Source organism: Pseudomonas sp. 10S4 (assembly GCF_034344865.1).
Classification (GTDB): domain Bacteria; phylum Pseudomonadota; class Gammaproteobacteria; order Pseudomonadales; family Pseudomonadaceae; genus Aquipseudomonas.
The window spans coordinates 4,761,632-4,817,407 of sequence record NZ_CP133774.1; the positions used below are offsets into that span (position 1 = coordinate 4,761,632).

Genomic DNA, 55,776 nt, shown 5'->3' on the forward strand with positions numbered 1-55,776 from the left:
GCAAATCCTGCGGCACGCCGTTCTTGATGATGGGCTCCCTGCCAATGAACAGGCTGCCCATGCTGAAGATGAACAGGTTGACGCCATAAGACAGCAGGCACAGGCCCATGACCACCTGGAACGTCCGTGGCCGCAGGATCAGCCAGACGCCGGACGCGGCCAGGACGCCGATGGCGATTGCGATGACTTCTTCCATCAGACGGCTCCTTTGGCGGCAACGGATTTCGGCGCAGCAGCGGATTTCGGCTGCGCGGCGGTTTTGTGACCCCGAACCGACTGGTGAGCCAGGGCGGTGAGGATCAATAGCGTCGAACCGACCACTACCGCGTACACGCCGATGTCGAAGAACAGCGCACTGGCGATATGAATATCGCCCAGAACTGGCAGTTCGAAATGCCAGGTGTGGGTGGTCAGGAACGGATACCCGGCGGCCATCGCGCCAAGCCCGGTGACCGTGGCGAACAGCAGCCCGGTGCCCATCCAGCGCAGCGGCCGCAGGCTCATTTGCGCCTCTACCCACTGAGTGCCGGCGACCATGTATTGGAGGATGAAGGCCACCGACATCACCAGGCCGGCAACAAACCCGCCGCCCGGTTGGTTGTGCCCGCGCATGAACAGGTAGAACGAAATCACCACGGCGATCGGCAGCAACAGGCGCACCAGCACCGCTGGCACCATCATGAAACCGAGGGCGGTGTCGCTGGCCTGACGCGGGTTGACCAGGTCGGTGACCACGTCGGGCGCCAGCAAACGCTGCTGGGCCGGCAATTGCAGGCTTTCTTTCGGTGGGCGGAAGCGGCGCAGCAGGGCGAATACCGTCAGGGCCACGGCCGCCAGCACGGTGATTTCACCGAGGGTGTCGAAGCCACGGAAGTCCACCAGCATGACGTTGACTACGTTGCTACCGCCACCTTCCGGCAGGGCGCGGCTGAGGTAGAACGAAGAAATGTCGTTAGGCGTCTGCCGGGTCAGCATCGCATAGGCCAGCAGCGCCATACCGCCGCCGACCACGGTCGACAACAGCAAGTCGCGGATACGCCGGATGCGCGCCTTGCGCAGGCTGCTTGGTAACGGAGAGACCTCTTCGATCCGTCGCGGCAACCAACGCAGGCCCAGCAGGATCAGCACCGTGGTCACCACTTCGACCACCAGTTGCGTTAGCGCCAGGTCCGGCGCCGAGAACCAGACAAAGGTCACGCAAGTCATCAGGCCACACACGCTGACCATGGTCAGGGCGGCGAGACGGTGATACTTGGCCTGCCATGCCGCGCCGAGGGCACAGGCAATCGCCAGCAGCCACAGGATCACAAACACGATCGACCCCTGAATTTTCGGCCGCTCGCCCCAGCTCAGGCTGCTGTGGAGCATCGGGATCAACCCGGCCAGCACGGCGGCGAGCACCATCAGGAACAACTGGGTTTGCAGGCGCTTGGTGCCGATCCGCCGCTCCAGGCGACGGGCCACGCGCATCATGATCACCAGGCTGCGTTCGAACAGGCGCTTGCCGTTGAACCGGCCAATCAGCGGCGGGTACTTGAAGCGCCCGCGCTTGAGTTGGTTACGAAGCAGCAGGTAAAGCACGATGCCGCCGGACATGGCGATCAGGCTCATGATCATCGGCGCGTTCCAGCCGTGCCATATCGCCAGGCTGTATTCGGGCAGAGTGCCACCGACGACGGGCAGGGCCGCCGCCGCGAGCAACGGGCCGACGACCTGGGCTGGGAAAATCCCGACGATCAGGCAGGTGAACACCAGCAGTTCTACCGGCGCGCGCATCCAGCGAGGCGGCTCGTGCGGAGTGTGCGGGAGGTCGGTGGCGGTCGGGCCGAAGAACACATCGACGGTAAAACGCAGGGAATAGGCGACGCTGAACGTACCGGCAATGGTCGCGACAATCGGCAAGGTCATCTCGACCCAGGCAGTGGCGTTGATGAACACGGTTTCGGCAAAGAACATTTCTTTGGAGAGGAAACCGTTGAGCAGCGGTACGCCTGCCATGGAGGCGCTGGCGACCATTGCCAGCGTGGCAGTGAACGGGATCAGTTTGATCAGGCCGCTGAGCTTGCGAATGTCCCGGGTGCCACTTTCGTGGTCGATGATCCCGGCGGCCATGAACAGCGAAGCCTTGAAGGTGGCGTGGTTGAGAATGTGGAACACCGCGGCCACGGCGGCCAGCGGACTGTTCAGGCCCAACAGCAGGGTGATCAGGCCCAGGTGGCTGATGGTCGAGTACGCCAGCAAGCCCTTGAGGTCGTTCTGGAACATCGCGCAGTACGCGCCGAGCAACAGGGTGCAGGCGCCAGCCCCGCCAACGATGTAGAACCATTCTTCACTGCCGGACAGCGACGGCCATAGACGTGCCAGCAGAAACACCCCGGCCTTGACCATGGTCGCCGAGTGCAGATAAGCCGAAACCGGGGTCGGCGCCGCCATCGCGGTGGGGCAGCCAGAAGTGGAAGGGGAATTGCGCGCTTTTGCCAGGGCGCCGATCAGGATCAGGGGTAGCAGAATAGGGTAGAGGGCATGTGCGCGAATCAGATCGCCGGCGGCCAGGACCTTGTCCAGGTCATAGCTGCCAACCACATGGCCGAGCAGCATGACCCCCGCCAGCAGGCACAAACCCCCTGCGCCGGTGACCATCAGCGCCATATAGGCGCCACGTCGGGCATCGGCGCGGTGGTGCCAGTAGCCGATCAAAAGAAACGAAAAGAGGCTGGTCAGCTCCCAGAAAAACACGATCTGGATCAGGTTGCCGGAGATCACCAGCCCGAGCATGGCGCCCATGAACGCCAGGAAAAACGCGAAAAACCGCGGCACCGGATCGTCCGGCGACATGTAATAGCGGGCGTACAAAGAAACCAGCGTGCCGATGCCCAGCACCAGCAGCGAGAACAGCCAGGCGAAACCGTCCATGCGCAGGACGAAGTTCAGGCCGAGGCTCGGTAACCAGAAGAATTCTTCGCGTATCACGCCGCCATGGGCGATCTGCGGGTACAAGAGAGCGACTTGAATAGTGCCCGCGAGGGCAACCAGACCAGCCAGAAGTGATTCGCTGTTACGCGCGTTATGTGGCAGCAAAGCCGCGACACAGCTGCCGATAAAAGGCAGAAGCAGTAGAACTATCAGGGACATAGGCTTCTAATCTGCGGAAGTTTGTGAAGCATCATACGTGCCAGTTCCCGGATCGCCAAACGCCAACCTGTGGCAGGATCCTACAAGGTAGGCACAAAAAGACGGTTTTTCATTGTTTCAACGCTTTGAAACTCCGCGGGCGCAAAAGATCGCAGCCTTCGACAGCTCCTACATTGGAATGCGTACCCCTGTAGGAGCTGCCGAAGGCTTTAACGTTCGCCTTCGCGCTCCAATGCTTCGTCGACCGCAATGGCACCTTTACCCTTGGTCTTCAACTCACTGACAATCACCGCCGCCACAATCAATGCTGCCCCAAGCAAGGCAATCGCCGGCAGCCGCTCCCCGGCCAAACGTCCGGCAATCCCGGCCCACACCGGTTCGCCGGCATAGATCAATGTCGCCCGAGTCGGTGAAACACTCTTCTGCGCCCAGTTCATCAGCCACCTGAATCGCCGCACTGGCCGCACCCAAACCCAGGGCGCTGCATAGCAGTAACCAGGAGAAGTCCGGGATCACTTCGTTTGTCGGTACCACCATCAAAAATGCCAACACCGAGGTAGTCGCCAATTGCACCACGGTCACCCGCCGCACATCGACCTGACCGGCATAGGTGCTGATCAGAATAATCTCCGCCGCAATCGCGATAGCGCTGATCAACGTGGCGATTTCACCCGGACTGAAATTCAGCGAAGCCCCGGAAGGCCCCGACAGCAACATCAATCCGGTAAACGCCAGCATGATCCCGATGCTCGGCATCAACCCCGGCCGCCGCCCCAGCACCAGCCATTGCAGCAACGGCACAAACGGCACGTACAACGCGGTAATAAACGCCGACTGACTGCTGGGAATCGTCTGCAACCCGACGGTCTGCAAGCCATACCCAAGCATAATCGCCACGCCGATAAAGGCACCGGCCTTGAGTTCGAACAGGGTCAGTTCCCGCAGCTGACGCCAGGAGAACAGCGCGACGATACTTGCCGCCGCCGCAAAGCGCAGGCCAACGAAAAACATCGGCCCACTGACGGTCATCGCATGCTGTACCAGCAAAAAGGTCCCGCCCCAGACCATGGTAATCAGCACCAGCACGCACTCGGCCTTGCTGAACCGCGAGAAACGGGAAGAAGCCTGAGGGGAATTCACCGACGTCATGACCTTGCGCGCTACCTGAGGCGGACGCACAATGCGCCCGAATGTTGCGCAGTATACTGCCCAACCCTGCCAAGTGAGCAATATAGTGCACAAAGATTCTCCCCCGCGGGCTTCGGTCCTCCAGCACGTCAGCCAGAACGTTCGACGGCTGCGCCACGCCGCCGACATGAGCCAGACCGCCCTGGCCGAAAAGTCCGGTGTCAGCCGGCGGATGCTGGTGGCGATCGAAGCCGGCGAGAAAAACGTCAGCCTGACCACCCTCGACCGAGTGGCCGAAGCGCTGGACGTCGCCTTCAGCGATCTGATCCAGGCCCCGGATGCCCGCGACCCAAGCCGCATCAACGAACTGGCCTGGGCCGGGACGATTTCCGGGAGTAAAGCGGTGTTGCTGTCCAAAGCCACTGCTACCCGCGAGGTGGAGCAATGGGAATGGTGCCTGCAACCGGGCGAGGTTTATCCGTCACAACCGGATGCCGAAGGCTGGAGTGAGCAGATTTTTGTGTTCGAAGGCTGCCTGACGCTGATGCTGGGCGACACAGCGCAGCAAATCGCGGCGGGGGAGTTCTTCATGTTCGCCAGCAACCAGCCCCATACCTATCGCAACGATGGACCGGTGGCGGCGCGGTTTGTGCGTAATGTGGTGATCTGAACACGCAGTCCCGTTCATCGGAAACGCTGCGGAACCTGACATTTTTGACAGTAGACGTCGCTCAGAACATGGCGCATTTGTGGGGTGTATTTTCACATCGGTGATTCGCGCCTCACGAGGGTATAGCCATGAACGACAAAACTCACGCCTCCGACTTTCCAGCCCCTTCCATCCCTTCGGCACAGGACGGTGTCGTGAGGTACACCGCATATGTTGGGTCCTTTGTTTACGTCAAGATCGAGCCTTACGAGAGCATGAGCATCGGGCAAAAGCCGGTTATCCAGGTGCGTTTTAGCGCAGGCGGGAGTACCAACTGGGCGGTTGAGGTGAAAACACAACGCGAGCTCATTGATGGATTATCCAGCGGTTTCACCCGAGAGCATTTGAAAGGCAGCACAAGCCTCACTGTCAGCTTCATGCTCGGTTCCAAAGGGTCCGAAATCCGGACATATGCTGTTGAAGCCCCCGCGAACGAGATGACCTGAGCTCAAGTGTTTCAAGGGCAACAGTTGTTGAACAGTTTGTCTGGTTGAACCGTTTGTCATGGTTGAGTTAATACTTTTAACCTATTGAATAATAAAAATTTTAATTTCAGGCACGACTCCTGCAGAAGCTCCAGGGTATTCACCCGGAACCACGGAGTCGGCCCCATGACAACTTCACCCATTACCGCCCACATCATCCGCTCGGACGCCGAGGCCATCGCCGTCGCGCACAAACTTGCTGCACGCTTCGCCGTCGAAGCCAGCGTCCGTGACCGCGAGCGACGCCTGCCGGTGGCCGAACTGGACGAGTTCTCCGCCAGCGGTCTGTGGGGCGTCACCGTTCCCAAGGAATACGGCGGCGCGGGCGTGTCCTACGTGACGGTCGCCGAAGTGATCAAGATCATTTCCGCCGCCGACTCATCCCTCGGCCAGATCCCGCAAAACCATCTCGGCGTGCTCGACATTCTGTTGCAAACCGCCACCGAAGAGCAGAAGCGCTATTACTTCGGCAAAGTCCTGCAAGGCTACCGTTTCGGCAATGCTTTCTCCGAATCCAAAAGCAAAAACGCCGGGGCGTTTGAAACCCGCATTCGTTTCGACCAAGACACCGCGCAAATCGACGGCGAGAAGTTCTACTGCACTGGCGCGTTGTTCGCGCACATCGTGCCGGCGGTGGCGGTCAACGAACAGAATCAGGCGTTTATCGCGTTCATCGAACGCGACAACCCTGGCCTGACGGTGATCGACAGCTGGGATGGTTTCGGCCAGCGCACCACGGCCAGCGGTGGCGTCACGTTGAATGCGGTGAAAGTCCCGCTCAGCGCAGTGATTCCGGCCCACAAGGCGTTCGACGAGCCCACCGCCGACGGCCCGATCTCACAAATCATCCAGGCCGCCGTGGACACCGGCATCGCCGTCGGTGCATTGGAAGAAACCAAGCGCTACGCCCGTGAATCCCGGCCATGGATCGACAGCGGCCAGGATCACGGCTGGCAGGACCCGTTCAGCATTGCCGCCATCGGCGACCTCGAATGGCGAGTGCACGGCACCGAAGCGATCCTGAAAAAGGCTGGCCTCGCCATCGATCAAGCGTTACTCAGCCCCAACGAAGACACCGTGGCCCACGCCTCGGTCGTCGTCGCCCAAGCCAAAGTCTTGTCCGCCGAAATCGCCTTGCTCGCCAGCAGCAAGCTCTTCGAACTGGCCGGCACGCGCTCGGTGCTCGGCAAGTACAACCTCGACCGCCACTGGCGCAACGCCCGGACCCACACGTTGCACGACCCGGCGCGCTGGAAATACCACCTGATCGGCAACTACCTGCTCAACGGCGTGAAGCCCGCGCGCCACGCCTGGAACTGAGGAGCCCACCATGAACGCTTTGACCCAACCGATTATTGCCGGGCAACCCCTGGCCAAAAGTCTGCACGACTTGCACAACGCCCGCAGCCTGCTCGATGCAACGTTGCGCTTCGTTCGCCAACAGGCGCAAGTCACCGATGATCCTTACGTCATCAGCCGCTTCGGCGATTTGCACATCCGCATCGAGGTCGCCGCCGCACTACTCGAGCGCGCCGAAGACTTTCTGAACAGTCACGAAGACGATACCGAGATCAGCGTCGCTATCGCCGAATCGCATCTGGCCAGCGCCGAGGCCTTGAATGCTGCCAGCAACGCCGAATTCGAACTCACCGGCCAACGCACCGCATTGCACGGATCGCTGCACGACCCGCTGCGCTGGAAGCTCCACCTCATCGGCAACTTCCGCCTCAACGGCATCCATCCCCCTAGCTTTCCCAAACCTGAAAAGGGAGCTGTTTGATGGCTCGTGAAATTCGTCTCAACGCCTTCGACATGAACTGCGTCGGCCACCAGTCGCCGGGTTTGTGGGCGCATCCGCGGGATCGCTCCTGGCAGTACAAGGATCTGGAGTACTGGACCGATCTGGCGAAAATCCTTGAGCGTGGCAAGTTCGACGGCTTGTTCATCGCCGACGTGCTCGGCATCTACGACGTCTACAACGGCAACGGTGATGCGGCGATCCGTCAGGCGGCGCAGGTGCCGGTCAACGATCCGCTGCAACTGATCCCTCCGATGGCATTGGTCACCGAGCACTTGGGGTTCGGCCTGACCGCGTCGTTATCCTTCGAACACCCGTACCCGTTCGCCCGACGCCTGTCGACCCTCGATCATCCTGACCAAGGGCCGGGCCGGCTGGAACATCGTCACTTCGTACCTGGAGAGCGGCGCGAAAAATCTCGGTCAGAAAAACCAGACTGAGCATGACGCCCGTTATGACTTTGCCGAGGAGTACCTGGAGGTTTGCTACAAGCTCTGGGAAGGCAGTTGGGAGGAGGGCGCGATCCTGCGTGATCGCGAGCGGCGGATCTTCAGTGACCCGAGCAAAATCCATGAAATCCAGCACGTCGGCAAACACTTCCAGGTGCCGGGCATTCACCTTTGCGAACCTTCGCCGCAGCGCACGCCTGTGTTGTATCAGGCCGGCGCGTCGAGTCGCGGCAAGCAATTCGCGGCGGAACATGCCGAATGCGTGTTTGTGGCGGCGCCGTCGAAAGTGCTGCTGAAGAAGACCGTTGCCGATATTCGTCGTCGTGCGGCTGAAGCGGGGCGCGATCCGAAGAAGGTCCTGATCTTCAACCTGCAAACGGTGATCCTCGGCGAGACCGACGCCAAGGCGAAGGCCAAGTTTGAGGAATACAAAACCTGGGTCAGCTACGAGGGCGCCATGGCGTTGATCTCGGGCTGGACCGGGATTGATTTCAGCCAGTTCAAACCGGATGAGCCGCTCAAGCACGTACACACCAATGCGATTCAGTCGGCGGTGGAGGCGTTCTCCACGGCGGACCCGAACAAGGTCTGGACCCCGAATGAATTGGCGGACTGGGTCGGTATCGGCGGGTTTGGACCGTTGTTTGTCGGCAGCCCGGAAACCGTTGCCGACCTGCTGCAAGAGTGGGTCGAAGAGACCGACGTGGACGGCTTCAACCTGGCCTATGCGTTGACCCATGAAACCTTTATCGACGCCGTGGAATTGCTGGTGCCGGAGTTGCAGAAGCGTGGCGTATACAAGACCGAATATGCGCCGGGGACTCTGCGCGAGAAGTTGTTTGGCGAAGGGCCGCGGTTGCCGGATATCCATCCAGGCGCGGGGTATCGGGACCTGGCGGCATTGCGGCAGCAGGAGAAGAAAGTGGTATCGGCGTAGACGCCTTCGCGGGCCAGCACATTCAACATCGATGGCGACTGATACACCGCCATCGCGAGCAGGGGATGGCGATAACCCTTCAGCCCAGCGGACCACCGCACGCTTTTGCCCATGAACAGGAGGTCAATCCATGAGCGTGCATGAACTCAAACGTCCGCCCAGTGCGGACACCGCCGAGTGGCAGGTCAAGGCGCCCCAGGCCCTGGAGCAATTGCGCCATTGGAGTCGGGTCAGTCCGTTGCAAACGGCGCTGCGGCACAAGCGTCATGGCCAGTGGTTTGTCTGGCGCTGGATCGATGCCTTGCGCGATGTCGAGCGTCTGGCCGATGGGTTGCGCCAGCAAGGGTTTACTGAAGACTCGCGGCTGGCCCTGAGCGGTGCCTTTGAACCGGATCTGTTGCTGCTGGCATTGGCTGCCCGGCATGTCGGCGGTGAAGTGCTGACGCTGCCCGACACCCTCGACGCCGAAGCTCTGCATAAAGCGCTGTGGCGCAGCCGTCCGACTCACGCTTTTATCCTGGGGCGGCAGACGCAGCAACTGTGGCTCAACCAAGGCCAAACGATGTTGAACTTCGCTGAGCTGCTTGGCCCGGTAGAACCACCACAACGCCTGCGCCTCGGCGTCAATGGCGCCCAACTCTGGAGCGAAGAGGGCACCCAATGGCAGGACGGCCTCAGCGTGTTGCTCGATCAATGGCTGACCAGCGGCCAAACCCTGGCGTTCCCGGAAAGCCCCGGCAGCGCGAGCCGTGATCGCCGGGAAGTTGCTCCGTCCGGGTTGCTGCTCTCCGCCGAACGCCTGCAACGGCTAGCCGATGAAATCGACAGCCGCCTCGCACCGCTGGGCACCTGGCGCCGCCGCCTCTGTGACTGGGCCATCGCCCATCCCGAGAAAGGCCTGCAACGGCTGATCAAAAACCGTGTTCGCCGATTGCTGGGCTTCCACAACCTGCATTTCATCTGGCAAGCCACCCGCACCCCCGACGCTCAACCCGCGCCGACCTGGCTCGCCGAATTCAAACGGGACATCGCATGAGCTCGACCGATTCCATCCTGCAAGTCAGCGGCATCTCCTTGTCGTTTAAAGGCGTGAAGGCGATCAACGATTTGTCCTTCGACGTGCGCAAGGGCGAGATCTGCGCGCTGATCGGCCCCAACGGCGCGGGCAAGAGTTCGCTGCTCAACGTGTTGAACGGCGTGTATCGCTTTGATGCCGGCTCGATTGTCTTCGAGCAGCAGCCATTCAAACGCATCGACCCGCTGAGCGCCGCGCGCCGAGGCATCGGTCGCACGTTCCAGAACAACGCGCTGTTCAAGAAAATGAGCGTGATCGACAACATCCTCACCGGCCTGTCCCGGCACTTGCGCAGCAGTTTCATTGAGCAAGCCCTCAATCTGCCGCGTGCCCGTCGTGAAGCTGAAGACTTCCGTCAGCAGGCCCAAGGCATTCTCGAATTTCTCGAACTGCAAGCCCATCGCGACGTGCCGGTGGGCAATCTGTCCTACGGCCTGCAAAAGCGCGTGGAGCTGGGCCGTGCCTTGATCGCCGGGCCACGCCTGTTGCTGCTGGACGAACCGATGGCCGGGATGAACGCCGAAGAGAAACAGGAAATGGCCCGCTTCATCGCCGACATCAACCGCGACCTCGGCACCACCGTGGTCTTGATCGAACACGACATGAGTGTGGTCATGAGCCTGTCCGATCACGTGGTGGTACTCGATTACGGGCGCAAGGTCGGCGATGGCACGCCCGCCGAAGTGCAAGCCGATCCCGAAGTAATCGCGGCGTATCTGGGAGTGGTGCATTGATGACGTTCTTCTTCGAAACCCTGCTCGGCGGCTTGCTCGCCGGGACCATGTATTCGCTGGTCGCCATTGGTTTTGTGCTGATCTACAAGGCCAGCGGTGTATTCAATTTCGCCCAGGGCTCGATGCTGCTGTTCGCCGCACTGACCTTCGTCAGCCTGCACGACCAGGGTGTGCCGTTCGCGTTGGCACTATTGCTGACCGTGCTGGTGATGATCATCGGCGCGCTGCTGATCGAACGACTGGTGCTGCGGCCCCTGGTCAATCGCTCGCAGATAACCCTGTTTATGGCGACGCTGGGGCTGTCGTTCATCATCGAAGGCTTGGCTCAAGGACTGATGGGTTCGCAAGTGCGAGCACTGGATCTGGGTATCGACGATGTGCCGATTTTCATCGGCGGGATGATGGTCAGCCAGTTCGACCTGATCGCCGCAGCCGCCGCCATCGTGCTGGTGACGGTGCTGGCGTTGCTGTTCAACAAGACCCGGATCGGCGTGTCCCTGCGCGCCGTGGCGGATGACACCACCGCCGCGTTGTCGATTGGCATCAACCTCAATCGGATCTGGCAGATCGTCTGGGCGGTGGCCGGCGTGGTCGGGCTGGTGGCCGGGTTGCTCTGGGGCGCTCGGCAAGGGGTGCAGTTTTCCCTGTCGCTGGTGGTACTCAAGGCCTTGCCGGTGTTGATCATTGGCGGCTTCACCTCGATTGGCGGGGCGATTGTCGGCGGGCTGATTGTCGGTGCGTCGGAGAACCTCGCCGAGGTCTACATCGGCCCGCTGATTGGCGGCGGCATCACGCCGTGGTTCGCCTATGTCTTGGCCTTGGCCTTCCTGTACATCCGTCCCGCCGGCCTGTTCGGCGAGCGCGCCATCGAGCGAGTCTGACCCCATGTCGATTTCCCTTACCCGCGAAACCGCGCCGTCGGTGCTGATCCAGCGGCGTGTACCGTTTGGATTGCTGGGCCTGTTGTTGATCGCTTTCGTGATCGTGCCGCTGACCGGCAACGACTATTGGCTGAACGCGATTTTGATTCCTTTTTTGGTGCTGTCCCTGGCCGGGCTCGGCCTCAACCTGCTGACCGGTTACACCGGCCAGACCTCGGTCGGTGCGGCCGGGTTTATGGCGGTCGGCGCCTTCGCCACCTACGGTTTTCTGCTGCGACTGCCCGAATTGGGCTTGCCGGTCGCGCTATTGGGCGGCGGATTGATCAGCGCCGTAGTGGGTTTCGTCTTTGGCCTGCCGAGTTCGCGGATCAAAGGCTTTTACCTGATGGTCACGACGCTGGCGGCGCAATTCTTCCTCGAATGGCTGTTCGTCAAATTTCCCTGGTTCTACAACTACGGCTCCTCCGGGACCATTTCCGCACCAAAACTGGCGCTGTTCGGCCATGACCTGAACACGCCCGTCGGCCGTTATCTGCTGACGCTGACGACGGTGCTGCTGTTGACCTGGGTTGCGATCAACCTGGTGAAAAGCCAGATCGGCCGCAACTGGATGGCGATCCGCGACATGGACACTGCCGCCGCCGTGATCGGCATTCCGGTAGTGCGTTACAAGCATCTGGCGTTCGCCGTCAGCTCGTTCTACCTCGGCATCGCCGGGGCGTTGTGGGCCTTCGCCTACCTGGGCACCGCCAGCGCCAGCAGCTTCGATATCAATCGGTCGTTCCAGATCCTCTTCATCATCATTATCGGTGGCATGGGCAGCATTGCCGGCAACTTCGTCGGCGCGGCGTTTATCAGTTTGCTGCCGATCCTGCTCAGCCACGCCGGGCAAGCCTTGTTCGGCGGGTCGGTGGACGCCGGGCAACTGCAAAACCTGCAAAAAATCATATTCGGCGTGCTGATCATCCTGTTCCTGATCAAGGAACCGGAAGGCCTGATTCGCCTGCTGAGCAATCTTCGTGAACGGCTGAGTCACTGGCCGCTGCGCTTCTGAATTCCTGACCTGATTAGAGAGACAACATGCGTGCATCCTTGAAACGTTCCCTGATTGGCGCCGCTCTGACGCTGGCAGTTTTCGGCAGTGCAGTCCCGGTAGTCCAGGCCTCGCCAGACCAGCAATTCTTCCCGTTGGCCACTTACCGGGTCGGCGCCTACGCCTCCAGTGGCGTGCAGGTGTGGGCCGGGATGCTCGATTACCTGAACTACATCAACGACGTGGAAGGCGGGATCAACGGCGTCAAACTGGTCTGGCAGGAATGCGAGACCGAGTGGACGGCGGAGAAGGGCATCGAGTGCTATGAGCGCTTCAAGAAAGGCCTGGATGGTGCTCCGGTGGCGATCTATTCCCCCAACGGCGCCCCGGCGGCTTATGCCCTGAGCGAACGGGCGGAGGTCGACAAGATCCCGCTGATCACCCTCGGCTACGGGCGCACGGAAGCCACCGACGGCACGGTGTTCCCCTACAATTTTCCGGTGATGCTGACCTTCTACAGCGAGGCGTCGAGCCTGATCAACTACATCGCCCAACGCGAGGGCGGCTTCGACAAACTCAAGGGCAAGAAAATCGCCACGGTCTACCACGACTCGGCTTACGGCCGGGAAACCCTTGGCCCGCTGAAGTTGCTGGCCGAGAAGTACGGTTTCGAAAACATCCAGATTCCGGTGGCTGATCCGGGTAACGAACAATCGGCGCAATGGCGGCAGATCCGCCAACTCAACCCGGACTGGGTGTTCTTGCGCACCTGGGGTGTGTCGACGCCGGTCGCGGTCAAAACCGCTGCACGTTTTGGCTTCCCGGTGGACCACATCGTCGGCGATATCTGGGCCAGCTCCAGCGAAGACGTGTTGCCCGCAGGTGCCGCCGCCAAAGGTTATCTGGCGCTGACGCCATACCCGGCCGGCACGGATTTCGAGATCCATAAACGCCTCAAGCAGTACATCCTCGACAAGGGCAAAAGCGACCTCAAGGACCTGAAGAATTTCGGCAGCGTCTACTACAACTCCGGGCTGGTGAACGCTGCGGTCATGGTCGAAGCGATCCGCACAGCGCAGGGCAAGTTTGGTAAACGCCCCTTGAATGGCGAAGAAGGTCGCTGGGGCCTGGAACACTTGAATATCGACGACGCGCGGCTCAAGGACATGGGTTACTTCGGGCTGATGCAGAACCTCAAGTTGTCCTGCAAAGATCACGAGGGCGGCGGTTCGGCGCGGGTCCAGCAGTGGGACGGCGCCAACTGGACGCTGATCAGCGACTGGATCCCGGCGGATCGTGCCTTGTTGCGGCCATTGATCGATGAAAAATCAGCGGCGTTCGCCAAGGAAAAAGGCCTGACACCACGCACCTGCAACGGGGATGAATAAGCCATGAGCCAGGCCGCCAGTGACATTGCTGCCAATGACCTGTTGCAGGTCAAAGACATCGAAGTGATCTACGACGGCGCGATCCTGGCCGTGGCCGGGGTGTCGCTGACGGTGCCCAAGGGCGGTATCGTCGCTTTGCTGGGGGCCAACGGCGCGGGCAAAAGCACCACGCTCAAGGCGATTTCCGGGCTGGTGCGGGCCGAACGCGCGGAAGTCAGTCGCGGCAGCATCGAGTTTCTCGGCCGCGACACGGCGGGCGTCGATCCGAGCGTGCGGGTGCGCCAAGGCATGGTCCATGTGCTGGAAGGCCGACACGTGTTCCCGCAGTTGACCGTCGAGGACAACCTGCGCAGCGGCGGGTTTGTTCGGCGTTTGAGTCGCCAGGACATGGCCCGGGACCTGGAGCGGATCTACGCCTGGTTCCCCCGGCTGAAAACCAAGCGCAAGACCCAGGCCGGGCTGACATCCGGGGGCGAGCAGCAGATGGTTGCCATCGGTCGCGCGTTGATGACACGTCCTACTTTGGTACTGCTTGATGAACCATCGATGGGTTTGGCGCCTATTATCGTCCAGGAGATTTTCGAGATCGTCGCCCAGCTCAATCGCGACGAACAGGTGAGCTTCCTGATTGCCGAGCAAAACATTAATGTGGCGCTCAAGTACGCCTCCCATGCCTACGTGCTCGATACCGGGCGGGTCGTGTTGTCCGGCAGCGCCGAGGCACTGCTGGCCCGTGGCGATTTGCACGACTTCTACCTGGGTAAACACTGACCATGAGAACGCCATGAATCAAACCTCCAGCGGACAGGCGACCGACGCCATCCGCCACGCAGACATCCTGATCATCGGCGGAGGCCTCAGCGGCGCGATGCTGGCGGCGCAGTTACTGCGTTTACCCGGCCAGCGTTCAGTGCTGGTGATTGAACCCCGCGCCGAACTCGGCCGGGGCGAGGCCTACAGCGCAGTCGAGTTGGGCCATACGTTGAACGGCAACGCGGCGAGGATGAGCGTCGACCCGGACAACGCCGATGACCTGACCCAATGGCTGACCGAATACATCGCGGCCGGTGGTTGGCCGGAGTCGGACCAGCAGCATGTGCCGGTTAGTGAGTTGTTTGCGCCGCGGTGGCTTTTCGGCCTGTACGTGCAGCAACGGCTGGCCGAAGCGAAAGCAGTTGGGGCGTTGAACGGTTCGAGTGTCGAGCATGTGCGGGCTGAAGTGGTTGACCTGCAAACCTTCGATGATTCAGTACGGCTGACCCTGAGCGACGGTCAACGCTTGCAGGGGCTTTTGCGGTACTGGCCACGGGGATGTTCCCCGCCGCCCGCACGCCGCAGACCGAGTCCAGCGGTTTGAACGCGGCAGCGCTTGATCCGTGGGACGTCGCCGCCATGCGGCAACTCGACCCGCAATCGACGGTGCTGATCATCGGCTCGGGCCTGACCATGGTCGATGCGGTGGTGTCGCTGGAACAGGTCGGGCATCGCGGGCCGATTGAAGTGTTCTCCCGGCATGGGTTGCTGCCGCATGTGCGGCGGCAACCACCGGCCTGGGTGGATTTTCTCGCCGAGGACCACAGCATTCGTACACCGCGTCAACTGGTGCGCGAGCTGCGCAGGCATTGCAAGGACGCCATTGCCCAAGGCATCGACTGGCAATCACCGCTCGACACCGTGCGCGCACACATCGGCCGGTTGTGGAGTCAGGCGACGGACGTGCAGCGTCGGCAATTCGTACGGCACGTGCGGCCGTGGTGGGAGAGTCATCACCACCGCTCGCCACCACTGAGTGCCGAGTTGGTGGAGCGCTTGCACGAGGAAGGGCGGCTGCGGATTCACGCCGCATCGTTCAAAGGCCTGGAGCCTGTTGTGGGCGGTGAAGTGCGCATCCGGATCCGGCGGCGTGGCGAGACTGAAACGGTGGTCGCCAGCGGCGCGGCGTTGATCAACTCCAGCGGCATCGAATACGACTGGCGCCGGGTCGCCCGACCGCTGCCGCAACAGTTGCTGGCCCGTGGGCTGATCCGGCCAGGGCCGTTGGCGTTGGGGATTGCGGCGGCGGTGGATGGCGCGGTGCTGGACGCCGAAGGGCGGGTTGCCCAACGGTTATTTGCCATGGGCCCGCCGTTGCGTGGCATGTGGTGGGAGAGTACGGCGGTGACGGACGTGGCGAGCCAGGCAAAGGCCTTGGCGGCGCATCTGGCGAATGTCCGCAAATAAGGAAGCGTTTGCCGATAAAGAAACCTGTGGCGAGGGAGCTTGCTCCCGCTGAGGCGCGAAGCGGCTCTTGCTTTACCTGAAAAGCAGAGGACTGCTCAGCAGTCCAGCGGGAGCAAGCTCCCTCGCCACAGGTTGATCTCGGCCTTTTATTTTTCTTAACGTGTCAGGAATCGAAACGCCATGAAAGCACTGATCTTCGGCGCCACCGGCATGGTCGGCCAAGGCGTACTGCGCGAAAGCCTGCTCGCGGCGGATGTCGAGCAGGTGGTCGTCGTCGGCCGAACGGCGGTCGAGACGACGGACCCCAAGCTGCAATCGCTGGTGGTGCCGGACTTGACCCGGCTAGGTGCGGTCGAAACGCAACTGCAAGGCTTCGACGCCTGCTTTTTCTGCCTGGGCGTTTCATCGTCCGGGATGGATGAAGCACAGTATTCACGCCTTACCTACGACCTGACCCTGGCAGTGGCCGAGGGGTTGGCGCGGCTCAATCCGAACATGACCTTTGTGTACGTCTCGGGCGCTGGCACTGACAGTTCTGAAAAGGGCAAAAGCATGTGGGCGCGGGTCAAGGGGCGTACCGAGAACGCCTTGCAGCGCTTGCCGTTCAAAGCGGTTTACCTGTTTCGACCGGGGGTGATCCAGCCGTTGAATGGTGCGGTCTCCAAGACTTCGGCGTATCGCTGGACTTACATCGTGATGGGGCCGTTGTTGCCGCTTTTGAGACGGCTATTTCCGCGGCATGTGCTGACTACCGTTTCGGTTGGGCAGGCGATGTTGGGGGTTGTCAGAAAGGGTTATACGACTGCTGTGATGGAAGCGGCGGATATTCAGGCTGCGGCGCTCAGGGGTTAGTGAACTGGGCGCCGAACTCCTGTGGAAGCGAGCCTGCTCGCGATAGCGGTGTATCAGGCAGCAGTGATGTTGGATGTGATGGCCTCTTCGCGAGCAAGCCCGCTCCCACAGGGGGTTTGTGGTGTTTTATCGAGCCAGGTCAGGCGTTACTGAGCATTTCGATCAAGCGCTCCGGCCACACCGTTTCGCGGGTTGCTTGCAGTTCGGTCACGGACCACCACTTGTGCTCGGTCATTACCCGGGCTTCGTCGACCGTCCAGCCGTCGCGGGACAGCAGTTCGCCGTCGGCGCGAACCACAAAATAGCGTTCCACGGACAAGACCTTTTCACCGCTGGGCAACATCATCGAAAAATGCCGTTCACCCACGCAAGCGCCCACGCTGTCGACTTGCAAGCCGGTTTCTTCACGCAGTTCACGAATCGCTGCAGCTTCGAAGGTTTCACCATCCTCAACACCACCACCGGGTGTTGCCCAATAGTCGCGACCATCGAGGGCATCGCCCTTGTGCTGGAAGCGAAACAACAGGACTTGATTGACGGGGTTGATGACGAGGAGTCTGGCGGCGTTGCGTTGGCGCATTGTTGATTCTCTGTCCATAGAAAGTGCCTGGCGGGCATAGAAAGATTGTGGCGAGGGGGCTTGCCCCGTTGGGTTGCGGAGCGACCCCAATTCCGGCTCTGCGGTCTATCAGAGAGGAACCAGAGATTGGTTTTAGGGCTGCTGCGCAGCCCAGCGGGAGCAAGTTCCCTTGCCACAGGTTTCGAGTAAACCCAAGAATGCTGTCCTCACCCAGCGACAGCATTCACGTTAACGTTATTACGCAACCACTTGATAACACGGCACATAGGCCGCACCACCTGGCAGTTTCATGCGGTGCTGGGCCACGAAGGCCTTGAGCAACTGATCCAGCGGTTGCATCACCGCCGCATCACCACGGATCTGGTACGGCCCGTGCTCTTCGATCAGGCGGATGCCCTTGTCCTTGACGTTGCCGGCAACGATGCCGGAGAACGCCCGACGCAGGTTGGCGGCGAGTTCGTGGGCCGGCAGTTTACGGCTCAGTTGCAGGCTGGCCATGTTTTCGTGGGTCGGATCGAACGGGCGCTGGAAGCCCTCGTCGATTTTCAGCAACCAGTTGAAATGGAAGGCGTCGTTGCGCTCGCGGCGGAACTGCTTGACCTCTTTCAGGCCAGCGGTCATCTGCCGCGCCACTTCGGCCGGGTCGTCGATGATGATCGTGTAGTGCTGCTTGGCGGCTTCACCCAGGGTGGCGCCGACGAACGCGTCCAGTTGTTCCAGGTACGGTGCCGCATGTTTCGGTCCGGTGAGGACGACCGGGAAGGGCAGGCCTTCATTGTCCGGGTGCATCAGGATGCCCAGCAGGTACAGGAATTCTTCGGCAGTACCGGCGCCGCCCGGGAAGATGATGATGCCGTGGCCGACGCGGACGAAGGCTTCCAGGCGTTTTTCGATGTCTGGCAGGATCACCAGTTCGTTGACGATCGGGTTTGGCGCTTCGGCGGCGATGATCCCCGGCTCGGTCAGGCCGAGGTAGCGGCCGCCGTGGATGCGCTGCTTGGCGTGGGCAATGGTCGCGCCTTTCATCGGGCCTTTCATCACGCCAGGGCCGCAACCGGTGCAAATGTCCAGGCTGCGCAGGCCCAGTTCGTGGCCGACTTTCTTGGTGTATTTGTATTCTTCGGTGTTGATCGAGTGGCCGCCCCAGCACACGACGATCTTCGGCTCGACGCCAGGGCGCAGGGTGCGGGCGTTGCGCAGCAGGTGGAAGACGTAGTCGCTGATACCCTGGGAGGTGCTCAGGTCGATGCGCTGGGCGTCCAGTTCGTTTTCGGTGTAGACGATGTCGCGCAGGGCGCTGAACAGCATTTCACGGGTGCTGGCGATCATTTCGCTCGTCGACGAAGGCGTCGGCCGGAGCGTTCAGCAGTTCCAGGCGTACGCCACGGTCTTGCTGGTGAATGCGGATTTCGAAGTCCTTGTAGGCTTCAAGGATGGTTTTGGCGTTATCAACGTGGGCGCCGGTGTTGAGGATGGCCAGGGCGCACTGGCGGAACAGGGTGTAGGTGCTGCCGGAACCGGCTTCGCTCAGTTGCTGAACTTCACGTTGGGACAGGGTTTCCAGGCTGCCTTTGGGGCTGACCGAGGCGTTGATTACTTGTCGTTGGGTCATTCAATGATCCTTAAAACGATGCCATTCATAGAGGAGGAGCGACTGGCATCCGAATAATATGTATCCATGAAAGAAGATGGCACGAACTGCGGTGTCTCGCCATGTTCTCCTTTTGACGATGAAAAGATGAAAAGGAGCCCCAGCATAGCTAAATCCTGCGATGAGGCGATAATGCCCCGCACGCTTTTTGCCCACTGACTCAAGGACGCTAGCCAAGATGTTCGAAATCCAGCCGATGAATGCCGAAACCTTTCGACGCCAGACCCGGCGCAGCACGGTGATCATCGCCCTGATTTTCCTGGCGCTGGCGATGGTGTTGTCGACCGCGGCCGTGGCGCTGTTCGGTGAGCCCGGCGGTGACAATCTGCGGTTCAATGTTGGTGGCGTGTTTGTCGCGGTGCTGCTGATGGCGGCGCTGATGCGCGGCAAGTTCTGGCACCAGGCGTGGATGGCCCCGGCCGTCTACGGCTGGCGGCTCAAGCGCAGTCTGATGCGCGTCACCAACGTCATGCACCAGGTGACGGCGGCGGTGGAGAAGGACGATCCGAACGCCATGAAGCTGCTGCGCTTCTACCATCTGGGGTTGAACCAGATGCACGAACTGGACGGCAACTCCAGCGATCACAGCCAGTTGATCCGCGAGATGGATAAACACAAGGAGCGGATGGAAGCGTTAGGTCTCGACATCGAGCAAATGCAACTGAACCCGGCGTGGCTCGAAGCCTTGAAGAAAACCCCCGCCTGACCCGTTTCAAACCCGCAGCCGCAGGGTTTCAAACAGTTGTAGGTCTTCCTTTTTGGCCGAACGGGCATGGCGCCGAATGACCTGCAACAGGCAATCGGTGAAGCACTGCGCCGGATTGCTCAGTGCACCGTTGCGGCGTGTCACGATGCTCAACTGTCGCGGTTCGAACTGTTCAGTCAGCGGCAGAGAAACCACTCGACCGAGGAAGGGCGGGGCAATACTGACGATGGACGGGCCCCAGGTGCACATGTCGGCCCGCTCGACCATCATCTGCAGGATCGCCAGTGAGTGGGCGCGGACGATACGGTTCTCATCGATCTGCGCGCCGTGTTGCCAGAACAACTCCTGCATCAGCCCGTCGTGTCCGTCTGGTGCGTAGTTCAGCGTCCAGTTTTCCTCCAGCAGTTCATGGATCGATCGAGCGTTCTGCCGGGCATGGCCCTGGCGGACCAGCACCGACGTCTGGTAATCGAGCAGTGTTTCGCAGGCAAACTCCTGGGTTGATTGCGCCGGGTGAAGCTGGCCGATTGCAAAGTCCATGCTGCCATCGCGCAGCAGCGGCTGGGCCACGGCCATCAGGCTTTCGAACAACTCCAGGCGGATTTGCGGCATGCGCTCGCGAAAAGCCAGGACCACTTCGGGCAAGAACGTCAGGGCGATCCACGGCGTGATCCCGACACAGAGCCGGCCCTGAGCCTTGCCACGCATGTGATCGAGCTCGGTTTGCGCGTGTTCCAGTTGCTTGATCACCAGTCGGGCGTGGGTCAGCAGCACTTTGCCGTACTCGGTGAAGTTCAGGCCGCTGGCGGTTCGGGTGAACAGCGGTAGTTGCTGGCTGGTTTCCAGCTCCCGCAGCGCTTTGGTCACGGCGGCCTGGGAAATCTCCAGCGAACGGGCGGCCGCACGAATGCTGCCGGTTTCGGCGCTGGCGATCAGCGCTTGTAATTGATGCAGTTTCATCTGCTCACCCTGATGACAACTAATGGTTGTCATCATAACCAAACTGCGTCTCCCCAGCCCAGAGCCTGTTCCCTAAGATCCACCCCATCAACCGCTCAGCTCTTGTCGAAGGGGAACAACAATGGATGTCGGCCATGTCCTGCCTGGTATTGCAGCGCTGCAAGATGAAATGATCGCGTTGCGTCACAGCCTTCACGCGCATCCCGAACTGGGTTTTGAAGAGTTCGCCACCAGCGAGCGCGTTGCTGAGTGTTTGGCCCGTTGGGGCTTCCAGGTCAGCACCGGCGTTGGCAAGACCGGCGTCGTTGGCACCCTGAAAAATGGCGAGGGCCGGTCCATCGGCCTGCGCGCCGATATGGATGCACTACCGATTCAGGAAACCACCGGTTTGCCCTATGCCAGCCGCATCGATGGCGTCATGCATGCCTGCGGCCACGACGGTCATACGGCAACCCTGTTGGCCGCCGCCAGGCACCTGGCGCAGACCCGGGCGTTCAACGGCACGTTGCAGCTGATTTTCCAACCGGCTGAAGAAGGGCTGGGCGGCGCGAGGAAAATGCTCGAGGACGGACTGCTCGAACGGTTCCCCTGTGACGCGATCTTCGCCATGCATAACGTGCCGGGCTATCCCGTCGGGCACCTGGGGTTCTACAGCGGTCCGTTCATGGCGTCTGCCGACACGGTGACGATCAACATCATCGGCAACGGTGGGCATGGCGCGGTGCCGCACAAAGCGGTCGACCCGGTGGTGGTCTGCTCGTCGATTGTGATTGCGCTGCAAAGCATCGTCTCGCGCAACGTCAACCCGCAGGACGTGGCGATTATCACGGTGGGCTCCATCCATGCCGGAAGCGCCTCGAATGTCATCCCGTCCACTGCACAGATGAGCCTGAGCGTACGGGCATTGACCCCCGAGATTCGCCAGTTGCTCGAAGTCAGAATTACCGAGCTGGTCAACGGTCAGGCCGCCAGTTTCGGTGCCCGGGCCGAGATCGATTATCAGCATTGTCATCCGGTGTTGATCAACCATCCCGAGCCCACCGCGTTTGCCCGAGAGGTCGCCCGGGAGTGGCTCGGCGAAGAGCACCTGATCGACAGCCTGCGGCCCTTTACGGCGAGTGAGGATTTTGCCTTCATCCTGGAAAAATGCCCCGGCAGTTACCTCGTAATCGGCAATGGCGATGGCGAAAGCGGCTGCCTGCTGCACAACCCCGGCTACGACTTCAATGATGCTTGCCTGCCAATTGGCGCGAGTTACTGGGTCAAACTGGTCGAAAGTTTTTTGAGTTGAGACGCCGGATTGTCGAGCGTCAGTCTGTACAAACATCGTCTGCGGCCTGAAGAGGAACAATAAAAATGAACAAGATGATTGCGGCTGTTTCATTGGTTTGCCTGACGGCATCGAGCCTGGCCGGTGCGGCCGACTGGTCTGGCAAAGTCCTGAAACTGGGCGTCGACCCGACGTACCCGCCGCTGGAATACAAAAACCAGGACGGCACGCTGACTGGCTTCGGAGTCGATATCGCCGAAGCGCTGTGCGCCGAGCTTAAAGCCCGCTGCGTCTGGGTTGAAAGCAGCTGGGACGGGATGATCCCGGCGTTGCTGGCGCGCAAGTTCGACGCGGTGGCGTCGTCGATGACCGTGACGCCCAAGCGCCTGGAGCAGATTGCGTTTACCGACAAAGTCTCCAACGCGCCGGCACGACTGGTGGTCAAGCGGGGATCGGGTTTGTTGCCGACCCTCGAATCGCTTAAGGGCAAACGTATTGGCGTGGAGCAGGGCTCGACCCAGGAGGCGTATGCCAAAGCCGTCTGGGGTTCCAAGGGTGTGGACGTTCTGTCCTATCAGAATCAGGACCAGGTGTACGCCGACCTGGTGGTGGGACGACTCGATGCCTCGCTGCAGGGCGCCATTCAGGCCAGTTACGGCTTCCTGGGTACAACGGCGGGCAAGGACTATGAATTTTCCGGCGCGACACTGGATGATCCGGGCTTTTTCGGCGTCGGTGACGGCATCGGCTTGCGCAAGAGCGATGTCGAGTTACGCGAGGATCTGAACAAGGCGCTGGCGACCATTCTGGCTAACGGCACTTACGCGCGGATCAACAAAAAGTACTTCGACTTCGACGTCTACGGCGCGAAATAACGCCGCCTCGCGACTATGGGCAGGGCGGTCGACCAGGCCGCTCTGTTTCAGCATCCCCTTCACCTCAACCTAATAAGAACAAGGAGAGTGAAATGCTTCTGGAAGGCTTTGGCCCGCAAATCCTGCTGGGCACACTGGCCACGATCAAACTGGCGCTGTGGTCATTGTTGATCGCGGTCCTGGCAGGCCTGCTCGGTGCCAGTTCCAAGTTGTCCTCCAACCGTTTATTGCGGGCGTTGGCCACCGGTTACACCACGGTGATCCGCAGCATGCCGGACCTGGTGATCATGTTGCTGCTGTTCTTCAGCCTGCAGATGCTGCTCAACCGTATGACCGATTGGCTGGGCGTCAGTCAGATCGACATCGACCCGTTTTTGGCCGGCGTTCTGACCCTGGCTTTTATTTACGGGGCTTACTTTACCGAGACATTTCGCGGCGCCTTCCAGGCCGTGCCGGCTGGCCAGCTCGAAGCGGCGCGGGCTTACGGCATGAGCCGGGGAAAAACCTTTCGCAAGGTGCTGTTCCCGCAAATGCTGCGTCATGCGTTGCCGGGCATTGGCAATAACTGGCAGGTGTTGATCAAGTCGACTGCGCTGGTATCGATCATCGGCCTGACCGATGTGGTCAAGGCTACCCAGGACGCGGGCAAGGGCTCCATGCAGTTCTTTTATTTCACGTTGGTGGGCGGCCTGATTTACCTGGCCATCACTACGCTGTCCAACGGCGTGTTGCTGTGGCTTGAGCACCGTTACTCGGTGGGTGTCAGGAAGGCTGCGTTATGACCGGTATTTTCGAGGACTACTGGCAGGCTTACCTGTGGAGTGACGGGCCGCACTTTTCCGGGTTGGCGGTGACCTTGTGGCTGCTGATTCTGGCGGTGGTGAGCGGCTTCCTGCTCGCGGTGTCGTTGTCGATTGCCCGCGTCAGCCGCAATCCGCTGCTCCGTTTACCGGTCTGGTTTTACACCTACGTGTTTCGCGGTACCCCGTTGTACATCCAGCTGCTGTTCTTCTACACCGGGGTGTACAGCCTGCACGTGGTTCGGTCCCAGGATTTTCTCAACGCGTTTTTCCGAGATGGCTTTAACTGCACGGTGCTGGCGTTCGGGCTCAATACCTGTGCCTACATGACCGAAATCTTTGCCGGCTCGATCAGGGCGACTTCTCACGGAGAAATCGAGGCCGCTAGTGCCTATGGGATGAGCCGGTTCACCCTCTATCGCCGAATCATACTGCCGTCGGCGTTACGCCGGGCTCTACCGTTTTTCAGCAATGAAGTGATTCTGATGCTGCATTCCACCTCGGTGGCGTTTACCGCCACGGTGCCCGATTTGCTGAAGATTGCCCGGGACGTCAATTCGGCAACCTACGCCTCGTTCAGCGCGTTTGGCATTGCCGGAGTGCTGTATGCCGCCAGCGCATTTTTCCTGATCTGGCTGTTCCGGCGCGGCGAACTGCATTGGCTGGCCTATCTCAACCCACGCACGCATTGACCCATCGGACTTGCTCGAATGTATAAATTGATCGTTGAAAATGTCCATAAAAACTACGGCAGCCACGAAGTGCTCAAAGGTGTTTCGCTCAAGGCCAAGGCGGGTGATGTGATCAGCCTTATCGGTTCCTCCGGGTCCGGGAAAAGTACTTTCTTGCGCTGTATCAATCATCTGGAGCAACCGTCGGCCGGGCGGATTATCGTCAATTCCCAAGAGCTGCTGACCCGTAAAAACTCAAGGGGCGACTTGTGTGCGGTCGATCCGCGGCAGTTGCAGGTCGTGCGCAGCCAGCTATCGATGGTGTTTCAGCACTTCAATCTGTGGAGCCACATGACGGTGCTGGAAAACCTCATCGAGTGCCCGATGAGCGTGCTGGGTCTCGGTCGCTCGCAAGCGTTGGAGCGTGCGCGCCATTACCTCGCCAAGGTCGGTCTGCCCGCCAAGGTTGAGGGCCAGTATCCGGTCCATCTGTCCGGTGGCCAGCAGCAGCGCGTCGCTATCGCCCGCGCGCTGGCCATGGAGCCCCAGGTGATGTTGTTCGATGAACCAACCTCCGCCCTGGATCCGGAATTGGTCGGCGAGGTGCTCAAGGTCATGCAGCAACTGGCCGAGGAGGGCCGGACGATGGTGGTCGTCACCCATGAGATGGCCTTTGCCAGGCAGGTGTCGAACCACGTTATGTTTCTGCATCAGGGGCGGGTGGAGGAAGAGGGGGCTCCCGGCACGGTGCTGGAACAGCCCCGCAGCGAGCGGTTGCAGCAGTTTTTGACCGGGAGCCTCAAGTAATGCGGGGCTGAACAGGTTGATCAGGCCGACGACCGCGTTTTTTCGGGCTAACCTGTCTGACGGTTGATGCCTCATAGTGGGCGGAGTACGAAGCGCCGCTAGACGGTACTCAACGGGCGAACGGGAAGATTCGCCACGTCATAAGGTTCAGGGAGCGTCATGGGACATCCGTCAGTCAAAGTGCGTATTGAAAGCCTTCAGCCGTCCTTTCTGGCCGAGCAAATCGAGGCCAAGCTCAAGGTTCGTTATGCCGTGGTTTTGCTGGTCGCGGTGTGCCTGTCCATGTCCGCCATTGCGATTTGGGAAGGCTGGAATTCGCGTGAGTACCACCTGCATGACCAGGAAGTGGCGATGTCCAACCTCGCCCAAACCCTCGCGTCCCAGGCGCAGTCAACGATCAAACAGGCCGACACGTTGCTGTTTACCCTGGTCGATCGCGTCGAAAAGGACGGGATGGGTCAGGCGCCGTATACCCGAATGCAAAGTTTGCTCAGTGCGCAACGCAGCGAGCTGTCCCAGCTCCATGGTTTGTTTATCTACGACGAAAACGGGCGTTGGCTCGTCAACTCCAACGGCGCCGTTGTGCCAGATGCCAATAATGCTGACCGTGAGTACTTCATCTTCCATCGTGACCATACCGACCGTGGCCCGCATATCGGCCCGTCGATAAAAAGTCGTTCGACCGGTGAGTGGATCATGACGGTGTCGAGAAGGATCAATCATTCCGACGGCAGCTTCGCCGGTGTGGCGTTGGCAACGATTTATCTCAATCATTTCCTCGCGCTGTACGACAGTATCGAGCTGGGTAACAACGGCGCGATCAATCTGATTGCGGACAACGGCACCATCGTTGTTCGTCGGCCCTTCAAGGAAGCCGACGTCGGCACCAGCGTTGCCAATGGGCCGTTGTTTACCCAGTTTCTACCCGTTGCCAGTTCGGGGACTGCAACGTTCAAGTCGGTGATCGATGGCGTTGAGCGGGTGTTCGGATTTCGACGGGTGAGTGGTTATCCGCTGATCGTCTCCGCAGCCATCAACAAGGAGGAAGTGCTGAACGGCTGGCGTCAGGAATCCACGAACAGTGCGATTATCGTGTCACTGCTGCTGGCGTTCCTTGGTGCGCTCGGTTATCGGCTCATTCGGGTCATGAAGCAGCAGAACCACATTCAAAGCGAACTGCTGGGGGCCCAGGAAAAGCTCATCGAAGTTAACCGCAGTCTGGAACTGCTGGCCCTCGAAGATGCGCTGACCGGGCTGTCCAATCGGCGTCAGTTCGATTTGTTCATGGTGGCGGAAATGGGCCGCTCCCGGCGCAGCCAGACCGGTCTTGCGCTGCTGATGATCGATGTCGATCACTTCAAACTGTTCAACGATCTCTACGGGCATTTGGCCGGTGATGAGTGTTTGCGCAATATCAGCGTCATCATCAAAGACAACATCAAGCGCCCCGGAGACTTGGCGGCGCGTTATGGCGGTGAAGAATTTGCGGTGGTGCTGCCCGGCACCGACTATGTCGGGGCTTTCCTGGTGGCGGAAAAAATCCGTCGTGCGGTTCAACTGGCGGGTATCAAGCACACTGACAGTGCCGAAGGGACGGTGACGGTCAGCCTGGGTGTCTGCGCCTACGACCCGGCATCGCAAGCCACCTCCGACGATTTGATCGGCGCCGCCGACAAGGCGTTGTACGTGGCCAAGGCCAGTGGCCGGAACATGAGCGTCATCGCCAACTGAGTTCAGACAAAGCGGTCACGGCCTTGGACGAGTTGGGTCGCCAGCCAGGTTTGCTTGAGTTTTTCCAGCCACCAGCCAAGGGCGCGACCGTCATGGTCGCCGCGCCAGCCGGCATAGAGGATGTTCGGCTCGCGCGGGTCGGCCATCTGCTTTTCCACCAGCGAGCTGTTTTTCAGCAAAGAGCCGACCCGATGCCGGGGTAACCAGCCCACGCCCAAGCCGTCGCATTGGGCGAGGATCTTGGCGCGCATGGTTGGCACGGCGAGCACTGGTTGCCCGCCGGAAACACCGTAGGTGCTGCCTTCGGTGGCACGGGAAGAGTCGGCGACGACAATCGCCCGGTGCTGTGTCACCAGTGTTCGGGAGATGGGTTCTTTGGCCTTGGCCAGCGGATGTTTCGGCGAGACGGCGAACACCCATTCCATTTCCCCCAACTGCATCCAGCGCAATGAAGGGATGGCGGGTGGTTCGTTGGTGGCGCCGATGATCAGGTCTGCGCGACCTTCACGCAGGGCTTCCCAGACCCCTTTGAGCACCTCCTGAGTGATGCGCAGCGGCACTCCGGATTCCAGCGCGTCGAACTCGTGAATCACTGGGATCAAGGTGTCGAATTCCAGCAACTCGTCAGTGACGATCCATAACCGGCTCTCCCAGCCGTTGGCCACTTGTTGCACGCGCTGAGTCAGCCGGGAGACGTCCTGCATCAGCCGCGCGGCCTCGTTTACCAGCAACTCGCCAGCGGCGGTGAGTTGCAGGCGGTAGCGGCGGCGGTCGAACAGCAAGGCGTCGAAGCGTTCTTCCAGTTGGCGCGCGGCGTAGGAAACGGTGGAAGGCGCCTTGCCCAAATGGGCGGCGGCGCGCGACAGGCTGCCGGTTTCGCGGATGGCTTGCAGCAATGCCAGGTCTTCAATCGACAGCATGTTTCAGATCCTCGACAGTCAAATGCGACACCGAACCTGTGGTGAGGGGGCTTGGTCCCGTTCGGCTGCGAAGCAGTCGTAATCCGGCCAACTCGGTGTGTCTGACAGAATGCGGGGGCCGCTTCGCCGCCCAACGGGGGCAAGCCCCCTCGCCACAGTAAGCCCCTTAGCCACAGGTTTTGTGTCAGCCGAGCCTTACGCTGCCCGACGCAACTTCCACATCCGGATCAACCGAACATAGACCACCAGGTTAACCGCCAGCACCACGCTACCCAGCCCCAGTTGAATCGTCGGTGTCAGTCCGGCCGGGTAAATGACCGGCAAAACGTAATGCTCGACGAAACCGCCGCCATACACGGTTTGCCCGGCGGCTTCGCGCATCAGGTTTTCCCAATAGGTCAGCGGGCAGGTCAGGTGAAAGACTTCCACGATCACACCCCACGCGGCGGCGGGCAGGTGCCACCAGATCAGGTGGCGCCATTTGAGCACCAGCAGCCCGCCAAACAGCACGAACAGAATGAACAACAGGTGAAACAGCACCAGCCCGTCGGCGGCGATTCGGTAAAGCATGTCGGCTCCCTGACTCTTTAAGTGAATCGCTGCATGTTACTCGGGCTGGTGGCCTGCGCTCTATCGATTCAATGTGCCCAGTACGTCTTTCAAGCGCGCCACAGTGTTTTCGCCACTGCGCTGCATCGGCGCGCGCAGTTCGTCGTCGATCAAGCCTTGCAGGGCCAGGGCGGTTTTGACCGGGGCGGGATTAGGTTCGATGAACAGGCTTTGGATCAGTGGCAGTAACCGGAAGAACGTCGTTCGCCCCGTCGCGAGCTGGTTGTCGCGAATCTGTCGGTACAGCGCCACAAACAGCTCGGGATGCACATGGGCCGATGCGGTAATCGCACCTTTGGCTCCGAGGCACAAGGCGTTGAAAATTTGCGGATCTTCGCCGCACAGTACGTCAACCGTGCCACTGGCCAGCAGTGCGAGGGTTGTAGCGTGATTGCCGCCACAATCCTTGATCGCAACGATCCGCTCGTGGCTGACGATGTTGAGCAAGGTCGCTTGCTCGAACGCCACGCCGGTACGGTAGGGGATGTCGTAGAGAATGATCGGCACGCTGGAAGCGTCGGCGACAGTCTTGAAAAAGGCTTCGAGGCCGGCCTGGGACGGACGGATGTAGTACGGCGGCGGCACAAGCAGGCCGGCCAGGGGGCGTTTCAGGATTTCGCTCTGGAACTGCAGCAACTCGGTCAGGTTGTTGCCGGCCAGGCCCATGACCACCCGCTCGGCGGGCACCAACTCAAGCACGGCGTCGAGCACCGCCAGTTGCTCATGTTTGCCCAGCGCCGCGGCTTCCCCGGTGGTGCCGCAGACCACAATGCCATCCACGCCGTTTTCCAGCAGATGGCTGACCAGCCGCCGCAACCCGACGAAGTCGATGGCGCCGTGGTGAAACGGCGTGACGATTGGGACCCAGATACCTTGAAACGATGACATGTACGTTCTCCTGAAGGTTGACCGATTTCGTCACCGTCAGAAGCGTAGAAGGAAAGTAAGCAAGGGAAGGGTGCCCGTCGCGCTCAATGTCCTGTCAGCTCATCTGACGGGACAGCGCGCCCCGGTCACATGAGCGACTGTTTCTTCGATTTGAGGGTGTTCGCAACGCAACCTTGCGCCTTGGCAATCAAGCCAATGACGACGGTGTTGAGGTTGAAGGTTGCGGACATGTTGCTGACACCCTGAATGAGGCGCTCAGTTTTAAAAGGCGCCGATGTGTTTGTCAACCGCGCTTTTAATCACGGAAATCGCCGAACTCGGCGCGCATCCGCCCATTGTGCTTGGCCCGGTAAAGCAATTTGTCGACCTGTTCGACGAAGTTCACTGCGCTATCGCCCAGGTGTACGACGGTGGTGCCAACGCCCAGACTCAGGGTCACCAGCGCTGAAACCGTCGAAAACTCATGGGGAATTTGCTGCTGGCGAATCAAGTGCAGGCATTTGCGCGCCACCAGCCTGGCGGACTCGGCATCGGATTCCGGCAGCAGCCAGACGAACTCTTCGCCGCCGATCCGAGCGATGAAATCCCGTGGCCGGTTAGCGGCCCGGGACAAGGTTTGCGCCACGCGCCGCAGGCATTCGTCACCCTGAATGTGGCCGTAGTGATCGTTGTACTGCTTGAAGTAGTCGATATCCAGAATCAGCAACGACAGTGGCAATCCGGTGCGCTGGGCATTGCTCCATTCGCGTTCCAGCACGGTGTCGAACATGCGCCGGTTGGCGATGCCGGTGAGGCCGTCCTGGAACGAATATTCTTCGAGCTGCTTCTGCAGGCGAATCAGGTGTTCTTCGGTTTTCTTGCGCTCGCTGATATCGAACATGAAGCCCACCAGCGCCTCCACTTCACCGTCCTTGCGCACCACGTGCACCACATCGCGAATCCACACGTAGTCGCCGTTTTCGGTCAACGCACGATAGTCGGCCTCATGATCGACGCCGGCCCGGGATTGCGACACGCAGAAGTCCACGACGTAGTCGCGGTCATCCGGGTGCATGCGCTCGACCCAGTCATTGACCGAGGTCCAACTGTCCTGCTTCCAGCCGAGCAAGCTTTCGATTTGCGGGCCGATGTAGCTGAACGTCATGGTTTTCCAGTCGATCCGCCAAGGAATCGCCTTGGTCGACTCAAGCAGGGTTTTGTAGACATCGCTGTCGTTGTCGACGGAACTCATAAAGGGCCGGCCTCAAGGAGAAATGCAGCGCCATCATGTTGATACTGCCGTGGCGAAGCAAGCCGGCAGCCGATGAAAGGCAGCGCAACGTGAGTAATGCCGATCAGTTAAGTCTGGCACCGAACCTGTGGCGAGGGAGCTTGCTCCCGCTGGGCTGCGAAGCGGCCCCTGCTTATCCCTAAAAGCAGGGGACTGCTACGCAGTCCAACGGGAGCAAGCTCCCTCGCCACAGATAACTCATCGCCAATTCCATCTCTTAACTGACTGGCAGTTGGCAACGTGCATTCCTTGAAAGTGCGCAAGATTGTTCAAGCCTTCGACGCCGTCTGCTGGCACAGTCGTTGGTCCTTCCACGGGTTGTAGAGCGTTATGTCAAATTCACTCATGCCGCGCAGTGCCTTTCTGCGGGGTGCGGCGGCGATCATGCCGCTGTCCCTGGCCACCGCGCCCTGGGGGCTGTTGGCCGGTTCCATGGCCATCGAGGCCAACCTGACGCCCCTGCAAGGTCAAGGTTTGTCGAGCATCGTGTTTGCCGGTGCCGCGCAACTGGTGGCGATCGGCATGCTCAAGGGCGGGGCCGGGGTCTTTTCAATCCTGCTGACCACGCTGCTGCTGACCTCCCAGCATTTGCTGTACGGGATGAGCATGCGTTCGGTGATTTCACCGTTGCCGGGTCGCTGGCGGGTGGGGTTGGGCTTTTTGCTCACCGACGAGTTGTTCGCCCTGACCAGTCAACACGACAAACAGCAGTTCAACCGCTGGTACGCCTTGGGCGTGGGGCTGACGTTCTACATCGCCTGGAACCTCTTCACCCTGGCCGGCATCGTGCTCGGCAGCAGCATTCCGGGCCTGGAACATCTGGGGCTGGATTTCTCCATCGCGGCGACCTTTATCGCCCTGATTACACCCGTGGTGCGTAACGTGCCGACGGTGGTCTGTGTGGCGGTGTCGCTGTTCTGTTCGGTGCTGTTCAGCTACTGGCAATGGGGCTCGGCCCTGGTGTTGTCAGGGTTGGCGGGCATGACCGCCGGGTTTATCTGCAACAAGTTTTCCCGGGAGCGCACATGATCGTCTGGGCAGTGATTATCGGCATGGGTGTTTTGGTGTTTCTGAACCGCTACGTGTTTCTTGAGCCCCGATTGCCGGTGCGGTTGAGCAGCAATGCGCGGCAGTTTCTCGGTTTTGCGGTGCCGGGCATGCTCACGGCCATCTGCGGGCCGATTGTGTTTATGCCGGACAAACAACTGAACCTGCACTGGGACAACCCTTATCTGCTCAGCTCGCTGGTGGCCGTAGGATTGGTGCTTTACACCCGTAATACGCTGCTCAGCATGCTGTTGAGCATGGGGTTCTTCTTTTTGCTGCGCTGGTGGCTTTGAGCCGGGCGGGTGAATCTGTTCTACGCTTAAAGCTGGTAGTTGATCGCTTCAGGAAGAGAGGTGGACATGGCAACTGAACCCAAGCAGCCGGACCTGGATGAAGACACGGATGAACCGAGTGAAGAAGAAATTGAGCGCCAGAGACGCTCGATGCCGGACTGGAAGCATCCTGACGATGGTAAAGAGCTGTCAGATCTCGACGTAGAAATTCCGCTTAAACCTTAAAGTCAAAAGATCGCAGCCTTCGGCAGCTCCTTGTATCTCGACTATCGCTCCGTCAGGAGCGATAGTTCTCGACTGATCATCGAGGGAGGGACCTGGAAGCCGTGCAGCTCCTTAGGCTTTTTGCCTGTGACGTAGATCGTGCTCCAACCCTCCGCACTCACTCGTATAGTTCGAACGGTATCTTGGGCCCGCCTCTGGCTAGAGCCCGCATTCGCAAGGTCGGACAGAGTGCAGTGATGATCGCAATTGATCTGATTGGGAGAGTGTTATGTCCAGTTTCGTCGGCGTCGATGTCGCTAAAAACACCTTTGATATCGCTACACATCTGCCAAATGGCAAGCATAAAACCAAGGCCAAACTGGCTAACAATTCCAAGGGTTTCAAAGAGTTTGAAGCCTGGTTGCAGAAGCAGGCCGAGCCTTCGACCCTGATCGTGATGGAAGCGACCAGTGTCTATCATCTGGAGCTCGCCGAGTTCGTCTACAACAAGGGTTATCGGGTCTGCGTGGTGAATCCGGCCACGACTCACGCGTATGCGGGCAGCGAGTTACGTCGGATCAAAACCGACAAGAGTGATGCCAAGCTGATCGCCGACTTCGCCAAAGAAAAAAATGAAAAGCTCAAGCTTTGGGCTCCGGAACCGCTGAAGTTCCGCCAACTGAAGGCCATGGTTCGTCGCCTGGATGACCTTCAAGAGATGGAGCAAATGGAGCGTAATCGTCTGGACGTGTCCGACGAAAAGGTCAAAGAGTCGATCAACTCGGTGATTGGCCACATCGAAAAAGAAATCGTTGAAACCCACAAGGCGATCAAAAAACATATCGATGACGACCCCGACATGCGCCAGATGCGCGACTTGGTCGTGACCATCGACGGCATTGGCGAGAAAACGCTTGAGCGGTTGCTGGCTGAGCTGGGCGACCTGCGCAAGTACGACGATCCTCGAAAACTTGTCGCGGCTGCTGGCCTGAATCCAGAACTCCAGGAATCAGGGCTCCTCAAGGGCCGCAGCCCGATCTCGAAAATCGGCTCAGCGCGCTTGCGCGCAGGCCTATACATGCCGGGCTTGGTCGCGTTGCAACACAACAAAGCAATAATCGCCATGAAAGATCGCCTGAAGGCCAACGGCAAGGCCCCCAAGCAGATCATCTGTGCTGCCATGCGCAAGCTGCTGCATTACGTTTACGCAGTGCTCAAATCGGGCCAGCCATATGACCCTGAATTTGCGCTTGCTCGGTGAGATTCAAGACGGTATCTACAGGGGATTGTGTTCCTATGTAGGAGCTGCCGAAGGCTGCGATCTTTTAGCAGGCATCAAGCAGAATCAAATAGCTTCATTCCAGCGTATTTGCGTAATACCCAATTGCAACGCTTTGTCCCGCGCAGTTTCGAGGCTGGCGCATGGGGCAATCTTGTGACCGGTTTGGGGATAAGCATGGGCGGAGGCCGAACGAATCGCCTCGACATCGGAAAACCCCGCCGCCAGTTTGAAAAAGTGCTGTCGCACACCGTCGAGCAAATAGTGCACGGCATAAGGAATAAGTTCGCTCATGTATTCCTCCTGAAGCCATCAAGACTTAGGCCCGTCGTCAAATAGGAAATTCAGAGAGATCTGCGGTATTGCCCTCATGCAGAAAGGGTTCGCCTGAAAAAAGAGGCCGCTGCGCCTTTTTATTGAGAGTGTTTCTGTTCAGGGTTCGTTCAGTACTTATGCTGTATTAGCCCGCAAGCATTGCCCTAAACGTCTTCCAACTGAGGGAAGTCGGGATGAGCGGCTCGGTAACCGAGTGTTTTATCGATCCAGGCATTGAGTTCATTCACCATCACCGGCGGCTTGCCCGGATAGCTTTGCAAGGTTGAGCGCAAAGTGCTGTTGATGTCAGCGACTGAGCGCAGGTTTCGAGTCTTTATGTAATGGCCGATAAAGCCGTCGAGTTGCAAGTGTTCTGTCATCGAAAGATAGACACACTCCAGCCCACCGACTTGATGGATTGCAAAATCGTCGCGCACTTATTTCTCTGCAAGGTATGTAAAAGTTGTAGGGATTTATTCGGGTTGTTGACTCTTTGGTCAACTGGGAGGCGTTTATGGAAATACGGCGCGCATGCTATCTGCAGTCATTCTAAATGTATGTATGACGGTTGAAATGTCAGACCAGCGGTTGATGCGTCAAATGGCCACGCTTATATAAGTGTCTCTTTACTGAAACACTCGATGTAACGTTTAAATTTTTAATTTGTATAGACAAGTTCATCAGGCGTCGGCTGAAGATTTCAGCCTTATCTGCGTCAGATGACATGAGCCCGCTGCAACTCAGTCAATGACAACGCCTTGAGTCGTGCGAGCAATGGATCGCGGCGATCACGGGGATGGGCCAGGTCTACCGCCAATTCCTGGCGAATGCTGCTGGGTCGATTGTCCATCACCAGCACCCGATCACTCAGGTACAGCGCTTCATCGACATCATGGGTCACCAGCAGCAGTGCGATGGCGTGGCGCTCGGCCAGTTGCAGCAGCAGGTCCTGGAGTTTCATCCGGGTGAAGGCGTCCACTGCGCTGAACGGTTCGTCCAACAACAGCACCTGCGGGCGCGAATACAAGCCGCGCGCAATCGCCACCCGTTGCGCCATGCCGCCGGACAAGGCCTTGGGCAATGCCTGGGCGAAACCGCCGAGGCCGACTTCCTCGATCAATTGCGCAACCCAGGCCTTGTCGTACTGGTTGTCGGCGCTGAAACCGATGTTTTGTTCCACCGTCAGCCACGGCATCAGCCGCGGTTCCTGAAACACGAATGCGACTTCGCCGGCGTTGTTGTGCAGTTCGCCCTGAAAGTCCTTTTCCAGCCCGGCAACGATCCGCAGCAAGGTACTTTTGCCGCAACCGCTGGGGCCCAGCAAACTGACGGCTTCCCGGGGTTCAATTGCAGATGAATGTTGTTGAGCACGGTGGTAGCGGCGAAGGTTTTGCGCTCCACGCGAATGTCCAGCAGGTGTTCGGTCATGGCTCAATCCTCTGCGCTTTGGCCGTTGAAGGTGTCGCGCCAGGCCAGGAAGCGTTTCTCCAGGCCGGCGAGGATGCCGTCGCTGAGTTTGCCCAGTACCGCCAGCACGATGATGGCGGCCAGGACGATGTCCGGACGTGAGGTTTCGCGACCATCACTGAGCAGATAGCCCAAGCCTTTGGTCGCGGCGATCAGTTCGGCGGCCACCAGAAACATCCAGGCCAGGCTCATGCCGCTGCGCAGTCCGGTGAACAGGCCGGGCAGGGCGGCGGGCAACAGAATCCGCCGCACCAGCCGGGCCCGACTGAAACCATACATCTGCCCGACTTCCACCAGTTTGCGGTCGATGTCGCGGATCGCCGCGACGCCGTTGAGGTACACCGGGAAGAAGGCGCCGATGGCGATCAGGACGATTTTCGAGGTCTCGTCGATGCCCAGCCATAGCAGCAACAGCGGCACCCAGGCCAGGCTCGGAATCGAGCGCAGACCGGCGAAGGTCGGCTCCAGATACGCTTCGGCTTCGCGGCTCAAACCGACCCACGCGGCAAACACCAAGGCCAGGCTGGCACCGATGGCGAACCCCAGTAGCACCCGCAACAGACTGGCGCTGATGTGTTTCCATAGCGCGCCTTCAGCCAGATCACTCAGGGTCAGGGCCACGTCGCTGGGGGCGGGCATTTGGTAGGACGGCAGCCAGCCGATGCGTACGACGAATTCCAGCACCAGGATGATCAGCACCGGCAGGGCGAGGCCTTTTAGGCGCAGTTTCCAGGCGTTGTTCAGGCGACGCGGTGCGGGCAATGTTAGAGGGGCGGGCAGGGTTTTACTTTTGCTGGTCATGGGGTTCTCCAGACAAAGATCGCATCCCTGTAGGAGCGAGGCTTGCCCGCGAAGGGGCCTTTGAAAACGCCAAAAGCTTCGCGGGCAAGCCTCGCTCCTACAGGGGCTGTGCTTTTATTGGCGGGCCACGGTTTCTTTGAAGCCGGTGTCGATCAGTTGATCAATGACCTGGTCGACATTCACCCCACGGCGAACCAGTTCTTCGGACACCAGAATCGGCGCCGCGGCCTTGGAGGCAAGCACATCCTTGGCGGTCAATTGCGGGCTGCTCAGGTCGGTTCGCGACAGTTGCAGTTTGGCCACTTCCAGCGGCAGGCCGGATTCGCTGGCGAGCAGTTTCGCCAGTTCTTCCGGGTTTTTATCCGCCCATTCCCGCGCCTGTTCATAGGCGTTGAGCACGGTTTCAATGGTTTTCGGGTGTTCCTTGGCGTAGCTATCAGTGACGCTGACCACGCCGTAACTGTTGAAGTTGGTGTTGCGATAGAGCAACCGGGAACCGGCCTGGACCTGGCTGGCGGCCATGTGCGGGTCAAGCCCGGCCCAAGCGTCGACGTCACCTTTTTCCAGCGCGGTGCGACCGTCCGGATGTTGCAAATGCACCAGCTCCACATCGTCCTTGCTCAAGCCTGCCTGTTGCAGGCTACGCAACGTAAACAGATACGGATCGGTGCCTTTAGTGGCGGCGATTTTCTTGCCTTTCAGATCGGCCACGGTCTTGTAGGGCGAATCCTTGCGCACCACCAACGCGGTCCATTCGGCGCGGCTGTAAACGTACACCGACTTGATCGGGCTACCGTTGGCCCGGCTCAACACGGCCGCGAGGCTGGCGGAGGAGGCGAAGTCAACGCCGCCACTGTTCAGGTATTCCAGAGAGCGGTTGCTGCCTTGGCTCAGCACCCAGCCGACTTTGGTCTGGGGCAGGGCTTTTTCCAGGAAGCCGAAGTGCTTGAGCACCAGGCTGACTGGCGAGTAATAGGCGTAATCCAGATGCACTTCGGCCGGGGTTGTTTCGGCGGCCTGGACCATGGGTTGCATACTTAAGGCGATGGCGACGGCGCTGATCAGGTGCCTGGCTTTGGGGAAACGGAAGAGGGAACTCATGGGAGCAACTCCGGCAAGGCAACGGGATTCTTATGTCCTGATTATTGGTTTGTATAAATGCGTCCTGCATAAAAGGAATATTGCAGGCTCTGTGCCATGTGTTGGATTTCACGGTTTTCGGGGCTTTACGGGGTTTTTTAGGGGTATTCGATGTGCATAGTGAAACAGTCTGTTGCGCCGCTGTTGCTGGGCAAACACTGACCGTTACTGGTCATGAGCTTATGCATAAATCGAATTTAAAAAGCTTGTAATAAGAGCGTTATGGTCTATCGGAATAACCCCCGGAGCCTCCGATGAACCTGTCCCGATTCCTGTGCAGCCTGCTGACCAGCGCACTGTTTACCGCGCCGTTTTCCTACGCCGCTGAACCGGTCGTCCTGCATGTCGGCGACCAGAACTACTACAACGTTCGCGCCTCGGTCGAGGCGTCGGGTGTGTTGGAGGGCGCGCCTTACACCGTCGACTGGAAACACTTCCAGGCCGCCGCGCCGCTGGCAGAAGCGCTGAATACCGGCGCGCTGGACCTGGGCTTTCTCGGTGATTCGGGCTTTCTGTTCCTGGCCGCCAAGCAAGCACCAGTGAAGCTGATTGGCGTGTCACGGCAGAACCCGGACACCATCGCCTTGTTGGTGCCCAAGGATTCGCCGGTCAAAACTATCGCCGACCTCAAGGGCAAGAAGATCGCCTACTGGCCCGGCGCCTGGAGCCAGCAACTGACCTTGCGTGCGCTGGAGCAAGCTGACCTGCCGGAAGACTACGTCGACTTCATCAAACTGATGCCGATCGACGCTGCGGCAGCGTTACCCCAAGGCAGTATCGATGCGTTTCCGGTCTGGGAACCGTACATTTCCCAGCAGATTCTGTTCTCCGGCGCCCGGCCGATTCTCACAGCCAAAAACCTGATGCCCGGCCTCAGCGCGATTGCTGCCTCGACGCCGTCAATCGACAGCAAACGCGAGGCCATCGCCGACTTCCTCGGGCGCCTGAAAAAGGCCCGGGCCTGGGTCGACAACCACACTGACGAATATGCCGATCTCTGGGCAAAGAAGGCCAATCTCGATCAAGACGTTTCCCGCCATTGGTTGCGCCAGGCACACATGACCGTCGGCCCGGTGGATCAGCAAGCGGCGGCAGATTTGCAGAGCACCGCGGACTTCCTGTTCAAGGTCAAGGCACTGCCGGCAGCACTGGCGACGGCGCCGATCATCGACAACTCATTCCAGAAGTCCTTGGCCGAGTAACGCGTCACCCTGCAGCATGTCGATAAAGCGCTGTGCTGCCGGCGCCATGGCCTGGCCCGTGCGGGTGATCAGGCCAATCTGGCGGGTGACGCCGGGATGATCCACCGGCACTTTCACTAGATCATCGCGACCGTCATCGGCTGACTCGGGCAGCAGGCTCACACCCAGACCCTGACGCACCAGCGCCAGCACCGTTGACATGTAATTGGCTTCCAGTCCTGGCGACAACGGCAGTTGCGCGTCGGCGAACAATTGCTCCACAAGCTCCCGCACGCTGCTGTCGCGCCCGGTCAGGATGATCGGTTGCGCCGTCAGTTCGCTCAGTTTGACGGCGCTCCGTCGGGCCAGCGGGTGATTGGCGGGGATGAACAGGCACAGCCGATCCTCCAGCACTGTTTGAAACTCCAGCCCATGGCTCATCCGCGCCCGCACGCCGAGGCCGAAGTCCACCTCGCCATCACGTACCAGCGTGTCGATCCGTTGAGCCACGACGTCCCGCAGCCGTACTTCGACCCCCGGAAACTGCTCGCGAAACTGTTTCAGCAGCGGCGGTAGCGCGCCAGCACACAGCGACGGCAGGGCGGCGATGGTGACCACGCCCCGGCGCAACGACGCCAGATCCCTAGACGCGCTGACGATGTTGTCCAGGTCCAGCAGCAGCTTTTCCATGGGCAACAGCGCGCTTTGTCCTGCGCTGGTGAGCGCAACATGCCGTGGGCTGCGTTCGAGCAGGGCGACGCCGAGCCAGTCTTCCAGTTGTTGAATCTGCACGGTCAGGGCCGAAGGCGAGAGGTTCAGCGCGACTGCTGCCTTGGAAAAGCTGCCGGTTTGCGCCACGACCAGAAAGGCGCGGATGTGCTGGATCGAGTTCTTCATTTTGTTTTTCCGAATGCTGGCAGCCGAACATTTCAATTTACAAAGATTACCTGCAATTCCAATACTCGATGAAAACAACAACAGCGCATTTCATCGCCGCCGCGAGCAGAAATGCCAAACAGGACCTGCCCATGCTTGCCACACTCGGTGTCATCACCATTCTCTGTTTGCTTGTTGCTGTGATGAGCAAACGCCTATCGCCCCTGGTTGCACTGATCGCCTTGCCGATCATTGCTGCGTTGATCGGTGGTTTCGGTCTGCAAACCAGCGCCTTCATCATTACCGGCATCAAGAACGTCGCCCCGGTGGTCGGGATGTTTGTGTTCGCCATTCTGTTCTTCGGCGTGATGACCGACGCCGGCATGCTCGACCCGATCATTGACCGCATCCTGAAGCGAGTCGGCACTCGCCCGACGCGCATCGTTATGGGCACCGCGCTGTTGGCGTTGTTGGTGCATCTGGACGGTTCGGGAGCAGTGACGTTTCTGGTGACCATCCCGGCCATGTTGCCGTTGTACACGCGCCTCGGCATGGACAAACGCATTCTCGCTTGCGTCACGGCCATGGCTGCCGGCGTTAACTTCTTGCCCTGGACCGGCCCGGTGCTGCGTTCCTCGGCGGCATTGCATGTGCCAGTGGCCGACCTGTTTCAGCCGTTGATCCCGGTGCAGATCGTCGGCCTGGTGTTCGTCTTCACCTGTGCCTGGTTCCTCGGTCGCCGCGAAGAACGACGTTTGGGCCTGGGCGCCGGGGCGTCGGTAGAGGTGATGCCGCAACGGGTGCTGACCGAGGCCGAAGTTGCCCTGCGCAAGCCACGGCTGTTCTGGCTCAACCTGGTGCTGACGGTGGTGGTGATGGGCATGATGATTGCCGGGGTCGTCGACCCGGTGGTGATGTTCATGATCGGCACAGTGCTCGCCTTGTGCATTAACTACCCCAACGTCGACGCCCAACGCGCGCGCATCGACGCCCATGCGAAAACTGCGCTGACAATGGCCAGTATTCTGCTCGCCGCCGGGGTCTTCACCGGGATCATGCAGGGCAGCGGGATGCTCAAGGCCATGGCCGAGGTTGCGGTGGCGCAGATTCCCGCCGGGCACGGCAAGCTGATTCCGATGGTGGTGGGTTTTATCTCGATGCCCTTGAGCCTGCTGTTCGATCCCGATTCCTTCTATTTCGGCATCATGCCGGTGGTGGCCGAGGTCGGCCGGGCCTTGGGTGTCGATCCGCTGCAAGTGGCCCAGGCGTCGCTGCTGGGCGTGCACACCACTGGGTTCCCGGTCAGCCCGCTGACCCCGGCAACGTTCCTGTTGGTGGGGCTGTGCAAGATCGAACTGGCGGACCACCAGCGCTTCACCATCCCTTTTCTGTTCGCTGCCTCGGTGCTCATGACCCTGACCGCGCTGCTCATTGGAGTCTTCTGAATGAAAACCTTACGCATCGGTTCCGGTGCCGGTTACTCCGGCGACCGCATTGAGCCAGCGATTGAACTGGCCGAGCACGGCGATCTGGATTACCTGGTGTTCGAATGCCTGGCCGAGCGCACCATCGCTCTAGCGCAGCAGGCGCGTCTGCTCGACCCGCAAGCCGGCTTCGACCCGCTGCTGGGCGAGCGCATGCGCCGGGTGCTGCCCTTTGTCGGGCGTGGTGCCGATGGTCAGCGCCGACGCTTGCGGGTGATCACCAACATGGGCGCGGCCAACCCGTTGGCGGCGGCGCGGGAAGTGCGGCGGATCGCCGGGGAATTGGGGTTGCCGGGGCTCAAAGTGATCGCGCTCAGCGGCGACGATGTGCTGGCGACCCTGCTGGATGATCCGTCGCAGACTCTGGATAACGGCAAGACGCTGGCGTCGTTGGGCGAGCGCCTGATTTCGGCCAACGCCTACCTGGGCGTGGACGGCATCATCGACGCATTGCGCGCGGATGCCGACGTGGTAATCACCGGTCGCGTGGCGGACCCGTCACTGTTCCTCGCGCCGCAGATATTCGAATTCGGCTGGGCGACGGACGATTGGACATTGTTGGGACGTGGCACGTTGGTCGGGCATTTGCTCGAATGTGCCGGGCAGATCAGCGGCGGCTATTTTGCAGATCCGGGGTTCAAGGACGTGCCGGATCTGGCGCGCCTGGGTTTCCCACTGGCCGAGGTGGACGCCACGGGGCGCGCAGTGATCAGCAAAGTCGCCGGGTCGGGTGGGCGCATCGATACCGCGACCTGCACCGAACAGATGATCTATGAAGTGCATGACCCGGCGGCTTACCTCACGCCGGATGTCAGCGCCGATTTTTCCGCTGTGTCATTCACCGTTCAAGGGCCGGATCAGGTGCTGGCTGTAGGCGCCGACGGCCGGGAGCGACCGCCATCCCTGAAAGTCTCGGTGGGTTATCTCGATGGCTGGATCGGCGAGGGACAGATCTCCTATGGCGGGCCGGGTGCGTTGGCGCGAGGGCGATTGGCGCGAGAAGTGGTGTTGGAACGCCTGAAACTGACGGGTGTGGCGTTTGAAGAGATCCGCGTCGAGTTGATTGGCGTTGATGCCTTGCACGGTCTTGAGCTGGGGGCGCGGGCGGACAGCGAACCCTGGGAAGTGCGCTTGCGTGTGGCTGCCCGGTGTGCCGATCGCGCCGAAGCGGTGCGCATTGGCAACGAAGTGGAAACCCTCTACACCAACGGCCCTTACGGCGGTGGTGGCGCCAGCAAATCGGTGCGCCAGGTGGTGGCGGTGGCGTCGCTGTTACTGCCGCGCGATGCCGTCACCGTGCAGATTCATTCGGAGGACATGGCATGAGTGGTATCAAGCTGCGTGAGCTGGCCCATTCCCGAACGGGCGACAAGGGCGACACTTCCAACATCTCGGTGATTGCCTTTCGGGCCGAGGACTATCCACGTTTGTGTCAGTGGCTGACGGTGGAACGAGTCACCGCGCATTTCGCCGAGTTGCTGGACCCATCCGGGCCACCGTTGCGACGCTACGAACTGCCCAACGTCCACGCGCTTAACTTTGTCTTGCCCGGCATTCTGCGCGGAGGCGTCACCCGTTCCCTTGCTCTTGACGCCCACGGCAAGGCGCTGGGTGCGGCGTTGCTCGATCTGGAGCTATGAAACACCCAAAATAGCGGCACTTGAACCAAAACTGTGTACCCTAATCCAACCTGAGCCCGCAGCCACCTGCGGGCTCACGGGAGGATCATCGGGCGAGGGGTTTTTGCCATTAACGTGACGACCGCAACGGTCTGGCCCAAGGCAAAACATGACACGACTGTTCAAGGTTCTATCGGCGCTCACCCTGGTTGTCGGGCTGGCGGGCTGCATTGCGGCTCCGATCGAAATGACGCCCCAGACGCAACAGCGCCTGCAAGCGCAGCCGCCGATCCGTTTTCTGCTGACCTTTGACGACGGCCCGAGCGCATCAAGCTTCTGGAACCCGACCGACACGGTGCTCGACAGCCTCGCGCAAAACCCGGTGCAGCCGAACATCAAAGCGGTGTTCTTTGTGCAGACCGGCGCGCCACGGGCCGGCGACAGTGACATCGGTCGCCGGGTCATGCACCGCGAGCATGCCGAGGGGCAAATCCTCGGTTTTCACACCGCCACCCACTTTCACACCAACCATCGCTCGTTGAGCCCTGAAGATCTGGAAAAGTCACTGACCCAGGGCAGTGCCGATATCGCCGCGATCACCGGGGCGCCGCCGACCCTGGTGCGTCCGCCGTTCTGGAATTACGACAAGCGCACCTTCGCCGCGTATCAGCAACATGGCATGCACGTGTTATTGACCGACCTGAGCGCCAACGACGGCAAGATCTGGGGCTTCAACGCCAGCCCCCGGCGACGGGCGAACATGTTGCGTCAGCTCTCGGAAGTCCGGGAACGCATCGCCCAAGGCGAACTGCCTGCGGTCGATGGGGTGATTCCGGTGGTGGTGACTTTCCACGACCTCAATCGCTACACCGCCCGGCACACCCGCGAATACCTGCAAATCCTGCTCGACAGCGCCAGCGCTACCGGGGTGAAAACCGCGCCGAAGCCGTTTTATGACGATCAAGCCCAGTTGCTCCGAGCCGCGATGGCCCGCACGGTCACCGAAAGTTCAGAACCGGTCCGTTTGCCGGGGATCTGGAACTGGTTTTGGGACGGGGATAGCCATTGAGATTGACCAAAGTGAGACGCAGATAACACTTATTGTTGGTATTCGCGAGCGCGGGAAGGAAAGCGGATCTATGCTGTTCAGATTGGATCCGATCAACAGCCATGGAGGCCCCCGTCATGGTTTCAGTCCCAGAGCTTTGCCACATTGTGCAGTCCGGTTTTCGTCCGCTCTCGTGCGACTGCACGGTGAACCGCGACGGGACGCTACGGATCAAGGTCTACGAGCCTTCGACCGGGCGGACCTCTCTGTTGCTTCCCTATGTCTCGCCATCGCGACTGACCACAGTTCGCGACATTGCAAACCTGATTGGCGAACTTCGCACCGAAATGAGTGCAGGACGCCGGGCGTTTGCTGGTTGACGGACTGAGTCCTAAAACTTAGACACTTAACCTGTGGCGAGGGGGCTTGCCCCCGTTGGGCTGTGAAGCGGCCCCCGGCATTCTGTCAGACATACCGCATATGCAGGATTTACGACTGCTTCGCAGCCGAACGGGGGCAAGCCCCCTCGCCACAAGCAAGCCCCCTCGCCACAGGTATTCATTGCACACCCAATCTCATTTCAGTCCCGCGGCAGCAGCTCATCAATCATCTGCAAACAATGATTCAACCCCGGTGACACGTCGCCCACCCGTCGACTGAGAATAATCGGCGAGGTGGCATTGTCTTCCAGCAGCGGCGTGAAGCCGATGTCGTCGCGGTGCAGCAATTGCACCGAGGCCGGCACCAGGGTGACACCGATGCCGGCGCCCACCAGACCGATCGCGGTCTGCAGTTCATTGGTCCATTGCGCCACATGGATGCTCACGCCGTAGGATTCGAATAGCGCGATCACATGATCGGCGTAACTCGGTCGCGGGTTGCCGGGATAGAGCACGAAAGGCTCCTTCGCCAGTTCGCGCAGGCTGATGGGACCTGCCAGCAACGGGTGACCGGCGGGCAGGGCGGCGACTAGCCGATCCTCGGTCAGCACGGTCTGGATGATCGCCGGGTCGTCGATACGGATTCGACCGAAACCGACATCAATCCGCCCAGCCTTGAGCGCCTGCACCTGTTGCAGGGTGGTCATTTCCGACAACCCCAGTTCGAGCTCCAGATGCTCATGGTTGCGCAAGCGGCGGATCAGTTCCGGCAGCACGCCGTAGAGTGTCGACGGCGCGAAACCGATGCCCAGCCAGGTCTGTTCGCCCAGACCGATCCGTCGCGTGTTGTCGCAGACCTTGTTCAGTTGCTCCAGCAGCGCACTGGAGTGCTCATGGAAAAACCGCCCGGCCTCGGTCAGCTTCAGCGGCCGCCCACGTTCAAGCAGTTGCACCCCGAGTTCGTCTTCCAGTTGCTGGATCTGCCGGCTCAGGGGCGGCTGGGCGATGTGCAGCCGTTCGGCGGCGCGGGTGAAGTTGAGGGTTTGAGCCAACACCTGAAAGTAACGCAGGTGACGCAGTTCCATAAGGCCTCCAGACGCTGATCAGTTGAATACCTTTAAGGTATCAAGCCAGACCAATTCTATATTGGCCGCTATTGAAAAGCCGTATGAGAATCCGATTCAGAACTTAAAGAACCTGACGGGTATCGACATGCGTGCAACAGCCATTGAATCGATCGAGACGATCATCGTCGATCTGCCGACCATCCGCCCGCACAAACTGGCGATGCACACCATGCAGAACCAGACCCTGGTGATCATCCGCGTGCGCTGCGCCGATGGCATTGAAGGGATTGGCGAATCCACCACCATCGGTGGCCTGGCGTACGGCAACGAAAGCCCGGACAGCATCAAGACCAACATCGACAAACATTTCGCACCGTTGCTGGTCGGCGAGGACAGCAGCAATGTCAACGCCGCGATGTGGCGCCTGGAGCGGAGCATCCGCGGTAATACGTTCGCCAAGTCAGGCATCGAAACCGCCTTGCTCGACGCCCAAGGCAAGCGCCTCGGCCTACCGGTCAGCGAATTGCTCGGTGGTCGGGTTCGCGATGCGTTGCCGGTGGCCTGGACCCTGGCCAGCGGCGACACCGACAAAGACATCGCCGAAGCCGAGCAGATGCTCGACCTGCGCCGCCACCGGATCTTCAAGCTGAAAATCGGCGCCGGCGAAGTCAATCGCGACCTGGCGCACGTCATCGCGATCAAAAAGCCCTCGGTGATCGCGCCAGTGTGCGGGTCGACGTTAACCAGGCCTGGGACGAATCAGTCGCGCTGCGCGCCTGCCGGATTCTCGGCAGCAACGGCATCGACTTGATCGAGCAACCGATCTCGCGCAACAACCGCGCCGGCATGGTGCGCCTGAATGCCATCAGTCCGGCGCCGATCATGGCTGATGAGTCCATCGAATGCGTGGAAGACGCCTTCAACCTGGCGCGCGAGGGCGCCGCTTCGGTGTTCGCCCTGAAGATCGCCAAGAACGGTGGCCCACGCGCCGTGCTGCGAACCGCTGCAATTGCCGAAGCGGCCGGTATCGGCCTGTACGGCGGCACCATGCTCGAAGGCGGGATCGGCACGCTGGCCTCGGCCCATGCCTTTATTACGTTGCACAAACTGGCCTGGGACACTGAACTGTTCGGCCCGTTGCTGCTGACCGAGGACATTCTCACCGAGCCATTGGCATATCGCGATTTTGAGCTGCACGTACCGAACACACCGGGGCTGGGGCTGACGCTGGATGAGGAACGCCTGGCGTTTTTCCGTCGCGACAAGTCATCGACCGCTATTCAAAACGCCTGAGGAGAGCATCATGCTGTTCCACGTAAAAATGACCGTAAACCTGCCGCTCGACATGAACCCCGAGCGCGCCGCACAGCTCAAGGCCGACGAAAAAGCCCTGGCCCAGCGCCTGCAAGAGCAGGGCAAGTGGCGTCACCTGTGGCGCATCGCCGGGCTTTACGCCAATTACAGCGTGTTCGACGTCGACAGCGTTCAGGAACTGCACGACCTGCTGATGCAATTGCCGCTGTACCCGTACATGGCCATCGAGGTCACCGCGATGTGCCGGCATCCTTCTTCGATTCGTGAGGATGACCGCTGAACCCAGCCTGTTCAGTTCGCTACGATAATAATGACAAGATGAGGAACCACCATGAACGTCAAGATTTCCCACACTGCCAGTGCCCAGAAGTTTCTCGAAGAGGCCAGCGGTCTGCTCAACGAGGCCGGTGATCCGCGGGTCAAGGCGCTGGTTTACCGGATCCTGCGCGATTCGGTGAACATCATCGAAGACCTCGCCGTGACCCCGGAAGAGTTCTGGAAAGCCGTCAATTACCTCAACGTGCTGGGTGCGCGGCAAGAGGCTGGCCTGCTGGTCGCCGGGCTCGGCCTGGAGCATTACCTCGATTTGCTGATGGACGCCGAAGACGAGCAGGCCGGCAAATCCGGCGGCACGCCGCGGACTATCGAAGGCCCGCTGTATGTGGCGGGTGCGCCGCTGTCAAATGGCGAGGCGCGGCTGGATGACGGCGTCGATCCGGGCGTGGTGCTGTTCATGCAGGGCCAGATTCGCAACACTGCGGGTGAACCGTTGGCTGGGGCCGTGGTGGATGTCTGGCACGCCAATACCGGCGGCACTTATTCTTACTTTGATACCGCTCAATCGGAGTTCAACCTGCGTCGGCGCATCGTCACCGATGCCGAGGGTCGCTACCGTTTTCGCAGCATCGTGCCGTCGGGCTACGGCTGCCCGCCGGACGGTCCGACCCAGCAACTGCTGGATCAATTGGGTCGTCATGGTCAGCGGCCGGCGCACATTCACTTCTTCATCTCGGCGCCGGATCATCGCCACCTGACTACCCAGATCAATCTCGATGGCGACAAATATCTGCACGACGATTTTGCCTATGCCACCCGCGATGAGTTGATTGCCCACATCGCCTTCAGCGACGATCCACAACGCGCAGCGGCCCACGGTGTCAGTGGTCGGTTTGCCGAAATCGACTTCGACTTCACGCTACAGTCGTCTGCGCAACCCGAGGAGCAGCAACGCATGGAGCGTGTGCGCGCACTGGAGGACTAAGCGCATAACCCTTGTGGGAGCGAGCCTGCTCGCTCCCACAAGGGTTTTCGGTTAACTGGCTGGCACTACGTCGGCCGACTGACACAGCATTGCGAGTACCGCCCTGGAATGGCCCGACGTAACCCATAACAACAATGAGAGTGAACCGATGATGCAAGCGCAACTGTTGAGTCAGCGCAGCCGAGTGTTCGATCACGCCGACCCCTACGCGGTGTCGGGCTACGTCAATCAGCATGTCGGCAACCATTGCATTCTCATGCCCCGCGCCGGCCGACCGCTGGCCAGCCTCGATCACCGCAAGTTCGCCAGCCTGGACCTGTGCCGCATCAGCTACGGCACCAGCGTGCGGGTAACTTCTGGCGCACTGGAGAGCATTTATCACCTGCAAGTCTTGCTGCGCGGCCACTGCCTATGGCGTGGTCATGGCCAGGAACACTACTTCGAACCTGGTGAATTGCTGCTGATCAATCCCGACGAACCGGTGGACCTGACCTATTCCGACGACTGTGAAAAATTCATCCTGAAAGTCCCCACTCGTTTGCTCGAATCGGTGTGCGACGAGCAACGCTGGCGGTACCCGGGGCAAGGGGTGCGGTTTCTGGAGAACCGTTATCAGCTCAATGAGCTGGAAGGTTTCGTTAACCTGCTGGCGATGATTTGCCAGGAGGCTGAGGCCACGGAGCAGATTCTCAAGGTTCAGGAGCACTACGCGCAGATCATCGTCAGCAAGATGCTCAGCCTGATGAAAACCAATGTCAGCCGCGTTAGCCTCGGTTCACCGTCGGCCACGTTCGACAGCATTGCCGACTACATCGCGCGCCATCTCAAGCAAGACATCGACAGCGAAGAACTGGCCCGTCAGGCGCGGATGAGCGTGCGTTCGCTATATGGCTTGTTCGAACGCAACGCGGGGGCCACGCCGAAAAACTACATCCGGCAAAAGCGCCTCGAACGCATCAACGCCTGCCTGAGTGACCCGACCTGCAACGTGCGCAACGTCACGGAAGTGGCCATGGATTACGGCTTCTTGCACCTGGGACGGTTCTCCGACAGCTACCGCAAACAGTTCGGCGAACTGCCGTCCGACACCCTCAAGCGCCGGCACTAGACTGAGCACCAAATACCTGTGGCGAGGGGGCTTGTCGGATCGCCGCACCGCCCGTTCGGCTGCGCAGCAGTCGTCAATCCAGGCGCCTCGGTGAAACTGTGAGAATGCCGGGGGCCGCTGCGCGACCCAACGGGGCAAGCCCCCTCGCCACAGGTTCAGCGTCGCTCTCAGGTGACAGGTATCAAGCAAGCATTGTCGGCTGCACAAAACGGATAAAGGTCTGCACCCAGCGGATAGTCCGTCCCATTCCTCCGTCCTAGCATGGCCCTGCCTGAATAAAAACAATGGAGGCGGCGGCCATGTCCCTGCGACCCGAATACCTTCACTCCCTGCTTGAAGACGACAAAGACCACGGCATCTACCGCTGCAAACGCGAGATGTTCACCGACCCACGGCTGTTCGACCTGGAGATGCAGCACCTCTTCGAAGGCAACTGGCTGTACCTGGCCCACGAAAGCCAGATCCCCAGGATCAACGATTTCTACACCACCACCATGGGGCGCCAGTCGATCTTTATCGCGCGCAACAAGGACGGTGAACTGAACGCGTTTATCAATGCCTGTAGCCATCGCGGCGCGATGCTCTGCCGGCACAAGACCGGCAACAAAAGCTCCTACACCTGCCCATTCCACGGTTGGACCTTCAACAACTCCGGCAAGCTGCTGAAGGTCAAGGACCCGGCGGCGGCCGGCTACCCGGCGAGCTTCAATTGCGAAGGCTCCCACGACCTGACCAAAGTCGCGCGTTTTGAGTCCTATCGCGGCTTCCTGTTCGGCAGCCTCAAGGCTGATGTGGTGCCGCTGGTGGAGCATTTGGGCGAGTCGGCGAAGATCATCGACATGATTGTCGACCAGTCCGCCGATGGCCTGGAAGTGCTGCGCGGCTCATCCAGCTATATATACGAAGGCAACTGGAAACTCACCGCCGAAAACGGTGCTGACGGCTATCACGTCAGCTCCGTGCACTGGAACTACGCGGCCACCCAAAACCAGCGTAAACAGCGCGAGGCTGGCGATAGCAATCCGACCATGAGTGCCGGCAGTTGGGCCAAGCAGGGCGGTGGTTTCTATTCCTTCGACAAGGGCCACATGCTGCTCTGGACCCGTTGGGCCAACCCCGAAGACCGTCCGTTGTACGAGCGTCGTGATGAACTGGCGCAGGACTTCGGCCAGGCCCGCGCCGACTGGATGATCGAGAATTCGCGCAACCTGTGCCTGTACCCGAACGTGTACCTGATGGACCAGTTCAGCTCGCAGATACGCATCGCCCGGCCGATCTCGGTCAATCGCACGGAAATCACCATCTACTGCATCGCCCCCAAAGGCGAAAGCGACACCGCGCGGTCCAGCCGGATTCGGCAGTACGAGGATTTCTTCAACGTCAGCGGCATGGCGACCCCGGATGATCTGGAGGAGTTTCGTTCCTGCCAGACCGGTTATCAGGGCAGCGTCACGACCTGGAATGACATGTCCCGCGGTGCCGAGCATTGGATCGAAGGCGCCGACGACGCGGCCAAAGAGATCGACCTGCATCCGCTGCTCAGCGGCGTGCGCACCGAAGACGAAGGCTTGTTCGTACTGCAACACAAATATTGGCAGCAGACGATGCTCAAGGCCTTGGCCGCTGAACAGTCCGAGCTGATCGCCGTGGAGGCCGTGCAATGACCATCACCTATGAGGCCGTGCGCGATTTTCTCTACCGTGAGGCCCGCTACCTCGACGACAAACAGTGGGACGAGTGGCTGGAGCTGTACGCCCCGGACGCCACCTTTTGGATGCCGTCCTGGGACGACAACGACGAGCTCACCGAAGACCCGCAGCGGGAAATCTCGCTGATCTGGTACGGCAACCGCACCGGCCTGGAAGACCGCATCTTCCGCATCAAGACCGAGCGTTCCAGTGCGAGCATTCCGGACACCCGCACCTCGCACAACCTGAGCAACATCGAGCTGCTCGAACAAGCCGACGGCCTGTGCAAAGTGCGCTTCAACTGGCACACCCTGAGCTTTCGCTACAAGACCGTCGACAGCTATTTCGGCAGCAGTTTCTACACCTTGGATGTGCGCGGTGAAAACCCGTTGATCAAGGCCAAGAAAGTAGTCCTGAAGAACGATTACGTTCGCCAGGTCATCGATGTTTACCACCTGTGAGGCGGCTGTCATGACTCATTCCATCGCATTCAATTTCGAAGACGGCGTCACCCGTTTCATCGACGCCAACCCCGACGAAACCGTGGCCGATGCCGCGTACCGCCAGGGCATCAATATTCCGCTGGATTGCCGCGATGGCGCGTGCGGCACCTGCAAATGCTTCGCCGAGGCCGGTCGTTACGATTTGGGCGAGGAATACATCGACGACGCCCTCAGCGCCGATGAAGCCAAGCAAGGTTTCGTCCTCACCTGCCAGATGCGCGCCCAGAGCGATTGCGTGGTGCGGGTGCCGGTATCGTCGGATGTCTGTCGCACCCGTCAGGCCAGTTTTGAAGCGACCATCAGTGCCGTGCGCCAGTTGTCCGACAGCACCATCGCGCTGTCGATCAAGGGCGAGGCCCTGAACAAACTGGCGTTCCTGCCGGGGCAGTATGTGAACCTCGGGGTTCCCGGCAGCGCGCAGACCCGCGCCTATTCGTTCAGCTCGTTGCAGCGCGACGGCGAGGTCAGTTTCCTGATCCGCAACGTGCCCGGCGGCTTGATGAGCAGCTTCCTCACCGGCATGGCCAAGGCCGGCGACAACATGACCCTGGCCGGACCGTTGGGCAGTTTCTATTTGCGCGACATCCGCCGTCCGTTGCTGTTGCTTGCCGGCGGCACCGGGCTGGCGCCGTTCACCGCGATGCTGGAAAAAATCGCGGAGCAGGGCAGCGAGCAACCGCTGCATCTGATCTACGGCGTGACCAATGACTTCGACCTGGTGGAAATGGATCGACTCGAAGCGTTCGCTGCACGGATTCCGAACTTCAGTTTCAGCGCCTGCGTGGCCAACCCCGATAGCCGGCATCCGCTCAAGGGTTATGTGACCCAGCACATCGAGCCTCGGCATTTGAACGATGGCGACGTCGATGTCTACCTGTGCGGCCCGCCGCCGATGGTTGAGGCGGTCAGTCAGTTCATTCGCGAACAAGGCATTGCGCCGGTCAATTTCTACTACGAGAAGTTTGCTGCCAGCGCGGCATAAATTTTTCGGCAGCTCCTACGGGAGAGGGTCGTTGTCATGAGGTATGTATGAACAGATTTGATGAAAAAGTCGCGTTGATTACCGGGGCTGCGCAAGGCATTGGTCGGCGCGTCGCCGAGCGCATGGCCGCTGAAGGCGCGAAGTTGATTCTGGTGGATCGCGCGGAGCTGGTATTCGAAGTCCAAAAACAACTGGGGCAGGGCAGTCAGGTACTCGCTCTGACCGCTGATCTTGAGGATTACAGCGAATGCAGCCGGGTGATGCGAGCCGCCGTCGAACGTTTCGGGCGCCTGGATGTGTTGGTCAATAACGTCGGCGGGACGATCTGGGCCAAACCGTTCGAGCACTACGACGCGCAGCAGATCGAAGCCGAAGTTCGCCGCTCGCTGTTCCCGACGCTGTGGTGTTGTCATGCCGCGCTGCCGTTCATGCTTGAGCAAGGGAGTGGTGCCATCGTCAACGTTTCATCCATTGCCACCCGCAGCGTCAATCGCGTGCCTTATGGCGCTGCGAAGGGTGGGGTCAACGCGCTGACCGCCTGCCTGGCATTCGAAACCGCCGGTCGCGGGGTTCGGGTCAACGCGACCGCCCCCGGTGGAACCGAAGCACCGCCGCGACTTATCCCGCGCAACAGCACAGAGCAAAGCGCTGAGGAAAAGGTCTGGTATCAGCAGATCGTCGACCAAACCCTCGACAGCAGTTTGATGAAGCGCTACGGCACGCTAGATGAGCAGGCAAGCGCTATCTTGTTTCTGGCCAGCGACGAGGCCTCTTACATTACCGGCATGATCATGCCGGTGGGCGGCGGCGACCAGGGCTGACACGACTCGTTAAAAACATCACACAAACAGGAGTCATGGTGGTGAGCCACGGCATAGCCCACCTTACAAGCGGCGCTGATACGCTTTGACGATGCGCAGCGTGGCGTCGCTGATTTTCAGGTTGTGAATGGCATCCAGTGGATGCCACATGCAATCGATAATCTCATTCAGCGGCCGGGCCTCATGCAGGTTCACCACCGACGCTTCGTAAACATGGTGCCGGGTGCTGCCGTCTTCCAGTTCCATCAGGTACAACATGCCATCGACCCCGAGCCCGGTTTCTTCCGCCAGCTCTCGCGTGGCCGCGTCCACTTTGGTTTCCCCTGGCTCGACCTTTCCGCCAGGCAAGGTCCAGCGACATCGGGGCTTGCGCACCAGGAGGACATGTCGGTCTTGCTCGCAAATAACGGTGGCGCGTACTTTCATGTGTTACCTGATTGCCGTTTGTCACAAATAAGTCATAAAAATGCAATATTCAGGCCGAGGCCCGTGCGGCGGGAGTTTGAAGGGTTGGAGTGGTCGTGCAAGCCGAAAGTGCAACCGGATGCTGCCATGCCCTCGCGACGTCTGGTCGGCACGTTGGCAAAGGCCGGGTGTAAGGTAGTCGCCTCAATCGTGGGTTTTCACAGCCCATATGGAGGTGACGATGAGCATTGAGATGCTGACCAAGATGCACATGAACGGTTACGACGTACTCAGCGTGAACCACGGCCCTTGGCGGGTATGCACCAAAGATGACCGCCTGGGCGCCTTTGCCAGTCGGGAAGAGGCACTGGCCTTTGCGGCGTCTTTACCGGCGTATAAGGCGCGGTCTAGACGACCGGCGCGTAGCCAGTAGTCAATCGAGTGTGGTTAGCCCCGGTTTTTGCCGGGGCTTTTCATGGATGATCGTTCAGTAGCCTCCACCACTGCTGACAGAGTGGGAGGGCTCCCTGGCTCTCTGTTGGGCATTGCTCCACTCCGCGCAGCTCATGAAGCTGGTGTGGTCGACCTTGCCCGCGCCATCGAAACTGACGTTGTAGAGCTGTTGATGACCGGCCTGAACCAGTTTGTAGTCAAAGCAGGTGCCGGGCTCCACCGTGCGATCAGTGATGGCCAGCGGTTTGCCGCCAATCTGCTGGACTTGATCCTGGCTCATGCCGTTTTCGATCTTGGCGACCAACGGCTGGTTGCGATAGACCTGTGAATCGGAGCCGCAACCGCTCGACGCCGCCAGCACGGCGAGCAGTGCGAACAGAGGCTTGTTCATGGCAGTGGTCCCGTTAGTGAGCTTTCGCTCGACTGATGTGCCGCGCCTTCACTTCATCGGCGTAGCTTTTGAGTCGTTCTTCGTCCCCCTGGAGCACCTCGCGCAGCCTTAGGGCTACTTGGGCATCCACTTCGTTGCCAGCCAGGCGAAACTGTTCCGCCAGGCGCAAAAGTTCTACCGCCGACCAGCGCAGATTCGATTCCACACTTTGTAGGTCGCGCTGAAGTTCCTGCTCGAATTCGTTAAGCCGCATGATGATCTCCTGCAAAATCCCCGCTACGAAAGATTAGTCCCGATTGCGGCGTGGAGTGTGCTGTTTGCAAGGGCATGCGTCGGTTCTGTCGCTTTCGCCAATCGTTCGCTGGATGTCTGAGCGGCTACGCGCTACATTCGCCGTTTTTCAGGGTGAGGAAGCGTCATGCGGATGTTGATAGCGGGGGTAGCGGTGGCTATGTTGGCGGGATGTTCATTGCCTGCGTCCCTGGTGCCAGGCGAGCCCAACGTCAGCAAATACAGCGCCAAGCCGCCCAAAGAGTACCTCGCTTGCGTGCTGCCTTTGTGGCAGGAGCAGATTCCCAAAACGACGCAGATAGGCATTTCCAACGGCTACCGCCTGACCGCGCCGAGCATCATCACGGCGGATGAGATTCTGGATATCGTGAAATCGAAGGATGGCAGCCGGGTGTCGCTGTATCAGGGGCCGCCTTGGGCGAAATCCGCGGCGATGAGAAAAGCGGTGCGTGACTGCCTGTAAGGCCTGAAGCTGTAACGACTTTGAAAAAAGCAGAAGCCGGATTTTCCGGCTTCTGCTTTTTTTAGTCTGTAACGTCAGTTACTGGGATCGTTTGCTCAGTGCCAGCCGCGCTTTTCTTCTCGTTGCGCTCAACCAGCCATTCATCCACTTGTCCGGAGAACTCCGGCGGGGCCTTACGCCCAACACCGTTTGGATTTATCCGCAAGCAGCCAATTGTGAAACAGCTTGGGCGGCTGCCGATCCACTGATTCCGATTGCTTGATGGATCGCTCAGGACTGACCAACGGTATCGATTTCCGCACAAATAGTGTTGATATATAAGGGGTTACGTTCTTAATTAACCGAACGGTGCGCAGAAATATATTGTTTCAAAGTGTTTTAGTAGGTTAATATCGCCCCGCGTTCACCACCACGGTTTATGCATTTTTAAGTCCCAGGCGTCCATCAGCTGCCTGGGATTTTTTTGCCTTCGATTTGCCAATCAAAACGCGTATTGCACGCGGGTGTAGTAGTAACCACCGGTAAAGCCAAACGGTGAGTAGCTGCCCCAGTTGTCGCCGAACGAAGAATTGGGCACGCCGATGTGGTCGGGGTATTTGTCGAACAGGTTCTGCGCACCCACGGCCACGGTCAGTTGCTTGGTCAGCGCATACGCCACGTCGAGGTCAGTAATCCATTTGGCGGAATACTCGCGGTCCAGGCTCGGATCGCTCGAGCTGTTGACCTCGGTGTATTTGCCGTAACGGGTCAGGCGCAGATTGACGTCGACGTCGCTGATGCCCCAATCGGCGGAGAAAATCATCTTGCTGCTTGGCGAGGTCTTGGTAATCAGCGCCCGGGATTGGCGGCCCATCAGTTGAAAGTTGCCCCCCAACGCAGTCAATTGCTCCGGCGTGTCGTTCACGCTGAGGATTTGCGTGTGGTTGTAGTTCAGCGCCGCGGTCCACTTCACCGTGCCATAGCGGTTCAGGTTTTGCCGATAGTTGCCGACCACATCGACCCCGGACGTGCGGGTGTTGGCGCCGTTGGTGAAGTACTGCGCGCCCGCAGTGGCCGGCACGCCGATGCTGTCGAGCAGGCTGGCGACGCCCGGGCCCTGGAAGCGTTCGCTGAGCACCAGCCGATCGCGCAGGTTGATCACGTAGCCGTCGACGGTCAGGCTCAGGTCTTCGCTGGGGGTCAGTGCGAAACCGAGGCTGAAGTTGGTCGAACGCTCTGGCTTCAACGCTTGGGCCCCAAGGGCTTGGGCGCCCGCTGAATTCACCGGCAGGATCACATAGTTGTAGGACTGGTAGACGCCATTGATGGTGTCGAACCCGGTCGAGCGCGCGGTGAA

The 55,776-nt window shown here is 60.0% G+C and carries 55 protein-coding genes and 6 pseudogenes (2 of these 61 only partly in view); 40 read left to right on the top strand and 21 right to left on the bottom strand.

The genetic code is table 11. The features are described from left to right. From RHM58_RS22430 to RHM58_RS22440, 3 genes and pseudogenes are all read right to left on the bottom strand, one after another. Window positions 1–196: the 5' portion of a Na+/H+ antiporter subunit C gene (locus RHM58_RS22430; protein WP_201196321.1), read on the bottom strand. Its footprint begins 149 nt before the window's first position; the window shows 196 of its 345 coding nt (coding positions 1–196); the start codon lies at window positions 194–196; its stop codon lies beyond the left edge, outside the window. Continuing rightward, a complete protein-coding gene (locus RHM58_RS22435; protein WP_322268228.1) occupies window positions 196–3,132 on the bottom strand; it encodes a monovalent cation/H+ antiporter subunit A in 2,937 nt (978 codons plus the stop codon). The genes RHM58_RS22430 and RHM58_RS22435 overlap by 1 nt, the downstream gene beginning before the upstream one ends. 209 nt (window positions 3,133–3,341) lie before the next feature. After that, window positions 3,342–4,372, bottom strand: a pseudogene (locus RHM58_RS22440) (DMT family transporter). On the opposite strand from RHM58_RS22440, the gene RHM58_RS22445 reads away from it, so the two are divergent. From RHM58_RS22445 to RHM58_RS22505, 13 genes and pseudogenes are all read left to right on the top strand, one after another. Then, on the top strand, window positions 4,367–4,930 hold the full coding sequence (locus RHM58_RS22445; protein WP_201202920.1) for a helix-turn-helix domain-containing protein: 564 nt from the start codon (window positions 4,367–4,369) through the stop codon (window positions 4,928–4,930). The pseudogene RHM58_RS22440 and the gene RHM58_RS22445 sit on opposite strands and share 6 nt — an antisense overlap. A 128-nt stretch (window positions 4,931–5,058) precedes the next feature. Continuing rightward, window positions 5,059–5,415, top strand: coding sequence for a hypothetical protein (locus tag RHM58_RS22450; protein ID WP_322268229.1), 357 nt, complete (start codon window positions 5,059–5,061; stop codon window positions 5,413–5,415). Between the two features lie 165 nt (window positions 5,416–5,580). Further along, window positions 5,581–6,774 carry an SfnB family sulfur acquisition oxidoreductase gene (locus RHM58_RS22455; RefSeq protein ID WP_201257513.1) on the top strand — a complete coding sequence of 398 codons (1,194 nt, stop codon included), beginning with the start codon at window positions 5,581–5,583 and terminating at the stop codon, window positions 6,772–6,774. A gap of 10 nt (window positions 6,775–6,784) precedes the next feature. Then, window positions 6,785–7,234 (top strand): acyl-CoA dehydrogenase, encoded by a 450-nt coding sequence (locus RHM58_RS22460; protein WP_322268230.1) that lies wholly within the window; start codon window positions 6,785–6,787, stop codon window positions 7,232–7,234. Next, window positions 7,234–8,638, top strand: a pseudogene (locus RHM58_RS22465) (LLM class flavin-dependent oxidoreductase). Before RHM58_RS22460 ends, RHM58_RS22465 begins: the two are co-directional and overlap by 1 nt. Window positions 8,639–8,768: 130 nt before the next feature. Further along, window positions 8,769–9,674, top strand: a complete 906-nt coding sequence (locus RHM58_RS22470) for an acyl-CoA synthetase (RefSeq protein WP_322268231.1) — start codon at window positions 8,769–8,771, stop codon at window positions 9,672–9,674. Further along, complete coding sequence (locus tag RHM58_RS22475) at window positions 9,671–10,447, top strand: ABC transporter ATP-binding protein (protein WP_322268232.1); 777 nt, start codon at window positions 9,671–9,673, stop codon at window positions 10,445–10,447. The genes RHM58_RS22470 and RHM58_RS22475 overlap by 4 nt, the downstream gene beginning before the upstream one ends. Continuing rightward, complete coding sequence (locus tag RHM58_RS22480; protein WP_201257508.1) at window positions 10,447–11,328, top strand: branched-chain amino acid ABC transporter permease; 882 nt, start codon at window positions 10,447–10,449, stop codon at window positions 11,326–11,328. The genes RHM58_RS22475 and RHM58_RS22480 overlap by 1 nt, the downstream gene beginning before the upstream one ends. 4 nt (window positions 11,329–11,332) lie before the next feature. Further along, complete coding sequence (locus RHM58_RS22485; RefSeq protein ID WP_201257507.1) at window positions 11,333–12,382, top strand: branched-chain amino acid ABC transporter permease; 1,050 nt, start codon at window positions 11,333–11,335, stop codon at window positions 12,380–12,382. Between the two features lie 26 nt (window positions 12,383–12,408). Continuing rightward, the gene (locus RHM58_RS22490; RefSeq protein ID WP_322268233.1) at window positions 12,409–13,749 is read left to right on the top strand and encodes an ABC transporter substrate-binding protein; all 1,341 of its coding nucleotides are present in this window, start codon (window positions 12,409–12,411) and stop codon (window positions 13,747–13,749) included. A gap of 3 nt (window positions 13,750–13,752) precedes the next feature. Next, on the top strand, window positions 13,753–14,520 hold the full coding sequence (locus tag RHM58_RS22495; RefSeq protein WP_201257505.1) for an ABC transporter ATP-binding protein: 768 nt from the start codon (window positions 13,753–13,755) through the stop codon (window positions 14,518–14,520). Between the two features lie 13 nt (window positions 14,521–14,533). Beyond that, window positions 14,534–15,969 (top strand): annotated as a pseudogene (locus tag RHM58_RS22500) (FAD/NAD(P)-binding protein). A 180-nt stretch (window positions 15,970–16,149) separates the two neighbouring features. Further along, window positions 16,150–16,821: an NAD(P)H-binding protein gene (locus RHM58_RS22505; RefSeq protein ID WP_322268234.1), complete on the top strand. Its 672-nt coding sequence runs from the start codon at window positions 16,150–16,152 to the stop codon at window positions 16,819–16,821. Between the two features lie 139 nt (window positions 16,822–16,960). Here the strand turns inward: RHM58_RS22505 and RHM58_RS22510 are convergent, their stop codons facing one another. Then, window positions 16,961–17,401 (bottom strand): NUDIX hydrolase, encoded by a 441-nt coding sequence (locus RHM58_RS22510; RefSeq protein ID WP_201257502.1) that lies wholly within the window; start codon window positions 17,399–17,401, stop codon window positions 16,961–16,963. A 237-nt stretch (window positions 17,402–17,638) separates the two neighbouring features. Continuing rightward, window positions 17,639–19,013 (bottom strand): annotated as a pseudogene (ppnN, locus tag RHM58_RS22515) (nucleotide 5'-monophosphate nucleosidase PpnN). Between the two features lie 217 nt (window positions 19,014–19,230). On the opposite strand from ppnN, the gene RHM58_RS22520 reads away from it, so the two are divergent. Then, window positions 19,231–19,758, top strand: a complete 528-nt coding sequence (locus RHM58_RS22520; protein WP_322268235.1) for a DUF3087 domain-containing protein — start codon at window positions 19,231–19,233, stop codon at window positions 19,756–19,758. A gap of 6 nt (window positions 19,759–19,764) precedes the next feature. Here RHM58_RS22520 and RHM58_RS22525 read toward each other — a convergent pair whose 3' ends face one another. Then, the gene (locus RHM58_RS22525; RefSeq protein ID WP_201257499.1) at window positions 19,765–20,754 is read right to left on the bottom strand and encodes a LysR family transcriptional regulator; all 990 of its coding nucleotides are present in this window, start codon (window positions 20,752–20,754) and stop codon (window positions 19,765–19,767) included. Between the two features lie 85 nt (window positions 20,755–20,839). On the opposite strand from RHM58_RS22525, the gene RHM58_RS22530 reads away from it, so the two are divergent. The 6 genes from RHM58_RS22530 (at window position 20,840) to RHM58_RS22555 (ending at window position 26,872) form a co-directional block, all read left to right on the top strand. Next, window positions 20,840–22,009: a M20 aminoacylase family protein gene (locus RHM58_RS22530; protein WP_322268236.1), complete on the top strand. Its 1,170-nt coding sequence runs from the start codon at window positions 20,840–20,842 to the stop codon at window positions 22,007–22,009. A gap of 65 nt (window positions 22,010–22,074) precedes the next feature. Next, window positions 22,075–22,863 carry an ABC transporter substrate-binding protein gene (locus RHM58_RS22535; protein ID WP_322268237.1) on the top strand — a complete coding sequence of 263 codons (789 nt, stop codon included), beginning with the start codon at window positions 22,075–22,077 and terminating at the stop codon, window positions 22,861–22,863. A gap of 92 nt (window positions 22,864–22,955) precedes the next feature. Further along, window positions 22,956–23,645 (top strand): ABC transporter permease, encoded by a 690-nt coding sequence (locus tag RHM58_RS22540; RefSeq protein WP_201257496.1) that lies wholly within the window; start codon window positions 22,956–22,958, stop codon window positions 23,643–23,645. After that, complete coding sequence (locus RHM58_RS22545; protein ID WP_322268238.1) at window positions 23,642–24,355, top strand: ABC transporter permease; 714 nt, start codon at window positions 23,642–23,644, stop codon at window positions 24,353–24,355. Before RHM58_RS22540 ends, RHM58_RS22545 begins: the two co-directional genes overlap by 4 nt. Before the next feature lie 18 nt (window positions 24,356–24,373). Beyond that, a complete protein-coding gene (locus RHM58_RS22550) occupies window positions 24,374–25,141 on the top strand; it encodes an ABC transporter ATP-binding protein (protein WP_322268240.1) in 768 nt (255 codons plus the stop codon). A 159-nt stretch (window positions 25,142–25,300) separates the two neighbouring features. Next, window positions 25,301–26,872, top strand: a complete 1,572-nt coding sequence (locus RHM58_RS22555; protein ID WP_201257493.1) for a sensor domain-containing diguanylate cyclase — start codon at window positions 25,301–25,303, stop codon at window positions 26,870–26,872. A 2-nt stretch (window positions 26,873–26,874) separates the two neighbouring features. Here the strand turns inward: RHM58_RS22555 and RHM58_RS22560 are convergent, their stop codons facing one another. From RHM58_RS22560 to RHM58_RS22575, 4 genes are all read right to left on the bottom strand, one after another. Further along, window positions 26,875–27,792, bottom strand: a complete 918-nt coding sequence (locus tag RHM58_RS22560) for a LysR family transcriptional regulator (protein WP_322268241.1) — start codon at window positions 27,790–27,792, stop codon at window positions 26,875–26,877. 195 nt (window positions 27,793–27,987) lie between these two features. Continuing rightward, window positions 27,988–28,362, bottom strand: coding sequence for a DUF2784 domain-containing protein (locus RHM58_RS22565; protein WP_201257491.1), 375 nt, complete (start codon window positions 28,360–28,362; stop codon window positions 27,988–27,990). A gap of 60 nt (window positions 28,363–28,422) precedes the next feature. Next, entirely contained in the window at window positions 28,423–29,289 is an 867-nt protein-coding gene (gene dapA / locus RHM58_RS22570) for a 4-hydroxy-tetrahydrodipicolinate synthase (protein ID WP_322268243.1), read from the bottom strand. Window positions 29,290–29,584: 295 nt separating this feature from the next. Then, window positions 29,585–30,520 (bottom strand): sensor domain-containing diguanylate cyclase, encoded by a 936-nt coding sequence (locus RHM58_RS22575; protein WP_322268245.1) that lies wholly within the window; start codon window positions 30,518–30,520, stop codon window positions 29,585–29,587. A gap of 369 nt (window positions 30,521–30,889) precedes the next feature. Here RHM58_RS22575 and RHM58_RS22580 point away from each other — a divergent pair, with 369 nt between their 5' ends. From RHM58_RS22580 to RHM58_RS22595, 4 genes are all read left to right on the top strand, one after another. Beyond that, window positions 30,890–31,588, top strand: a complete 699-nt coding sequence (locus RHM58_RS22580) for an AzlC family ABC transporter permease (RefSeq protein WP_201202932.1) — start codon at window positions 30,890–30,892, stop codon at window positions 31,586–31,588. Continuing rightward, entirely contained in the window at window positions 31,588–31,899 is a 312-nt protein-coding gene (locus RHM58_RS22585; protein WP_322270883.1) for an AzlD domain-containing protein, read from the top strand. The genes RHM58_RS22580 and RHM58_RS22585 overlap by 1 nt, the downstream gene beginning before the upstream one ends. 66 nt (window positions 31,900–31,965) lie before the next feature. Continuing rightward, window positions 31,966–32,124 (top strand): hypothetical protein, encoded by a 159-nt coding sequence (locus RHM58_RS22590; protein WP_201257488.1) that lies wholly within the window; start codon window positions 31,966–31,968, stop codon window positions 32,122–32,124. 268 nt (window positions 32,125–32,392) lie between these two features. Then, window positions 32,393–33,364: an IS110 family transposase gene (locus tag RHM58_RS22595; protein ID WP_322268246.1), complete on the top strand. Its 972-nt coding sequence runs from the start codon at window positions 32,393–32,395 to the stop codon at window positions 33,362–33,364. Window positions 33,365–33,448: 84 nt separating this feature from the next. Here RHM58_RS22595 and RHM58_RS22600 read toward each other — a convergent pair whose 3' ends face one another. The 5 genes and pseudogenes from RHM58_RS22600 to RHM58_RS22620 form a co-directional block, all read right to left on the bottom strand. Beyond that, window positions 33,449–33,676: a hypothetical protein gene (locus RHM58_RS22600; RefSeq protein ID WP_201257487.1), complete on the bottom strand. Its 228-nt coding sequence runs from the start codon at window positions 33,674–33,676 to the stop codon at window positions 33,449–33,451. A gap of 185 nt (window positions 33,677–33,861) precedes the next feature. After that, window positions 33,862–34,134 carry a hypothetical protein gene (locus tag RHM58_RS22605; RefSeq protein ID WP_201257486.1) on the bottom strand — a complete coding sequence of 91 codons (273 nt, stop codon included), beginning with the start codon at window positions 34,132–34,134 and terminating at the stop codon, window positions 33,862–33,864. A 278-nt stretch (window positions 34,135–34,412) separates the two neighbouring features. Continuing rightward, window positions 34,413–35,125 (bottom strand): annotated as a pseudogene (locus RHM58_RS22610) (ABC transporter ATP-binding protein). 3 nt (window positions 35,126–35,128) lie between these two features. Continuing rightward, window positions 35,129–35,965 (bottom strand): ABC transporter permease, encoded by an 837-nt coding sequence (locus RHM58_RS22615; RefSeq protein WP_201257484.1) that lies wholly within the window; start codon window positions 35,963–35,965, stop codon window positions 35,129–35,131. Between the two features lie 114 nt (window positions 35,966–36,079). Continuing rightward, entirely contained in the window at window positions 36,080–37,066 is a 987-nt protein-coding gene (locus tag RHM58_RS22620) for an aliphatic sulfonate ABC transporter substrate-binding protein (RefSeq protein ID WP_322268247.1), read from the bottom strand. A gap of 293 nt (window positions 37,067–37,359) precedes the next feature. On the opposite strand from RHM58_RS22620, the gene RHM58_RS22625 reads away from it, so the two are divergent. Next, window positions 37,360–38,307, top strand: a complete 948-nt coding sequence (locus tag RHM58_RS22625) for an ABC transporter substrate-binding protein (protein WP_322268248.1) — start codon at window positions 37,360–37,362, stop codon at window positions 38,305–38,307. On the opposite strand, the gene RHM58_RS22630 is transcribed toward RHM58_RS22625, so the two are convergent. After that, window positions 38,281–39,183 (bottom strand): LysR family transcriptional regulator, encoded by a 903-nt coding sequence (locus RHM58_RS22630; protein WP_322268249.1) that lies wholly within the window; start codon window positions 39,181–39,183, stop codon window positions 38,281–38,283. The genes RHM58_RS22625 and RHM58_RS22630 overlap by 27 nt on opposite strands. Window positions 39,184–39,314: 131 nt before the next feature. Here RHM58_RS22630 and RHM58_RS22635 point away from each other — a divergent pair, with 131 nt between their 5' ends. The 5 genes from RHM58_RS22635 to RHM58_RS22655 all read left to right on the top strand — a co-directional run bounded on the left by RHM58_RS22635 (window position 39,315) and on the right by RHM58_RS22655 (window position 43,693). Next, on the top strand, window positions 39,315–40,607 hold the full coding sequence (locus tag RHM58_RS22635) for a CitMHS family transporter (RefSeq protein WP_322268250.1): 1,293 nt from the start codon (window positions 39,315–39,317) through the stop codon (window positions 40,605–40,607). After that, on the top strand, window positions 40,608–41,972 hold the full coding sequence (locus tag RHM58_RS22640; RefSeq protein ID WP_322268251.1) for an acyclic terpene utilization AtuA family protein: 1,365 nt from the start codon (window positions 40,608–40,610) through the stop codon (window positions 41,970–41,972). Then, a complete protein-coding gene (locus RHM58_RS22645) occupies window positions 41,969–42,286 on the top strand; it encodes a hypothetical protein (protein ID WP_201257478.1) in 318 nt (105 codons plus the stop codon). The genes RHM58_RS22640 and RHM58_RS22645 overlap by 4 nt, the downstream gene beginning before the upstream one ends. A gap of 148 nt (window positions 42,287–42,434) precedes the next feature. Continuing rightward, complete coding sequence (locus RHM58_RS22650) at window positions 42,435–43,334, top strand: polysaccharide deacetylase family protein (RefSeq protein WP_201257477.1); 900 nt, start codon at window positions 42,435–42,437, stop codon at window positions 43,332–43,334. A 116-nt stretch (window positions 43,335–43,450) separates the two neighbouring features. Then, the gene (locus tag RHM58_RS22655; RefSeq protein WP_201257476.1) at window positions 43,451–43,693 is read left to right on the top strand and encodes a DUF1652 domain-containing protein; all 243 of its coding nucleotides are present in this window, start codon (window positions 43,451–43,453) and stop codon (window positions 43,691–43,693) included. Window positions 43,694–43,893: 200 nt separating this feature from the next. Here the strand turns inward: RHM58_RS22655 and RHM58_RS22660 are convergent, their stop codons facing one another. Then, window positions 43,894–44,778, bottom strand: a complete 885-nt coding sequence (locus RHM58_RS22660) for a LysR family transcriptional regulator (protein ID WP_322268252.1) — start codon at window positions 44,776–44,778, stop codon at window positions 43,894–43,896. Between the two features lie 127 nt (window positions 44,779–44,905). On the opposite strand from RHM58_RS22660, the pseudogene RHM58_RS22665 reads away from it, so the two are divergent. The 8 genes and pseudogenes from RHM58_RS22665 to RHM58_RS22700 all read left to right on the top strand — a co-directional run bounded on the left by RHM58_RS22665 (window position 44,906) and on the right by RHM58_RS22700 (window position 52,437). Beyond that, window positions 44,906–46,053, top strand: a pseudogene (locus RHM58_RS22665) (muconate cycloisomerase family protein). 10 nt (window positions 46,054–46,063) lie between these two features. Then, complete coding sequence (gene catC, locus RHM58_RS22670; protein ID WP_322268253.1) at window positions 46,064–46,354, top strand: muconolactone Delta-isomerase; 291 nt, start codon at window positions 46,064–46,066, stop codon at window positions 46,352–46,354. 51 nt (window positions 46,355–46,405) lie between these two features. Next, window positions 46,406–47,335 (top strand): catechol 1,2-dioxygenase, encoded by a 930-nt coding sequence (gene catA / locus RHM58_RS22675; RefSeq protein ID WP_322268254.1) that lies wholly within the window; start codon window positions 46,406–46,408, stop codon window positions 47,333–47,335. 148 nt (window positions 47,336–47,483) lie between these two features. After that, window positions 47,484–48,443, top strand: a complete 960-nt coding sequence (locus RHM58_RS22680; protein ID WP_322268255.1) for an AraC family transcriptional regulator — start codon at window positions 47,484–47,486, stop codon at window positions 48,441–48,443. Window positions 48,444–48,742: 299 nt separating this feature from the next. Then, the gene (benA, locus tag RHM58_RS22685; RefSeq protein ID WP_322268257.1) at window positions 48,743–50,107 is read left to right on the top strand and encodes a benzoate 1,2-dioxygenase large subunit; all 1,365 of its coding nucleotides are present in this window, start codon (window positions 48,743–48,745) and stop codon (window positions 50,105–50,107) included. Next, window positions 50,104–50,592 (top strand): benzoate 1,2-dioxygenase small subunit, encoded by a 489-nt coding sequence (gene benB, locus RHM58_RS22690; protein ID WP_201202789.1) that lies wholly within the window; start codon window positions 50,104–50,106, stop codon window positions 50,590–50,592. The genes benA and benB overlap by 4 nt, the downstream gene beginning before the upstream one ends. A gap of 10 nt (window positions 50,593–50,602) precedes the next feature. Further along, window positions 50,603–51,616 carry a benzoate 1,2-dioxygenase electron transfer component BenC gene (gene benC / locus RHM58_RS22695; RefSeq protein WP_201256447.1) on the top strand — a complete coding sequence of 338 codons (1,014 nt, stop codon included), beginning with the start codon at window positions 50,603–50,605 and terminating at the stop codon, window positions 51,614–51,616. Between the two features lie 47 nt (window positions 51,617–51,663). Next, entirely contained in the window at window positions 51,664–52,437 is a 774-nt protein-coding gene (locus RHM58_RS22700) for a 1,6-dihydroxycyclohexa-2,4-diene-1-carboxylate dehydrogenase (protein WP_322268258.1), read from the top strand. Between the two features lie 63 nt (window positions 52,438–52,500). Here the strand turns inward: RHM58_RS22700 and RHM58_RS22705 are convergent, their stop codons facing one another. Next, entirely contained in the window at window positions 52,501–52,863 is a 363-nt protein-coding gene (locus RHM58_RS22705) for an NUDIX hydrolase (protein ID WP_201256449.1), read from the bottom strand. A gap of 220 nt (window positions 52,864–53,083) precedes the next feature. On the opposite strand from RHM58_RS22705, the gene RHM58_RS22710 reads away from it, so the two are divergent. Further along, window positions 53,084–53,275, top strand: a complete 192-nt coding sequence (locus tag RHM58_RS22710) for an SPOR domain-containing protein (RefSeq protein WP_201256450.1) — start codon at window positions 53,084–53,086, stop codon at window positions 53,273–53,275. A 54-nt stretch (window positions 53,276–53,329) separates the two neighbouring features. Here RHM58_RS22710 and osmE read toward each other — a convergent pair whose 3' ends face one another. Both osmE and RHM58_RS22720 read right to left on the bottom strand, forming a co-directional pair. Beyond that, complete coding sequence (osmE, locus tag RHM58_RS22715; RefSeq protein ID WP_322268259.1) at window positions 53,330–53,686, bottom strand: osmotically-inducible lipoprotein OsmE; 357 nt, start codon at window positions 53,684–53,686, stop codon at window positions 53,330–53,332. Between the two features lie 13 nt (window positions 53,687–53,699). Then, a complete protein-coding gene (locus RHM58_RS22720; RefSeq protein WP_322268260.1) occupies window positions 53,700–53,939 on the bottom strand; it encodes a hypothetical protein in 240 nt (79 codons plus the stop codon). A 165-nt stretch (window positions 53,940–54,104) separates the two neighbouring features. Between RHM58_RS22720 and RHM58_RS22725 the strand changes: the two genes are divergently transcribed. Then, window positions 54,105–54,440 carry a hypothetical protein gene (locus RHM58_RS22725; protein WP_201256453.1) on the top strand — a complete coding sequence of 112 codons (336 nt, stop codon included), beginning with the start codon at window positions 54,105–54,107 and terminating at the stop codon, window positions 54,438–54,440. Window positions 54,441–54,921: 481 nt separating this feature from the next. Here RHM58_RS22725 and RHM58_RS22730 read toward each other — a convergent pair whose 3' ends face one another. Further along, window positions 54,922–55,776 carry the end of a TonB-dependent receptor plug domain-containing protein gene (locus RHM58_RS22730; protein WP_322268261.1) on the bottom strand. 1,623 nt of this gene lie beyond the right edge of the window, so 855 of the gene's 2,478 nt are visible here — the last part of the coding sequence; its start codon lies beyond the right edge, outside the window — the gene reads right to left on this strand; the stop codon is at window positions 54,922–54,924.

Bases quoted from the DNA above. Each gene is read 5' to 3' on its own strand.
- RHM58_RS22435 (WP_322268228.1), bottom strand. From the start codon at position 3,132: ATGTCCCTGATAGTTCTACTGCTTCTGCCTTTTATCGGCAGCTGTGTC.
- RHM58_RS22450 (WP_322268229.1), top strand. From the start codon at position 5,059: ATGAACGACAAAACTCACGCCTCCGACTTTCCAGCCCCTTCCATCCCT.
- RHM58_RS22455 (WP_201257513.1), top strand. From the start codon at position 5,581: ATGACAACTTCACCCATTACCGCCCACATCATCCGCTCGGACGCCGAG.
- RHM58_RS22460 (WP_322268230.1), top strand. From the start codon at position 6,785: ATGAACGCTTTGACCCAACCGATTATTGCCGGGCAACCCCTGGCCAAA.
- RHM58_RS22470 (WP_322268231.1), top strand. From the start codon at position 8,769: ATGAGCGTGCATGAACTCAAACGTCCGCCCAGTGCGGACACCGCCGAG.
- RHM58_RS22475 (WP_322268232.1), top strand. From the start codon at position 9,671: ATGAGCTCGACCGATTCCATCCTGCAAGTCAGCGGCATCTCCTTGTCG.
- RHM58_RS22480 (WP_201257508.1), top strand. From the start codon at position 10,447: ATGACGTTCTTCTTCGAAACCCTGCTCGGCGGCTTGCTCGCCGGGACC.
- RHM58_RS22485 (WP_201257507.1), top strand. From the start codon at position 11,333: ATGTCGATTTCCCTTACCCGCGAAACCGCGCCGTCGGTGCTGATCCAG.
- RHM58_RS22490 (WP_322268233.1), top strand. From the start codon at position 12,409: ATGCGTGCATCCTTGAAACGTTCCCTGATTGGCGCCGCTCTGACGCTG.
- RHM58_RS22495 (WP_201257505.1), top strand. From the start codon at position 13,753: ATGAGCCAGGCCGCCAGTGACATTGCTGCCAATGACCTGTTGCAGGTC.
- RHM58_RS22505 (WP_322268234.1), top strand. From the start codon at position 16,150: ATGAAAGCACTGATCTTCGGCGCCACCGGCATGGTCGGCCAAGGCGTA.
- RHM58_RS22510 (WP_201257502.1), bottom strand. From the start codon at position 17,401: ATGCGCCAACGCAACGCCGCCAGACTCCTCGTCATCAACCCCGTCAAT.
- RHM58_RS22520 (WP_322268235.1), top strand. From the start codon at position 19,231: ATGTTCGAAATCCAGCCGATGAATGCCGAAACCTTTCGACGCCAGACC.
- RHM58_RS22525 (WP_201257499.1), bottom strand. From the start codon at position 20,754: ATGATGACAACCATTAGTTGTCATCAGGGTGAGCAGATGAAACTGCAT.
- RHM58_RS22530 (WP_322268236.1), top strand. From the start codon at position 20,840: ATGGATGTCGGCCATGTCCTGCCTGGTATTGCAGCGCTGCAAGATGAA.
- RHM58_RS22535 (WP_322268237.1), top strand. From the start codon at position 22,075: ATGAACAAGATGATTGCGGCTGTTTCATTGGTTTGCCTGACGGCATCG.
- RHM58_RS22540 (WP_201257496.1), top strand. From the start codon at position 22,956: ATGCTTCTGGAAGGCTTTGGCCCGCAAATCCTGCTGGGCACACTGGCC.
- RHM58_RS22545 (WP_322268238.1), top strand. From the start codon at position 23,642: ATGACCGGTATTTTCGAGGACTACTGGCAGGCTTACCTGTGGAGTGAC.
- RHM58_RS22550 (WP_322268240.1), top strand. From the start codon at position 24,374: ATGTATAAATTGATCGTTGAAAATGTCCATAAAAACTACGGCAGCCAC.
- RHM58_RS22555 (WP_201257493.1), top strand. From the start codon at position 25,301: ATGGGACATCCGTCAGTCAAAGTGCGTATTGAAAGCCTTCAGCCGTCC.
- RHM58_RS22560 (WP_322268241.1), bottom strand. From the start codon at position 27,792: ATGCTGTCGATTGAAGACCTGGCATTGCTGCAAGCCATCCGCGAAACC.
- RHM58_RS22565 (WP_201257491.1), bottom strand. From the start codon at position 28,362: ATGCTTTACCGAATCGCCGCCGACGGGCTGGTGCTGTTTCACCTGTTG.
- dapA (WP_322268243.1), bottom strand. From the start codon at position 29,289: ATGTCATCGTTTCAAGGTATCTGGGTCCCAATCGTCACGCCGTTTCAC.
- RHM58_RS22575 (WP_322268245.1), bottom strand. From the start codon at position 30,520: ATGAGTTCCGTCGACAACGACAGCGATGTCTACAAAACCCTGCTTGAG.
- RHM58_RS22580 (WP_201202932.1), top strand. From the start codon at position 30,890: ATGTCAAATTCACTCATGCCGCGCAGTGCCTTTCTGCGGGGTGCGGCG.
- RHM58_RS22590 (WP_201257488.1), top strand. From the start codon at position 31,966: ATGGCAACTGAACCCAAGCAGCCGGACCTGGATGAAGACACGGATGAA.
- RHM58_RS22595 (WP_322268246.1), top strand. From the start codon at position 32,393: ATGTCCAGTTTCGTCGGCGTCGATGTCGCTAAAAACACCTTTGATATC.
- RHM58_RS22600 (WP_201257487.1), bottom strand. From the start codon at position 33,676: ATGAGCGAACTTATTCCTTATGCCGTGCACTATTTGCTCGACGGTGTG.
- RHM58_RS22615 (WP_201257484.1), bottom strand. From the start codon at position 35,965: ATGACCAGCAAAAGTAAAACCCTGCCCGCCCCTCTAACATTGCCCGCA.
- RHM58_RS22620 (WP_322268247.1), bottom strand. From the start codon at position 37,066: ATGAGTTCCCTCTTCCGTTTCCCCAAAGCCAGGCACCTGATCAGCGCC.
- RHM58_RS22625 (WP_322268248.1), top strand. From the start codon at position 37,360: ATGAACCTGTCCCGATTCCTGTGCAGCCTGCTGACCAGCGCACTGTTT.
- RHM58_RS22630 (WP_322268249.1), bottom strand. From the start codon at position 39,183: ATGAAGAACTCGATCCAGCACATCCGCGCCTTTCTGGTCGTGGCGCAA.
- RHM58_RS22635 (WP_322268250.1), top strand. From the start codon at position 39,315: ATGCTTGCCACACTCGGTGTCATCACCATTCTCTGTTTGCTTGTTGCT.
- RHM58_RS22640 (WP_322268251.1), top strand. From the start codon at position 40,608: ATGAAAACCTTACGCATCGGTTCCGGTGCCGGTTACTCCGGCGACCGC.
- RHM58_RS22645 (WP_201257478.1), top strand. From the start codon at position 41,969: ATGAGTGGTATCAAGCTGCGTGAGCTGGCCCATTCCCGAACGGGCGAC.
- RHM58_RS22650 (WP_201257477.1), top strand. From the start codon at position 42,435: ATGACACGACTGTTCAAGGTTCTATCGGCGCTCACCCTGGTTGTCGGG.
- RHM58_RS22655 (WP_201257476.1), top strand. From the start codon at position 43,451: ATGGTTTCAGTCCCAGAGCTTTGCCACATTGTGCAGTCCGGTTTTCGT.
- RHM58_RS22660 (WP_322268252.1), bottom strand. From the start codon at position 44,778: ATGGAACTGCGTCACCTGCGTTACTTTCAGGTGTTGGCTCAAACCCTC.
- catC (WP_322268253.1), top strand. From the start codon at position 46,064: ATGCTGTTCCACGTAAAAATGACCGTAAACCTGCCGCTCGACATGAAC.
- catA (WP_322268254.1), top strand. From the start codon at position 46,406: ATGAACGTCAAGATTTCCCACACTGCCAGTGCCCAGAAGTTTCTCGAA.
- RHM58_RS22680 (WP_322268255.1), top strand. From the start codon at position 47,484: ATGATGCAAGCGCAACTGTTGAGTCAGCGCAGCCGAGTGTTCGATCAC.
- benA (WP_322268257.1), top strand. From the start codon at position 48,743: ATGTCCCTGCGACCCGAATACCTTCACTCCCTGCTTGAAGACGACAAA.
- benB (WP_201202789.1), top strand. From the start codon at position 50,104: ATGACCATCACCTATGAGGCCGTGCGCGATTTTCTCTACCGTGAGGCC.
- benC (WP_201256447.1), top strand. From the start codon at position 50,603: ATGACTCATTCCATCGCATTCAATTTCGAAGACGGCGTCACCCGTTTC.
- RHM58_RS22700 (WP_322268258.1), top strand. From the start codon at position 51,664: ATGAACAGATTTGATGAAAAAGTCGCGTTGATTACCGGGGCTGCGCAA.
- RHM58_RS22705 (WP_201256449.1), bottom strand. From the start codon at position 52,863: ATGAAAGTACGCGCCACCGTTATTTGCGAGCAAGACCGACATGTCCTC.
- RHM58_RS22710 (WP_201256450.1), top strand. From the start codon at position 53,084: ATGAGCATTGAGATGCTGACCAAGATGCACATGAACGGTTACGACGTA.
- osmE (WP_322268259.1), bottom strand. From the start codon at position 53,686: ATGAACAAGCCTCTGTTCGCACTGCTCGCCGTGCTGGCGGCGTCGAGC.
- RHM58_RS22720 (WP_322268260.1), bottom strand. From the start codon at position 53,939: ATGCGGCTTAACGAATTCGAGCAGGAACTTCAGCGCGACCTACAAAGT.
- RHM58_RS22725 (WP_201256453.1), top strand. From the start codon at position 54,105: ATGCGGATGTTGATAGCGGGGGTAGCGGTGGCTATGTTGGCGGGATGT.